Source organism: Collinsella sp. AM42-18AC (assembly GCF_003467965.1).
Lineage (GTDB): Bacteria > Actinomycetota > Coriobacteriia > Coriobacteriales > Coriobacteriaceae > Collinsella.
Genome location: NZ_QSFY01000004.1, coordinates 1 through 57,671, shown reverse-complemented (window position 1 = coordinate 57,671; position 57,671 = coordinate 1). Strand labels below are relative to the sequence as shown.

At 60.5% G+C, this 57,671-nt stretch carries 52 protein-coding genes (1 of these 52 running past the window's edge); 41 read left to right on the top strand and 11 right to left on the bottom strand.

Annotated features, from left to right (window positions below; all coding sequences use genetic code 11):
* A protein-coding gene (locus DW913_RS03545) for a PTS ascorbate transporter subunit IIC (RefSeq protein WP_117635569.1) crosses the window boundary here: on the top strand, nucleotides 1–886 show its 3' portion. Its footprint begins 506 nt before the window's first position; only the last 886 of its 1,392 coding nucleotides appear in the window; its start codon lies off the left edge, out of view; the stop codon is at nucleotides 884–886.
* Between the two features lie 324 nt (nucleotides 887–1,210).
* Nucleotides 1,211–1,915: a transaldolase gene (locus tag DW913_RS03540; RefSeq protein ID WP_233541987.1), complete on the top strand. Its 705-nt coding sequence runs from the start codon at nucleotides 1,211–1,213 to the stop codon at nucleotides 1,913–1,915.
* Nucleotides 1,916–2,294: 379 nt separating this feature from the next.
* Here DW913_RS03540 and DW913_RS03535 read toward each other — a convergent pair whose 3' ends face one another.
* The 4 genes from DW913_RS03535 to DW913_RS03520 form a co-directional block, all read right to left on the bottom strand.
* Nucleotides 2,295–4,442, bottom strand: a complete 2,148-nt coding sequence (locus tag DW913_RS03535) for a Tex family protein (protein WP_117797602.1) — start codon at nucleotides 4,440–4,442, stop codon at nucleotides 2,295–2,297.
* Between the two features lie 320 nt (nucleotides 4,443–4,762).
* Nucleotides 4,763–5,803: a Gfo/Idh/MocA family protein gene (locus tag DW913_RS03530; protein ID WP_117797601.1), complete on the bottom strand. Its 1,041-nt coding sequence runs from the start codon at nucleotides 5,801–5,803 to the stop codon at nucleotides 4,763–4,765.
* Nucleotides 5,804–5,872: 69 nt separating this feature from the next.
* Nucleotides 5,873–7,129: an MFS transporter gene (locus DW913_RS03525; RefSeq protein WP_117797600.1), complete on the bottom strand. Its 1,257-nt coding sequence runs from the start codon at nucleotides 7,127–7,129 to the stop codon at nucleotides 5,873–5,875.
* Nucleotides 7,130–7,196: 67 nt separating this feature from the next.
* Nucleotides 7,197–8,078 (bottom strand): SDR family NAD(P)-dependent oxidoreductase, encoded by an 882-nt coding sequence (locus tag DW913_RS03520; protein ID WP_117797599.1) that lies wholly within the window; start codon nucleotides 8,076–8,078, stop codon nucleotides 7,197–7,199.
* A gap of 233 nt (nucleotides 8,079–8,311) precedes the next feature.
* Here DW913_RS03520 and DW913_RS03515 point away from each other — a divergent pair, with 233 nt between their 5' ends.
* Nucleotides 8,312–9,190, top strand: coding sequence for a LysR family transcriptional regulator (locus DW913_RS03515; protein ID WP_233541986.1), 879 nt, complete (start codon nucleotides 8,312–8,314; stop codon nucleotides 9,188–9,190).
* Between the two features lie 314 nt (nucleotides 9,191–9,504).
* Here DW913_RS03515 and DW913_RS03510 read toward each other — a convergent pair whose 3' ends face one another.
* The 3 genes from DW913_RS03510 to DW913_RS03500 are packed head-to-tail and all read right to left on the bottom strand — an operon-like array spanning nucleotide 9,505 to nucleotide 13,730.
* Nucleotides 9,505–11,424 carry an ABC transporter ATP-binding protein gene (locus tag DW913_RS03510; protein ID WP_117797597.1) on the bottom strand — a complete coding sequence of 640 codons (1,920 nt, stop codon included), beginning with the start codon at nucleotides 11,422–11,424 and terminating at the stop codon, nucleotides 9,505–9,507.
* A complete protein-coding gene (locus DW913_RS03505; protein ID WP_117797596.1) occupies nucleotides 11,417–13,231 on the bottom strand; it encodes an ABC transporter ATP-binding protein in 1,815 nt (604 codons plus the stop codon). Before DW913_RS03505 ends, DW913_RS03510 begins: the two co-directional genes overlap by 8 nt.
* Complete coding sequence (locus DW913_RS03500) at nucleotides 13,224–13,730, bottom strand: MarR family winged helix-turn-helix transcriptional regulator (protein ID WP_117797595.1); 507 nt, start codon at nucleotides 13,728–13,730, stop codon at nucleotides 13,224–13,226. Before DW913_RS03500 ends, DW913_RS03505 begins: the two co-directional genes overlap by 8 nt.
* A 690-nt stretch (nucleotides 13,731–14,420) precedes the next feature.
* Between DW913_RS03500 and DW913_RS03495 the strand changes: the two genes are divergently transcribed.
* The 3 genes from DW913_RS03495 (at nucleotide 14,421) to DW913_RS03485 (ending at nucleotide 17,203) form a co-directional block, all read left to right on the top strand.
* On the top strand, nucleotides 14,421–15,245 hold the full coding sequence (locus DW913_RS03495) for a PfkB family carbohydrate kinase (protein WP_117797594.1): 825 nt from the start codon (nucleotides 14,421–14,423) through the stop codon (nucleotides 15,243–15,245).
* Nucleotides 15,238–15,567 carry a TIGR04076 family protein gene (locus tag DW913_RS03490; RefSeq protein ID WP_199580744.1) on the top strand — a complete coding sequence of 110 codons (330 nt, stop codon included), beginning with the start codon at nucleotides 15,238–15,240 and terminating at the stop codon, nucleotides 15,565–15,567. Before DW913_RS03495 ends, DW913_RS03490 begins: the two co-directional genes overlap by 8 nt.
* 274 nt (nucleotides 15,568–15,841) lie before the next feature.
* On the top strand, nucleotides 15,842–17,203 hold the full coding sequence (locus DW913_RS03485) for an ATP-binding protein (protein ID WP_117797593.1): 1,362 nt from the start codon (nucleotides 15,842–15,844) through the stop codon (nucleotides 17,201–17,203).
* Nucleotides 17,204–17,492: 289 nt separating this feature from the next.
* Here DW913_RS03485 and DW913_RS03480 read toward each other — a convergent pair whose 3' ends face one another.
* The gene (locus tag DW913_RS03480; protein WP_117797592.1) at nucleotides 17,493–17,939 is read right to left on the bottom strand and encodes a low molecular weight protein-tyrosine-phosphatase; all 447 of its coding nucleotides are present in this window, start codon (nucleotides 17,937–17,939) and stop codon (nucleotides 17,493–17,495) included.
* A gap of 60 nt (nucleotides 17,940–17,999) precedes the next feature.
* Entirely contained in the window at nucleotides 18,000–18,749 is a 750-nt protein-coding gene (locus DW913_RS03475) for a MurR/RpiR family transcriptional regulator (RefSeq protein ID WP_158565526.1), read from the bottom strand.
* Nucleotides 18,750–19,047: 298 nt separating this feature from the next.
* Between DW913_RS03475 and DW913_RS03470 the strand changes: the two genes are divergently transcribed.
* Together DW913_RS03470 and DW913_RS03465 are read left to right on the top strand one after the other, a co-directional pair.
* Nucleotides 19,048–20,373 carry a 6-phospho-alpha-glucosidase gene (locus DW913_RS03470; RefSeq protein WP_117797590.1) on the top strand — a complete coding sequence of 442 codons (1,326 nt, stop codon included), beginning with the start codon at nucleotides 19,048–19,050 and terminating at the stop codon, nucleotides 20,371–20,373.
* Nucleotides 20,374–20,455: 82 nt separating this feature from the next.
* Entirely contained in the window at nucleotides 20,456–22,018 is a 1,563-nt protein-coding gene (locus DW913_RS03465) for a PTS transporter subunit EIIC (protein WP_117797589.1), read from the top strand.
* Nucleotides 22,019–22,248: 230 nt separating this feature from the next.
* Here the strand turns inward: DW913_RS03465 and DW913_RS03460 are convergent, their stop codons facing one another.
* Nucleotides 22,249–23,502, bottom strand: coding sequence for an MFS transporter (locus DW913_RS03460; RefSeq protein WP_233541985.1), 1,254 nt, complete (start codon nucleotides 23,500–23,502; stop codon nucleotides 22,249–22,251).
* Nucleotides 23,503–23,663: 161 nt separating this feature from the next.
* On the opposite strand from DW913_RS03460, the gene DW913_RS03455 reads away from it, so the two are divergent.
* From DW913_RS03455 to DW913_RS03315, 30 genes are all read left to right on the top strand, one after another.
* Complete coding sequence (locus DW913_RS03455) at nucleotides 23,664–24,611, top strand: isopentenyl-diphosphate delta-isomerase (protein WP_117637683.1); 948 nt, start codon at nucleotides 23,664–23,666, stop codon at nucleotides 24,609–24,611.
* A gap of 242 nt (nucleotides 24,612–24,853) precedes the next feature.
* On the top strand, nucleotides 24,854–25,747 hold the full coding sequence (locus DW913_RS10070; RefSeq protein ID WP_199580741.1) for an SLC13 family permease: 894 nt from the start codon (nucleotides 24,854–24,856) through the stop codon (nucleotides 25,745–25,747).
* 60 nt (nucleotides 25,748–25,807) lie between these two features.
* Complete coding sequence (locus DW913_RS10065; RefSeq protein ID WP_199580739.1) at nucleotides 25,808–26,311, top strand: anion permease; 504 nt, start codon at nucleotides 25,808–25,810, stop codon at nucleotides 26,309–26,311.
* A 97-nt stretch (nucleotides 26,312–26,408) separates the two neighbouring features.
* Nucleotides 26,409–27,896, top strand: coding sequence for a UbiD family decarboxylase (locus DW913_RS03445; RefSeq protein WP_117797588.1), 1,488 nt, complete (start codon nucleotides 26,409–26,411; stop codon nucleotides 27,894–27,896).
* Between the two features lie 33 nt (nucleotides 27,897–27,929).
* Nucleotides 27,930–28,523 (top strand): UbiX family flavin prenyltransferase, encoded by a 594-nt coding sequence (locus DW913_RS03440; protein ID WP_117797587.1) that lies wholly within the window; start codon nucleotides 27,930–27,932, stop codon nucleotides 28,521–28,523.
* 77 nt (nucleotides 28,524–28,600) lie between these two features.
* Nucleotides 28,601–29,470, top strand: coding sequence for a MerR family transcriptional regulator (locus DW913_RS03435; protein ID WP_117797586.1), 870 nt, complete (start codon nucleotides 28,601–28,603; stop codon nucleotides 29,468–29,470).
* A gap of 195 nt (nucleotides 29,471–29,665) precedes the next feature.
* Nucleotides 29,666–30,535 (top strand): hypothetical protein, encoded by an 870-nt coding sequence (locus tag DW913_RS03430; protein WP_117797585.1) that lies wholly within the window; start codon nucleotides 29,666–29,668, stop codon nucleotides 30,533–30,535.
* Between the two features lie 79 nt (nucleotides 30,536–30,614).
* Complete coding sequence (locus DW913_RS03425) at nucleotides 30,615–31,508, top strand: aldose 1-epimerase family protein (protein WP_117797584.1); 894 nt, start codon at nucleotides 30,615–30,617, stop codon at nucleotides 31,506–31,508.
* Nucleotides 31,509–31,763: 255 nt separating this feature from the next.
* Complete coding sequence (locus DW913_RS03420; protein ID WP_117797583.1) at nucleotides 31,764–32,690, top strand: transporter substrate-binding domain-containing protein; 927 nt, start codon at nucleotides 31,764–31,766, stop codon at nucleotides 32,688–32,690.
* Nucleotides 32,691–32,699: 9 nt separating this feature from the next.
* On the top strand, nucleotides 32,700–33,848 hold the full coding sequence (locus DW913_RS03415) for an amino acid ABC transporter permease (RefSeq protein ID WP_117797582.1): 1,149 nt from the start codon (nucleotides 32,700–32,702) through the stop codon (nucleotides 33,846–33,848).
* Between the two features lie 22 nt (nucleotides 33,849–33,870).
* Nucleotides 33,871–34,653 carry an amino acid ABC transporter ATP-binding protein gene (locus tag DW913_RS03410; RefSeq protein ID WP_117790499.1) on the top strand — a complete coding sequence of 261 codons (783 nt, stop codon included), beginning with the start codon at nucleotides 33,871–33,873 and terminating at the stop codon, nucleotides 34,651–34,653.
* 72 nt (nucleotides 34,654–34,725) lie between these two features.
* Nucleotides 34,726–36,153, top strand: a complete 1,428-nt coding sequence (locus DW913_RS03405; RefSeq protein ID WP_117797581.1) for a M20/M25/M40 family metallo-hydrolase — start codon at nucleotides 34,726–34,728, stop codon at nucleotides 36,151–36,153.
* 291 nt (nucleotides 36,154–36,444) lie between these two features.
* Entirely contained in the window at nucleotides 36,445–37,512 is a 1,068-nt protein-coding gene (gene prfA / locus DW913_RS03400; RefSeq protein WP_055252487.1) for a peptide chain release factor 1, read from the top strand.
* A gap of 589 nt (nucleotides 37,513–38,101) precedes the next feature.
* Complete coding sequence (locus DW913_RS03395) at nucleotides 38,102–39,352, top strand: HemK/PrmC family methyltransferase (RefSeq protein WP_117797580.1); 1,251 nt, start codon at nucleotides 38,102–38,104, stop codon at nucleotides 39,350–39,352.
* Nucleotides 39,353–39,420: 68 nt separating this feature from the next.
* Nucleotides 39,421–39,606, top strand: coding sequence for a type II toxin-antitoxin system HicA family toxin (locus DW913_RS10270; RefSeq protein ID WP_089573106.1), 186 nt, complete (start codon nucleotides 39,421–39,423; stop codon nucleotides 39,604–39,606).
* Nucleotides 39,573–40,064: a type II toxin-antitoxin system HicB family antitoxin gene (locus DW913_RS03385; RefSeq protein ID WP_147349624.1), complete on the top strand. Its 492-nt coding sequence runs from the start codon at nucleotides 39,573–39,575 to the stop codon at nucleotides 40,062–40,064. Before DW913_RS10270 ends, DW913_RS03385 begins: the two co-directional genes overlap by 34 nt.
* 134 nt (nucleotides 40,065–40,198) lie before the next feature.
* Nucleotides 40,199–40,942, top strand: a complete 744-nt coding sequence (locus DW913_RS03380) for an L-threonylcarbamoyladenylate synthase (RefSeq protein WP_117797578.1) — start codon at nucleotides 40,199–40,201, stop codon at nucleotides 40,940–40,942.
* Nucleotides 40,943–40,955: 13 nt separating this feature from the next.
* Nucleotides 40,956–42,497 carry a glycerol kinase GlpK gene (gene glpK, locus DW913_RS03375; protein WP_117797577.1) on the top strand — a complete coding sequence of 514 codons (1,542 nt, stop codon included), beginning with the start codon at nucleotides 40,956–40,958 and terminating at the stop codon, nucleotides 42,495–42,497.
* A 123-nt stretch (nucleotides 42,498–42,620) separates the two neighbouring features.
* Complete coding sequence (upp, locus tag DW913_RS03370; RefSeq protein ID WP_040359658.1) at nucleotides 42,621–43,268, top strand: uracil phosphoribosyltransferase; 648 nt, start codon at nucleotides 42,621–42,623, stop codon at nucleotides 43,266–43,268.
* 281 nt (nucleotides 43,269–43,549) lie between these two features.
* Nucleotides 43,550–43,861, top strand: a complete 312-nt coding sequence (locus DW913_RS03365) for a hypothetical protein (protein WP_022094264.1) — start codon at nucleotides 43,550–43,552, stop codon at nucleotides 43,859–43,861.
* 3 nt (nucleotides 43,862–43,864) lie between these two features.
* Nucleotides 43,865–44,668: a F0F1 ATP synthase subunit A gene (gene atpB, locus DW913_RS03360; protein ID WP_022094263.1), complete on the top strand. Its 804-nt coding sequence runs from the start codon at nucleotides 43,865–43,867 to the stop codon at nucleotides 44,666–44,668.
* 123 nt (nucleotides 44,669–44,791) lie between these two features.
* A complete protein-coding gene (locus DW913_RS03355; RefSeq protein ID WP_022094262.1) occupies nucleotides 44,792–44,986 on the top strand; it encodes an ATP synthase subunit C in 195 nt (64 codons plus the stop codon).
* Nucleotides 44,987–45,001: 15 nt separating this feature from the next.
* Nucleotides 45,002–45,604 (top strand): F0F1 ATP synthase subunit B, encoded by a 603-nt coding sequence (gene atpF / locus DW913_RS03350; protein WP_006235712.1) that lies wholly within the window; start codon nucleotides 45,002–45,004, stop codon nucleotides 45,602–45,604.
* Nucleotides 45,594–46,070, top strand: coding sequence for a FoF1 ATP synthase subunit delta (locus tag DW913_RS03345; RefSeq protein ID WP_006235713.1), 477 nt, complete (start codon nucleotides 45,594–45,596; stop codon nucleotides 46,068–46,070). Before atpF ends, DW913_RS03345 begins: the two co-directional genes overlap by 11 nt.
* Nucleotides 46,070–47,668, top strand: coding sequence for a F0F1 ATP synthase subunit alpha (gene atpA / locus DW913_RS03340; RefSeq protein WP_117797576.1), 1,599 nt, complete (start codon nucleotides 46,070–46,072; stop codon nucleotides 47,666–47,668). Before DW913_RS03345 ends, atpA begins: the two co-directional genes overlap by 1 nt.
* A 5-nt stretch (nucleotides 47,669–47,673) precedes the next feature.
* Nucleotides 47,674–48,582, top strand: coding sequence for an ATP synthase F1 subunit gamma (gene atpG, locus DW913_RS03335; RefSeq protein ID WP_006235716.1), 909 nt, complete (start codon nucleotides 47,674–47,676; stop codon nucleotides 48,580–48,582).
* Nucleotides 48,582–50,036 carry a F0F1 ATP synthase subunit beta gene (atpD, locus tag DW913_RS03330; RefSeq protein ID WP_006235717.1) on the top strand — a complete coding sequence of 485 codons (1,455 nt, stop codon included), beginning with the start codon at nucleotides 48,582–48,584 and terminating at the stop codon, nucleotides 50,034–50,036. The genes atpG and atpD overlap by 1 nt, the downstream gene beginning before the upstream one ends.
* A 3-nt stretch (nucleotides 50,037–50,039) precedes the next feature.
* Nucleotides 50,040–50,432, top strand: coding sequence for an ATP synthase F1 subunit epsilon (gene atpC, locus DW913_RS03325; RefSeq protein WP_006235718.1), 393 nt, complete (start codon nucleotides 50,040–50,042; stop codon nucleotides 50,430–50,432).
* Between the two features lie 88 nt (nucleotides 50,433–50,520).
* On the top strand, nucleotides 50,521–51,804 hold the full coding sequence (gene murA / locus DW913_RS03320) for a UDP-N-acetylglucosamine 1-carboxyvinyltransferase (RefSeq protein ID WP_089573101.1): 1,284 nt from the start codon (nucleotides 50,521–50,523) through the stop codon (nucleotides 51,802–51,804).
* Between the two features lie 12 nt (nucleotides 51,805–51,816).
* Nucleotides 51,817–53,055: an LCP family protein gene (locus tag DW913_RS03315; RefSeq protein WP_117797575.1), complete on the top strand. Its 1,239-nt coding sequence runs from the start codon at nucleotides 51,817–51,819 to the stop codon at nucleotides 53,053–53,055.
* A gap of 251 nt (nucleotides 53,056–53,306) precedes the next feature.
* Here DW913_RS03315 and pepT read toward each other — a convergent pair whose 3' ends face one another.
* Nucleotides 53,307–54,554, bottom strand: coding sequence for a peptidase T (gene pepT / locus DW913_RS03310; RefSeq protein ID WP_117797574.1), 1,248 nt, complete (start codon nucleotides 54,552–54,554; stop codon nucleotides 53,307–53,309).
* 120 nt (nucleotides 54,555–54,674) lie between these two features.
* On the opposite strand from pepT, the gene DW913_RS03305 reads away from it, so the two are divergent.
* From DW913_RS03305 to DW913_RS03295, 3 genes are all read left to right on the top strand, one after another.
* Entirely contained in the window at nucleotides 54,675–55,097 is a 423-nt protein-coding gene (locus tag DW913_RS03305) for a metal-dependent transcriptional regulator (protein ID WP_089573098.1), read from the top strand.
* Between the two features lie 10 nt (nucleotides 55,098–55,107).
* Nucleotides 55,108–56,001 (top strand): homocysteine S-methyltransferase family protein, encoded by an 894-nt coding sequence (locus tag DW913_RS03300; protein WP_055252635.1) that lies wholly within the window; start codon nucleotides 55,108–55,110, stop codon nucleotides 55,999–56,001.
* A 158-nt stretch (nucleotides 56,002–56,159) separates the two neighbouring features.
* Nucleotides 56,160–57,560 (top strand): phosphoglucomutase/phosphomannomutase family protein, encoded by a 1,401-nt coding sequence (locus tag DW913_RS03295; RefSeq protein ID WP_117797573.1) that lies wholly within the window; start codon nucleotides 56,160–56,162, stop codon nucleotides 57,558–57,560.
* The last annotated feature ends 111 nt before the right edge of the window (nucleotides 57,561–57,671 follow it).

The window sequence follows — 57,671 nt, the reverse complement described above, 5'->3', positions numbered from 1 at the left end:
TGGTCAGCGTTTCACCGAGAAGGTTACCGATGGCGATGAAATCGCCATGGGCCACTTCGGTTCACTCGCCTATTACATCTCCGCTGCAGTCGGTACGCTTTTTGCTAAGGACGCCGAGGAGAACAGCACCGAGAAGATCGAGGTTCCCGAGAAGTTCGCCTTCCTGCGCGACACTACCATCTCCACGGCTCTTACCATGGCCTTCTTCTACCTGGTTACCGCTTTCGCCGCTTACATCGCAGATCCTGCGGTCGTTACCAAGACCGCTGGCGGCGACAACGTGATTGTCTATGCCCTGACCTGTGCCCTGTCCTTTGCCGTTGGTGTCACCATCGTCTATAACGGCGTTCGTATGATCCTTGCCGACCTGGTCCCGGCTTTCCAGGGCATCTCCAACAAGCTGATCCCCGGTGCCATCCCCGCCGTCGACTGCGCCGTCTTCTTCCCCTATGCTCCCACCGCCGTCATCCTCGGCTTTGTCGCATCCTTCATCGGTGGCGTGGTCGGTATGTTCATCGTGGGCGCTACCCTGGGCATCTTCATCATCCCGGGCATGGTTCCCCACTTCTTCTGCGGTGCTACCGCAGGCATCTACGGCAATGCTACCGGCGGTCGCAAGGGCGCAGCTCTTGGCGCTTTCGTCAACGGCCTGCTCATCACCTTCGCCCCGGCCCTGCTCCTGCCCGTTCTTGACGTCTTTGGCTTCAAGAACACTACGTTCGGCGACTTCGATTTCTCCGTCATTGGTATTACGCTTGGCCGCGCTGCCGAGGCCTTCGGTACCACCGGTGTCTACGCGATTCTTGCTGTCCTTCTGATCGTCGCCTTCGTCCCCAACTTCATCCACACCAAGGGTGCTGTGATCAATCACGTTGAGGAAGAGTAATCCAGGCATACGTTAAGCCCTAATCGGGCGGAGCTCCGATAACCGGCTCCTACACGGAAGCGGTGACGTCTCAAATGAGGCGTCACCGCTTTTTGCTTTGGAGCGATTGTGAATATGAGCCGGCGAGGCGCTGCTTCTGTTCCGTGAACGGAATCAAACGCAATGAGCGGCAAAAACGTTTTGCCGCTGGGGCGTCGATATAAAAATGGTAAAACTGCAAAACCGTTCGCCGAGAAGATAAAAAAACCGCAGTTCACGCCCTGATAAACGTAGATAAAGTGTTTAGCAGTCAACGCCCGTATGCAAACGGAAGGAATCAGGCAGATGGCAATCAAGGTGTTCGCTGACGGTGCAAACCTCGAGGGCATGCTCGACATGTACGAGAACGGCAACGTTCAGGGTTTCACGACCAATCCGTCCCTTATGAAGAAGGGCGGCGTGACGGATTACCGCGCGTTTGCCAAGGAGGTCCTGGCCCACATCACCGATGTGTCCGTTTCGTTTGAGGTCTTTGCCGACGACGTCGAGACCATGGAGGCCGAGGCCCGCGAGATCGCTACCTGGGCCGAGAACGTCTACGTTAAGATCCCGTGCGTGACCACCAAAGGCGAGTCCACCGCCGAGTCGGTGCGTAAGCTTTCCGCCGACGGCATCAAGGTCAACGTCACCACCATCTTTACGCCTACGCAGGTCGATGAGATGGTCGAGGCCGTTGACACCGAGACGCCGTCCATCATTTCGCTCTTTGCCGGTCGCATCGCCGATACCGGCGTCGACCCCATTCCGTTTATGACGGAGTCGGTCAAGAAGGCCGCCGCCAAGCCCAACTGCGAGGTCCTGTGGGCGTCCACGCGCGAGCTCATCAACATTTACCAGGCGGAGGCCTGTGGCTGCCAGATCATCACGGTGCCCAACAGCATCCTGGCCAAGCGCAAGAACATCGGTCGTGACCCGTACGAGGTCTCGCTCGACACCGTGCGCGGCTTTGCCAAGGATATCGCCGCTTTGGGCTTCCATATCCTGCCGTAACGCGAACGCTGACTACGCCGCGGGCTGCTCGCCCCGGCTTTCCTTTCCCTATCGCTCACGCGCTTCGCGAGGGTCGCGCTAGGCAAAGAAAAGGCCGGGGCTGCCGACACGAACTTGCCGGCAAGTTAGCACTCGGCTTCCATATCCTGCCGTAGGCAAAGGTACCCCCGCCTGCGACGTGCAAAATTGAGAGTATTCAGCAAGGTAAAGGCTTTTACCAGTTAACCGAAGCATGGGACAGCCCCCGTTTTGGCTCTGACGACGCTAAAACGGGGGCTGTTTTTGACTTTATTGCCTCTGAGGGGCGTTTGGAGCGGCGGAAATTGCAGAATACTCGCGATTTTGCACATCGCGAGAGGGGGTACCTTTGCTTTGGCGGTTACTTCCCCTGCACCATAGTGAGCGAAATCTTTTTGCGATCGCGATCAACCTTCTCGACCCACACCTTGACCGTATCGCCGACGCGCACCACGTCGCTCGGGTGCTTGACAAAGCGGTTGGCCAGCTTGGAGATATGTACGAGGCCGTCCTGGTGCACGCCCACGTCGACGAAGGCGCCAAAGTCGACGACGTTGCGCACCGTGCCCTTGAGTTCCATGCCGGGCTCCAGGTCGTCGATGGAAAGCGCCGAGCGGCTAAAGACCACCTCGGGCGCGTCGTCGCGCGGATCGCGGCCGGGCTTCTTGAGCTCGTTGACGATGTCGATGAGCGTCAGGGTACCGCAGTTCAGGTCGCTTGCCAGCGCCGAGATGCTGCCCAAGCGGCGCTCGATATCGGGCACGCCGCCGCGGCTGAGCTCGCTTGCCGCAACGCCTGCGCGCTCCAGGACGGACGTGGCAACCTCGTAGCTCTCGGGGTGGACGCTTGTCGCGTCGAGCGGGTTCTTGCCGCCGCTGATGCGCAGGAAGCCCGCGGCGTTGAGATATGCCTTGGGTCCCAGCTTGGGGACCTTCTTGAGCTGACGGCGATCGGTAAAGGCGCCGTTTTCCTCGCGGTAGGCCACGATGTTTTTGGCCACGCTCGGCGTAATACCCGATACGTATCCCAGCAGACTTGCGCTCGCGGTGTTTACGTCGACGCCCACACGGTTGACGACGTCCTCCACCACATGGCCTAGGGTGCGCGAAAGCTCGGCCTGGTCAAGGTCGTGCTGGTACTGGCCCACGCCGATGGACTGAGGAGGTATCTTGACGAGCTCTGCCAACGGGTCTTGCAGGCGGCGGCCCAGGCTCATGGCGCCACGCACGGTGACGTCCAGGTCGGGATACTCCTGGCTGGCGAGCTCGGAGGCGGAGTACACCGATGCGCCGGCCTCGTTGACGATGGTGTAGCGAAGGTTGGACGCCTGCTCGGCGATGAACTCCGAAACGACTTCCTCGGTCTCGCGGCTGGCGGTGCCGTTGCCGATGACGATGGTGTTGACGCTGTCCTTCTTGACGAGGCGGGCGAGCTCGCGCTTGGTGCCGGCGACGTCGTGGCGCGGCTTGGTGGGGTAGACCACGCCGTGGTCGAGCAGCTTGCCGGTCTCGTCCATGACGGCGACCTTGCAGCCGGTGCGGTAGCCCGGATCAAGCGCGAGCACGCGGGCGCCACGGACGGGGCGTGCCGAGAGCAGGCCCTCGAGATTCTTGGCAAAGACGTTGATAGCCTCGGTCTGCGCACGGACGGTGAGTTTGGCGCGGGCCTCGCGCTCCAGCGAGGGGGCCATGAGGCGCTTGTAGCCGTCGGCGATGGCGGCGTCAAAGACGGGCGCGAAGACGCCCTGGCGACGGGGCCAACGGCTGCCGAGGCGTGCCGTGGCGGCAACGCCGTCGACGTTCACGCGCACGCGGAGCTTGCCCTCGCGCTCACCGCGGTCGATAGCCAGCACACGGTGGTTGGGGATGCGGCGCAGCGGCTCATCATAGCTGTAGTACGGCTCGTAGGGGGTCTTCTCGGCGGGGTCGGTGGCCTCGACGATGATGTCGGCGGTGTTTTGCGTAAAGGCGCGCAGGTCGGCGACGTTCTCGGGGTCTTCGGCCACCGTCTCGGCCACGATGTCCGCCGCGCCGGCGAGCGCCTTTTCGGGCGTGTCGAAGCCGGCCTCCTCGTTGACGTAGGCCGCGGCGGCGTCGAGTGCGCTGCCCTTGGCCGAGGCCTGCATGATGATCATGTTGGCAAGCGGCTCCAGGCCTGCCTCGCGGGCCTTCTGCGCGCGGGTCATGCGCTTTTTGCGGTAGGGCTTGTAGAGGTCCTCGACACGCTGGAGCTGCGTGGCCTCGCGAATCTGCTGCTCGAGCTCGGGCGTGAGTTTGCCCTGGGCGTCGATGAGCAGAATGACGTCCTCTTTGCGCTGCTCAAGATTGCGCAGGTAGGACAGGCGCTCGTCGAGTGCGCGCAGGGCGACGTCGTCCATGCCGCCCGTGGCCTCCTTGCGGTAGCGCGAGATAAAGGGGATGGTGTTGCCCTCGTCGATGAGCTTGACGGCCGCCTCGATGTTAGCGGCCTTAAGGTTGAGCTCGCGGGCGAGCTGGGCGATAAGATCCATGGGACTCCTTGCGTTTAGGGTGCGTTTGCAGCACAGGGCTACCAAGGATACCACCCGCCACTCCACCCAAGTAGTCATTTTGGGACGGGGCTCTTTTAGCTACTTTTGGCGTCCGGCCTACCCGATGATTTTTCTGGGACGGGGATTTAATAATCATTGTGTACCTGATGATTATTAAATCCCCGTCCCAGAAAAATCATCCTCAAAGTAGCCCAAAAAGCCCCGCGGGCAGGAGGCTGCTCGCGGGGCAAAGAAGAGGGGCTTGTTGAGGGCGGACCGAGGGACTCGGTAGGGGGTTTGCCGCAATCCGCCCTGGGGCGTTACAGCTCGACGAGCTGGCCGGTCTCGGCGGCCTCCTTGATGGCGTTGAGAAGCGTGAGCGTCTTGACGTTATCGGCGGGGGTCACGACGGGCTCGATCTCGCGGCGGACGACCTTCACAAAGTGCTTGAGCTGCATCTTGTGCGGCAGCGCCGGATCGACGGCCGGAATCTCCATCTGCAGCGGCTTGTGCCAGTTGGAGGCACCGTCGTAGGAGAACTGGTGCAGGCGGGGCAGCGACAGGGCGCCCTTAGTGCCGCCGATAAAGTAGGCGTCGGCGTCGAAGGGGCGGTACTGCGGGTCCTCGCGGGCGGTCGCCTCCCAGTTCCAGGGGCTGGCGGTGGCGTCGGAGATGGTCATGCTCGCGAGCGCGCCGTCGGCAAAGCGAACGTTGACCACGGCGGAGTCCTCGGTCTCAAAGCCGCGGGCGGCGCTGGACTGCATGCCCTGGACGGCGACGGGCTCGCCCAGCAGGTAGCGGAGCAGGTCGACGTCGTGCACCAGGTTGACCAGGATCGGGCCGGCACCCTTCTTGCGGCGCCACTCGACATCGAAATACTCGTCGTTCTTATAGATCATGTAGTGGAAGCTCGACACGGTGAGCTTGCCCAGCTCGCCAGACTCGATGATCTCCTTGGCCTTGTTGACAAAGGGGTTGTGGCGACGGTGCTGACCCACGAGCACGGGCACGCCGGCGGTCTCGGCCTCGGCGGCAAAGGCCTGGGCATCCTCGAGGTCGTTGGAGATCGGCTTCTCGACCAGCGGCACAATATTGCGCTTCACGGCCTCGCGGGCAACGCCCAGGTGCAGGTCGTTGGGGGTGGCGATAATGACGGCCTCGGGCTTGACCTCGTCCATCATCTGGGCGGGATCGGTAAAGAACGGCACGCCGGCGGCCTCGGCCGTGGCGCGGGCGCCCTCAAAGGCGTCGGCGATGGCGACGAGCTCGGCCTCGGGCTCCTCGGTGACAAAGCGGATGTGGTTGCGGCCCATGGCGCCGGCGCCGATGACGGCAATGCGGACGGGATTGAGCTCAGACATTTCGACTCCTTAATACTGGTGACCGGTGGGATGCGACAAAGGGGCTGTCCCTTCGTCGCATCGGTAAAACTAGGCGGACTTCTTCTTGCTGTCGGAGACCATCATGTAGACGGTGAGCACGACGGCGATGGCGGCGATCACAATGGCGCCGTAGAAGGACTGCTGGTAGGCGGCGCTGCCGGCCTCGGCGTGATACAGCACGGCGGTGATGGGCTGGCTGATCCAGGTGGAAGCGGCATAACCCAAAAACATGATGCCGTAGTTGACGCCGATGTTGCTGGTACCAAAGGCGCCACCGGTGAGCGGCGGGTAGATGACGAGCAGGGCGCCAAAGCTAAAGCCGAGCAGGGCGAGTGCCACAAAGAACATGCTCTGCGTAAAGCTCATCGACATGATGACGAGCGCGACGATGGTGACGACAAGGCTGATAAGCAGCGACTTGTAGGCGCCGAGCTTGTCGATGATCTGACCAAAGGACAGGCGGCCAACCAGGTTGGCGCAGGTGTTGACGGAGACCACCACACCGCCGAGGGCGACGGCTGCGGCGCTCGTGGGGTCGGCGAAGAGCTGGACGGCGGCGATGGAGGCAACCTTGCCCACGAGCAGGGTACCCGCGGTGGCGGCAAAGGCGAAGGTGACGATGAGGACCCAGAAGCGCGGGGTCTTGACCATCTCGCCCGGGGTGAGGTCGCCGAAGGTGCCGGCATGTGCGCCACCCTTGGGGGCCTCGAAGCCCTCGGGCAGCCAACCGGCCTCGGGGGCCTTCAGGAACAGGGCGGAGGCGGCGATCATCACAAAGAAGATAACGCCGAGCGCCTTAAGGGCGCCAAAGATTCCCAGGCTTGGGATGAGCAGCGAGGCGAGCACCGGGGACAGCACAGCGGGGCCGGCGGTCGAAGCGGCCAGGGTGATGCCGGAGGCGAGACCCTTCTTGTCGATGAACCACTTTTGGCCGGTGGTGAGCGCCGGGTTGTAGCCCAGACCGTTGCCGACGGCGGCAACGAGCGAGAACCACAGGTAGAACTGCCACGGCTCGGTGACGGTGCCGGACATGAACCAGCCCAGGCCGTAGCACACGGCGGCGGCGATAACGACGTTGCGCGGGCCGATCTTGTCGGAGATGCGGCCGGCGAAGATACCCGTCACGGCCATGATGGTCTGAAAGACCGGGAAAGCCCAGGTAAGGGCGCTGGACCACTCGGGGTAGACGGCGAGCAGGTTCTTGCTCACGACGGAATACAGCGCGATGGAGCTGATGAAGAACATAGTGACGCACGCGGCGGAAAGCACGACGGCGCGACCCTTGTTGGAGTTGGTGGAAGCCATTGGACTCTTTCTAATCGATGCGCAGGGAGGGGCGGACACGTCCGCGGGGCCTCCCTATCGGGCTGGTTTACTGGTCGGTCGGCTTTGCGACGCCGGACTCGTCGGACCAAAGCTCGACGCCCTTGTTCTTGAGATAGTTGTCGGCGTATGCGCGACGGCCGCCGGGCTTGGCGGTGAGGTCGCCCATCATATTGGAGAAGCCGCCGTCGACCTTGATGGCGTCGCCGGTGGTAAAGTCCGAGCGCTTGGACGCCAGGAACATGACGGCGTTGGCGATATCGCTGACCTCGCCGATGCGACGCGTGGCGATCAGGCGGCTGCGGCTCTTTTCGACCTCGGGGTCGGCATAAAAGCTTGCTGACATGGGGGTTTTGACAAAGCAGGGCTCGACGCAGTTGGAGCGGACGCCGTAGGGGCCCCACTCGGCGGCGAGCATCTTGAACATCATGTTGACGCCGGCCTTGGTGGAGCTGTACACACCCGAGAACGTCTCGGGGGAGTGGCTGGCAACGGTCGAGATGTGCACCAGGCGGCCCTGGCCGGCCTTGATCATCTCGCGACCAAAGCGCTGCGAGGTGATGAAGTAGCCGGTGAGGTTGACGTTGAGCACCTGCTCCCAGTCGCTCAGCGGCAGGTCCTCCATGGCGGCGAAGCGCAGGATGCCGGCGGTGTTGACGAGAGCGTCGACGCGGCCGAAGTCGGCGATGGTGGCGTCGACGGCGGCCTGAACCTCGGCCTCGTCGGTGGCGTTCATCTTGTAGCCCTCGGCGTGGATGCCAAACTCGGCGGCGAGGTCGGCAGCTGCGGCCTTGACCTTCTCCTCGTCCAAGTCGAGCAGGACGACGTTGGCGCCGTTGCGGGCGAACTCGCGGCAGATCTCGACGCCCATGCCGCCGAGCGCGCCGGTCACAGCGCAGACATCGCCCTCGAGCTTAAGCCAGTTGCTCATAGGAACTTCCCTTCTTGTACCTCCCTGTGGGCCGCTCCCATTACTCGACCCACGTGGTTTTCGCTGGTTATCGTATGCTTTGAATTTGCGCAGGTGAATTGCATATTTGTTAGAATGGCGTTAACCGTAGGTTTACAACGTGCGATGCAGTTTATTCTCAATTGAGCGCGTGACCTGCGAAAACAACCCCCTGTGACACCATGCGGTCACGGGCGCGAAAACGGGAGATTGACGTGTACGATCGACGACTTGAGGCCATATCGGCCGCTGCGGAGCTGGGAAGCTTCTCGCGTGCGGCGGCAAAATTGCGCGTGTCGACCCCGGCGCTCGTCAAGCAGGTGTCGGGCTTCGAGGCCGAGTTTGGCATCACGTTGTTCGAGCGCTCGCACTCGGGCGTCAAGGTGACGCCGGCGGGTGCTCTGCTGGTGGACGACGCGCGCTCGATCATGCGCCAGTCCGAGGACGCCCTGCGCCGTGCCCGACGCGCGGCGGGCGATGGCGGTGCCGTGCGCCTGGGTGTGTCGATGATGTGCCCGGGGCGCCAGACGCTGTCGATGTGGACGGACGTGCACGAGCTTGAGCCGTCGTTGCGCTTTGAGATTGTGCCGGTGAGCGACCTCTATGACGAGCGTGAAACCGTCATGCGCAGCCTGGGGCGCGAGGTGGATGTGGTGCAGTCGAGTTTTTCGACCCCGCGCTGGGGCGACGCCTGCCAAAAGCTCCGCATCGTCAACGTGCCGTTTTATATTGATGTGCCCCGCACAAGCCGCCTCGCGCGCAAGACGCGCATCACGGTCGCCGACCTGGAGGGCATGCGCCTGCGCGTGCTTCGCCACGGCAACGACGCCATGGACAGTCTGCGCATCGATCTTTTGGCCGACGGCGGCGTGGACGTGATCGACGTGGACAGCTTTGACTTTGCGCTCTTTAACGAGGCGGAGGAAAAGGGCGACGCGGTGCTCACCTGCGGGGCGTGGTCGGGGGTGCACCCGGCCTTTGTGGGCGTGCCGTTCCTGTGCGGCCGTGAGGTGCCGGTCTTTCTGCACTACCCGCTCGAGCCCACCCTCCAAGTCCAAAAATTCGTCAACGCCATGGCCCAACTTCTCACCTAGCTCACCTGGGACGGGGCTCTTTTAGTTACTTCGAGGATGATTTTTCTGGGACGGGGATTAAATAATCATTCGGTACACAATGATTATTTAATCCCCGTCCCAGAAAAATCATCCTTACAAAATGAGGCTCTGGCCAAATGGCCAGGGCCTCGCAAACTTTTATTCCGTTCTAAACGACGGGCTGATTGCGCGCAGGAGGGTGCCCCGGGGCGGCGGGGTATTTCCTCCGCGCGCAGTTTCGCAGCGAAGCGAGAATGTTTGAGCACGGAGGAATTACCCCGACGCCCCGGGGCACCCTCCGTCAGTAACCGTTCCTACTCCAGCTCAAACGCTCCCGTGTACAGCTGGTAGTAATATCCGCGCTTGGCGATCAGCTCGTCGTGGTTGCCGCGCTCGATGATGCGGCCGTGGTCCAGGCAGATGATCGCGTCGGAGTTGCGCACGGTGGACAGGCGGTGCGCGATGACAAACGTCGTGCGGCCCTCCATGAGCTTGTCCATGCCCGCCTGCACGATAGCCTCGGTGCGGGTGTCAATGCTCGACGTGGCCTCGTCCAGAATCATCGCCGGCGGATCGGCGACGGCAGCGCGGGCGATCGAGATCAGCTGGCGCTGGCCCTGCGACAGCTGGGCGCCGTTGCCGGTGAGCATGGTGTCATAGCCGTCAGGCAGGCGGGTGATAAAGTCGTCCGCGCCGGCGAGCTTGGCCGCCGCGATGCACTCCTCGTCGGTGGCATCCAGGTTGCCGTAGCGGATGTTGTCCATCACGGTGCCGGTGAACAGGTTCACGTCCTGCAGCACCACGCCCAGCGAGCGGCGCAGGTCGGCCTTGCGGATCTTGTTGACGTTGATGCCGTCGTAGCGGATCTTGCCGTCGGCGATGTCGTAGAAGCGGTTGATGAGGTTGGTGATGGTCGTCTTACCGGCACCGGTGGCGCCGACAAACGCGACCTTCTGGCCCGGCTTGGCAAACACGGACACGCCGTGCAGCACCTCGTGGTCGGGCGTGTAGCCAAAGTCCACGTTGTCCATGACCAGGTCACCGCGCAGCGGCACGTACTCGATCTCGCCGGTTGCGCGGTGCGGATGTTTCCATGCCCACATGCCGGTGTGGTGGTCAGCCTCCTCGAACTCCCAAGTCTCGGGGTTCACCTGTGCGTTGACGAGCGTCACGTAGCCTTCGTCGGCCTCGGGCTCCTCATCGATGAGCTCAAAGATGCGGTCGGCGCCGGCCAGACCCATGACCACGGCGTTGATCTGCTGCGAGATCTGACCGATCTGTCCGCAGAACTGCTTGGTCATGTTGAGGAACGGCACCACGACGGCGATGGACAGCGCCATGCCCGAGATGCTCAGGTTGGGCACGCCCAGCGCCAGGAAAATGCCGCCGGCAAGGGCCACCAGCACGTAGAGCAAGTTGCCCAGGTTCATAAGGATGGGCATGAGGATGTTGGCGTACATGTTGGCCTTCTGCGAGACCTCGAAGAGCTTTTCGTTGCGCTCGTCAAAATCGGCCTCGGCGGCAGACTCGTGGCAGAATGCCTTGACGACCTTCTGGCCGTTCATGACTTCCTCGATATGACCCTCGACCACGCCGAGCTCGGTTTGCTGCGCAATAAAGAAGCGCGCGGAGTTGGAGCCGAGCAGCTTGGTCATAAAGGTCATAAAGGCGACGCCTGCCACAATGACCAGACACATCCACACGCTGTAATACAGCATGATAAAGAACACCGTGACGATGATGATGATCGTCATGAGCAGGTTGGGCAGCGACTGACTGATCATCTGACGCAGCGTGTCGATGTCGTTGGTGTAGTGGCTCATGATATCGCCGCGCTGGTGCGTGTCGAAGTAGCGGATCGGCAGGTCCTGCATGCGGTTGAACATCATCTCGCGCAGCTTCTCCAGCGAGCCCTGCGTGACGATAGCCATGGCGCGGTTCCAGAAGAGCGAGGACAGGACACCGACGCCGTAGATGCAGGCGAGGGTGGTCACGAGCTGCAGAATCTTGGGCTGTGCGGCTTCCCAATCGCCCGACTGCCACGATTCGCTAATAATCTGCAGGGCGCTCTGCAGGAAGGTCGCGCCGATGGAGTTGATGATGGCGCAGAGCACCACGCCGGCGACGACAAGGGGCAAAAGCACGGGATAGAAGCCAAAGAGCGTCTTGATGAGGCGCGACATGGTGCCGCCCTTACGGTTGAGCGCGCGCTCGGCCGTCGTTGCCTTACTCATGTGCCTCGCCTCCTTCCTGGGTCTGAGCTTGCGTTGCGGATGCCTCGGTGTCGGCCTCGACGGCCCCTTCGCCCTCGGCAGACATCTTGTTTTGCGAGGTAAAGGTCTCGCGGTAGATCTCGCTCGTCTTGAGTAGCTCGTCATGGTTGCCGATCTGCGCGATACGGCCGCCCTCCATGACGATGATGCGGTCTGCGTCCTGCACGGAGCTGATGCGCTGGGCGATGATGAGCTTGGTCGTGTTGGGCAGATAGCTTGCCAGCCCTGCGCGGATCTTGGCGTCGGTCTTGGTGTCGACGGCGCTGGTGGAGTCGTCCAGGATCAAGATCTTGGGGCGACGCAGCAGGGCGCGTGCAATGCACAGGCGCTGCTTCTGACCGCCCGAAACATTAGAGCCGCCCTGTTCGATCCAGGTGTCGTAGCCCTTGGGGAAACCGTCGACAAACTCGTCGGCGCAGGCCAGATGCGCTGCCTCGCGGACTTCCTCGTCGGTGGCGTTCGGGTCGCCCCAACGCAGGTTCTCGGCGACGGTGCCGCTAAACAGCACGTTTTTCTGCAGCACCATGGCGACCTGGTGACGCAGCGCGTCCAGGTCGTAGTCGCGCACGTCCACGCCGCCCACGCGCACAGCGCCTTCGGTGGTGTCGTACAGGCGGGCGATGAGGTTAACGAGCGTGGACTTGGCCGAGCCGGTGCCGCCGATGATGCCGATGGTCTCGCCGCTCGTAATGTGCAGGTCGATATCGTCGAGCGCCTGGCGCTTCGCATGCTTGGAATACTTAAAGCTCACGTGGTCAAAGTCGATGGAACCGTCGGCAACCTCGAGCACGGGCTCGGCGGGATCGGCGATCGTGGGCTCGGCGGCCAGCACCTCGGCAATGCGGTGTGCCGATTCGTCGGCCATGGTCACCATGACAAAGATCATCGACAGCTGCATCAGGCTCATGAGAATCTGGAAACCATAGGTAAAGGTCGAGGAGAGCTGGCCCACGTCGAACAGCGTGCCCTGGCTCGTGATGATGAGCTTGGAGCCCAGGTAGATGATGACGACAAACGCGCCGTTGACGCAGATGTTCATCATGGGGTTGTTAAAGGCGAGCAGCTTCTCGGCGCGGGTGAAGTCCATCTGGACGTCGCGCGCGGCGGTCGCGAACTTCTCCTTCTCAAAGTCTTCGCGCACATAGCTCTTGACCACGCGCATGCCGGTGACGTTTTCCTCGACGGACTCGTTAAGGGCGTCGTACTTGTGGAAGACGCGCGAGAAGATGGGGCGCACCTTAAAGATGATAAAGAACAGTCCAAAGCCCAGCAGCGGAATGATGACCAGGTAGACCATGGCGACGCTGCCGCCCATGATAAACGCCATGGTAAAGGCGAAGATCAATACCAGCGGCGCGCGCACGGCGATACGGATGATCATCATAAAGGCCTGCTGCACGTTGTTGATATCGGTGGTCAGGCGCGTGACGAGCGAGGAGCTCGAGAACTCATCGATGTTGGCAAAGCTGAACGTCTGGATCTTGTAGAACAGGTCGTGACGCAGGTTCTTGGCGAACCCGCAGCTCGCATGGCTGCAGGTGACGCCGGCAGCGGCACCAAAAGCAAGCGACGTCAGCGCGATGAGCACCAAAAAGCCTGCGGTGGGAAGCATCTCGGCTACGGTGGCGCCGTCTTTGATAGCGTCGATCAGGTTGGCGGTGATAAATGGAATCAGCATCTCGCAGAGCACCTCGCCAAGCACGAGCAACGGCGTGGCAACGGTGACTTTCATATAGTCGCGGATGCTTCCCATGAGGGTTTTAATCATCCAGTTCCTCCCAGGTTACGCGGATTTTATCGAGCATTTCGGCGAGGTCCTCGCGCTCGTCGTGGGTGAGCGCGCTAAAGGCCTGTTTTCTAAAGCGGATGCGGGCCGCCTGGTCGATGCGGGCGTTTTCCCGGCCGGTTTCGGTCAGGCGAATGGTGAGTTGCCGTCGATCCTTGGGGTTACGGCTGCGCTCGATGAGGCCGTTGAGCTCGAGCTTGGACAGGATCTCGGAAAGCGATCCCGGCTTGAGGTCAAAGTGCATGCCGAGCTCCTGCTGCGACATCTCGCCGCCGGGCTGTTTGGCCAGCAGGCAGATGATGGGCGCCTTGCCGGACACGCCTCCGCCATGAAAATGCATGTAATGGCCGCAAAAGCCCAGGCCATTGAGGATGCGCTTGGCAAGTGCATCCGATTGCGATTGCGCCTCGGGCGAATCTGCAGGCTCGATGGGGTCGCCGCCCGGCGTATGGGGGCAGAGGTCGATGCATTCGTCGCACATGGTGTTGCTCCTTTCTTTAGTTAGGTAGTGCAATTGTTTTGTGCCTAACTAATTTAGGAGTGCAAGAAATAAATGTCAAGGTACCAAACTTATTAAGTTACGGCGTTTTACCAAACGCCGTAACCGCTCGACGCTGCAAACGCTCCTAAGCGGCAATCTGGCGTTCAATCGTCGGGCATGGCCACAAGGCCTATGCCCTCCTCTTTCACGCCACCTTGCTCGCTTAGGAGCGTTTTCGCTGTCCGTCCTCAACATGTGATTCCGCCACGGTCCGCTTCGGTGCATGTGATCCCTTGGGGACGGAGGAAAAGGGATTACTTTGGGCCGCGATGATGCCTTTCGAAGCGGCCTTGCCAAAAACTATGCCTAATTACTACGATGAATCCAGCATCGCTGACCACAACAGCTGTTTCTGAAAAAACGCAAGCTATCTACCTGCGGTTTTGTTGGAGAGAAATTCGTTGTGGTTAGAGGCGGGCGGTTAAACGTAGTAAATAGGCATAGTTTTTGGCAAGGCCGCTATATGAGTAGCATTAACTAGGCCGCCATGGAGCAAACAGCCCCCATTTCCGAAACCTTTCCGCAACAATTTGCACTTCGCACCGCTCGCCTCCGCTCACAACGTTCCCTGCGCTACACTTGGTTGCACTGTGGTGCCGTCGCGCCATGCCCGACCCAAGGGGGACATTCATGAAGAACACTCAGCTGCTGCTGATTAACGATATGTGCGGCTACGGCAAGGTCGCGCTTTCCGCCATGCTGCCGGTGCTGTCGCACATGGGCTACCGTATCCATAACTTGCCGACGGCGCTCGTTTCCGACACGCTCAACTACCCCAAGTTCTACATCCACGACACCACCGAGTACGTGCGTCAAAGCCTCGCTATCTGGGAGGAGCTCGGCTTTGAGTTCGACGCCATCTCGACCGGCTTTATCGTGACCGAGGAAGAGACGCGCATCATCTCGGACTTTTGCCACCGCCGTGCGCAAAAGGGCACCAAGGTGTTCGTCGATCCCATCATGGGTGACAACGGCAAGCTCTATGCCGGCGTGCCCGAGTCCACGATTGGCCTCATGCGGCACCTGCTGGAGTGCGCAGACTACGCGGTGCCCAACTACACCGAGGCCTGTCTGCTCGCCGATACGCCTATTGCAGAGCAGATCACGCCCGATGAGGCCCGCGCCCTTGTGGACGCCGTGCGCGAGTTGGGTGCCAAGTCGGTGGTCATTACGAGCGCCGTGGTCAATGGCACGAACGCGGTTATCGGTTACGACCATGTAGCGGGGGAGTACTTCACGATTCCCTTTGAGCTCATTCCGGTCTATTTCCCGGGTACGGGCGACACGTTCTCGGCAGTGCTCGTCGGCCGCGTTATGGCAGGTTGGAGTCTGCAGCGCGCGACGTCCGATGCCATGCGCGTGGTGGCTGAGCTTATCGAGCGCAATGCCGATCAAGAGGACAAGTCGGCCGGCCTGCCCATCGAGGCCTGCTTGGACGTGATCGACCATGAGTAATGCTGGCGAGGGCGGCGTCAAGCCTGCGGGCGAGAACAAGCCGCTCGGCGCGCCGCGTGGCAAGCGTCCGCGTATCCGCGTGAGCTGCGTGGACCAGCTAGGTGCGTGCCGCTGCCACCATGGTCACAAGCCGGGCGACGTTTTTGACTTCGACCGAGACCGCGGCAAGATGTGCGCCATGGCCTGCCATGTGGGCTTTCCCTATATCGATATCCTGCGCTATGGCGGAACCGTGCCCGGCAACGAGCCCGGTACGGCAAAGTTCTGCTGCCCCGAGGTTGATACGCTGAACGTTTGGCTTGCTGAGATCGTCGAAGAGTAGGCGAGCGAGGTTTTTCTCCCACCGAGATAATGAGCGTGGATTTTCTCCCGTTTTAAGCGCGCTTGAACGCTCAAAGTGGGAGAAAGTCCACGCTCGATTTGTATGCGGGAATCCCGACCTCGCTTACGCCTAGGCCTTATCGTCTATATTCTATATGCGAGTAAGGTCAAATTTCTGCATTTCATCCGATTTAGGCGCTAAAAATCTCTGCATTTCATCGATAATAGTCGATATAAATATCTGCATTTCATTTATCGGGGCGATGGGAGAGCTTATGTTGCGCAGGAAAATCGCTGATGAGCTTGATTGTTGGCAGAGATCCATTGAACGAAAGGCGTTGTTCGTCACGGGTTCTCGCCAAATCGGTAAGAGCTACTCGATTCGCGAGTTCGGTAAGTCAAACTACGCAACCTATATCGAGCTCAATCTCGCGGAAAACCGCCAGGCAAAAGACGCCCTTCTCGGGGCGAGGGATGCTGATGACTTCATCAGCAGGGTGACGCTTCTCACGGGCAAGTCGATAGCGCCGGGCAAAACTCTCGTATTTATCGATGAGGTGCAGGAGGCGCCGGACATCATGACGATGGCCAAGTTCCTTGTCGAGGACGGCCGTTGTCGCTGGGCATTCTCGGGGTCCATGCTTGGGACCCAATTCAAGGGTGTCAGGTCTTATCCCGTGGGGTACGTCCATGAGCTCAGGATGTTCCCGCTGGATTTTGAGGAGTTCAGCTGGGCGATTGGGGTGAGCGAAGAGGCGAGGCGCTCGATTCGCGATGCGTGCCGCAACGAGACGCCGGTTCCTGGTTATATTCACGACGCAATGATGGCAAACTTTAGGACCTATATCGTCGTTGGCGGTATGCCGGAGGTCGTGCAGCGATTCCTCGACACACAGGGTGACCTGGCGTCCGTCCGCCAGCTCCAGTCCGAGCTGAACGGGCAATACCGTCGGGATATCTCAAAATACGCAAACGGACGCGCGCTCCAGGTGCAGAGCATTTTCGACCAGCTGCCCGTCATGCTGGAGGGCGAGAACAAGCGTTTCGTGCTCAACTCCATAGATCCCAAGGCGCATTACGAGAAATACCAGCGAGATTTTGTCTGGCTTGTCGATGCCGGCGTCGCTCTCAAGACCGACATCGTGACCGAGCCCAAGTCCCCACTGCTTAAGACGGCACGGCCGTCCCAGTTCAAGCTGTACCAGTCCGATACCGGGATGCTGATGGCCCGTTATCCTATCGGGGTCGCCCAGGCGGCGTACCTCGACAGCAAGGAGCCCAACCTCGGCGGCGTGTACGAAAACGTGGTGGCTCAGCAGCTGGCTGCCCAAAATCGCCAGCTTTACTACTATCAGACAAAAAAGCGCGGTGAAGTGGACTTTGTGGTTGACGGACCGGATGGAACGGCTGTTCCGATCGAGGTTAAATCGGGCTCCTATTATCATGCGCACGCCGCACTCGGCCATGTGCTTGAAACGGCCGAGTATGGCGTAAAGCGCGGGATTGTTTTCTCGAGAGGCAACGTTGAGCGCGACGGCGCCGTTCTCTATCTGCCTCTGTATGCGACTTGGGCCCTTTCGGATGTTTTGGGCGACTCCCGTGCCGAGGGGATAAAGCTGGAGGTCAAACCCGTCTAGGGCCAGTTCCGAATGCGACAAGGGGACAGTCCCTTTGTCACACTGAGATCGTCGACGAGTAGCCGAGCGAGGATTTTCTCCCTCCGCGATAATGAGCGTGGATTTTCTTCCGTTTAGAGCGCACTTGAACGCTCAAAGTGGGAGAAAAACCACGCTCGATTTGTATATGGGAATTCCGACTTCGCTTATGCCTATGCTTAGACGTTGTCGTCGTTGTGCTGTGCGCGAGTAAGGTCAAATTTCTACATTTCATCCGATTTATGGCTCTAAAAACTCTGCATTTCATCGATTACAGCTGCTCGAGCATAGCAGTGCAACCGTCGAGTACGTCGCGGTAGGTGGCATCGAAGTTGCCGGTGTACCAGGGATCGGCCACGTCGCCGGGGCGCTCGGTCCAATCGAGCAAGCGCGTAATCTTGTCGTCGGGGTCGTCGCCAAAGATGCGACGCAGGCCCCGCGCGTTCTCGGCATCCATATAGACAATGCGATCCCAGTCGCCATACTCTGCGCGACGCACCTGGCGCGCGCGGTGGGCAACGACGGGAATCCCGACCTCGCGCAGCTTGGCAACGGTACCGTGGTGCGGCGGGTTGCCGATCTCCTCGGTTGAGGTCGCGGCGGAATCGATGACAAACTCCGCCTCGCGCCCGGCGCGGCGCACGAGCTCGGTAAACACCGACTCAGCCATCGTCGAGCGGCAGATATTGCCGTGACAGATAAACAGTACGCGTTGCATAGGACGATACCTTTCATATAGAGGGCTGCTAAAGAGTCGAAGCCGGGCGCATACAGAGTTTTATTTCTTGGCCAGTTTGAAGTAGCGCTCAAATATCAATTCGAAAACGTAATAGAACATCAATCGACTGTCGAGGTCCATGCTGCCCAAGCGGATTTCTTTTTGCACGGTGTAGATAGGGTAGTCGGCTAGTTTCGAGAGAGAATTTCGAGAAAAGCCGGTGAGTGTGACGACCTTGCATCCGCGCGTTTTGGCTATCGATGTAGCGTCAATAGACACCTGCGTCTCGCCGCTTACGGAAACGCTGAAGACCAGGTCGTTTTTGCCGAGGAGTTCTGCGTAATGCCTCATGACGTGGCGTTCACTAAGCGTGTCGGTATTCTTGCCCATTATTTTGAGCTTTTCAGCCATCTCGAGGCACGGGTATTTCGAAAAGCCCGAGCAGAAGAACACGATATGCGAGGCGTCCTGGATAAGGCTTACAACCGAGTCGATGACCCGGTCGTTAATCAGGTCTTTTGTTTGTACGAGCTGGGTGTCGAGCGGAAGTGTCTCGATTGTGAATCGATTGCGGTCGAGCGAGGCGGAATACGATTGTTTGAGCTCCGTAAACCCCGAGAAGCCAAGCTTATGAGCAAGCCTGACGATTGTATTGGGAGCGACGAAGAACCGTTCAGCAACGCTCTTAAGCGTGACATCGTCAATATCATCACGCAGCTCGATGATGTAGCGCATGATCTCGCTTTCGAGATCGTTGAGCTTGCTCTCGCCAGCCCGCACATGATCATAAAAAGATGCTTGATCTTTCATAAGATGTTCCAGCCCCTCGCACCTCGTCGTACATATGGTACCGCTTTGTGTAGCCAGGTGAGAAATCGGTAATCGGTCAAGATCGCCAATTGCCCATGAACTGGGTAAACGTGCGTGTCTGCCTACACATATCTGTGTCGTGAGCGAAATCATGTGTCCCCGTTTCGCATTGGCTCACACGGGGACTCGCAAATGACCTTATGTCGCAAAATATCAATCGAAACGAAGCAAGCCGAGGACAACCGCGGAGCCCAAGGTCTTCGAGAACACCGATCAGCCAACCCTGGAGGGACGGAACATGAAGGATAAGCTCAATATTGTGATCGTTGGCGGCGGCTCCACGTGGTGCCCTGGCATTCTTAAAGCCCTGACCAAGCACATGGACATTCTGCCGCTGAACCGCGTGATGCTCTATGACATCGATGCCGAGCGTCAGCGTCCGATTGGCGAGTTTGGCAAGATCCTCTTCGCCGAGGAGGAGCCCGGTGTGGAGTTTGGTTACACCACCGATAAGGACGAGGCTTACACCGACGTCGACTTTGTGCTCTGCCAGATTCGTACCGGCGGCTACGAGATGCGTAGCAAGGACGAGAAGATTCCGCTGCATATGGGAATCATCGGCCAGGAAACGGTGGGCCCCGGCGGCATGGCTTACGGTATGCGCTCCATGCATGACATGGTTGAGATCGTCAACGACGTTCGCGCTCATAGCCCGGAGGCGTGGATTATCAACTACACCAACCCGGCTGCTATTGTGGCATATGGTCTCGAGCGCGTCCTGCCCGATGAGCATCGCGTCCTCAACATCTGCGACCAGCCTGTCAACCTCATGCGCTCTTACGGTCGCCTGCTCGGTCGCGATATGAGCAAGACGGAGCCCGTGTACTTCGGCCTCAATCACTTCGGTTGGTTCAAGCACATCTACGATGAAGAGGGTCATGACCTCGTCCCGCAGATTAAGGAGTACGCGGAGAAGAACGGCTTCCTTCCTGCCGATGCCGAGCAGCGTGACCAGTCCTGGCTTGATACCTACGCCATGGTCAAGGACATGCTCGAGGACTTCCCCGACTATCTGCCCAACACTTATCTGCAGTACTATCTGTATCCCGAGTACAAGGTCGCTCACCTCGACCCCGACTACACTCGCTCCGACGAGGTTATCAACGGTCGTGAGAAGCGCGTGTTCGCCGAGTGCGAGCGTGTTGCCAAAGTCGGCACCGCAAAGAACTCCTCGGTTGTGCAAAACGACGCTCATGGCGATATGATCGTGGAAATCACCTCGGCCATTTATCGCAACACCAACAAGACCTTCATTGTCATCGTGCCCAACAACGGCATTATCGAGGGTATGCCCGATGACGCCATGGTCGAGGTCGCGGCAAGCGTGGGCGCCAATGGCCCGCAGCCCTATGCTGTTGGCAAGATCGGTACCTTCTATCGTGGCCTTATGGAGAACCAGTACGCCTATGAGCGCCTGACTGTTGAGGCTTGGATGGAGGGTTCCTACGAGAAGGCTCTGCAGGCACTCACGCTTAATCGTCTGGTCGGTGACGCCAAGAAGGCTCGCAAAGTGCTCGACAAGCTCATCGAGGCCAATAAGGATTACTGGCCGGAGCTTAAGTAGCTAGTTCCATAGCGCTTGATAACTGTTATGGGGCGTGTGGGCTGTAGAGCTGCACGCCCCGTTTCTTTAAGAGGGGTATCCCATGAACAAAGATGAGCTGCTGGCAAAGTTCCAGCGCCTGGGCAAAGTCCTCATGACGCCTGTCTTGATCCTGCCAATCGCCGGCATCCTTCAGGGCTTTGGCAATGCCTTTACCAGCCCCACCCTTACGGCAGCTGTTCCCTGGCTTGCTGCTCCGGGCTTTGCGATTTTCTTTTCGATTCTCAAGGCCGCTGCCAGCATCGTTATGAACAACATCCCGGTTATCTTCTCGATTTGTCTCGCCTATGGCTTCGCCAAGTCCGAGAAGGCTACCGCGGCGCTTTGTGGCTTTTTGGGCTACATGTGCATGAATTCCGTGATGGGCACGTTCCTTACGGCGACTGGCGTTATCGATCCCGCGAATCTTACGACGGGCCAGAGCACGATCCTCGGCATCACCACGCTCGACACTGGTGTTATCGGCGGTCTTCTGGTGGGTGCAATCGTCGCATGGTTGCATAACCGTTACTACAAGATTGAGCTGCCTGCCGTGTTCTCCATCTTCAACGGCACGCGCTTTATCCCGGCGGTGACGCTGCTCTCATGCAGCATCCTCGCATTGGTCATGTCCTTTGTTTTCCCGTTTATTCAGAACGCTCTCGGCGCGCTGTCCGAGTTCATCAAGACTACGGGTGCCTTTGGTGCATTTGTCTACGGCGCCGGCGAGCGCATGCTCCTGCCTTTTGGCCTGCATCACTTTGTCTATTTGCCGTTCTTCTTCACGTCGCTCGGTGGCGTCGAGACCATCGACGGCCAGACTGTTCAGGGCGCTATCAATATCTACAACGCGATCCTGGGCTCTCCCAGCACGCCGTTTAACATCGAGGTCAGCCGTTTTGTCATGAACGGCAAGGTTATCTTCGCCATGTTCGGCCTGCCCGGCGCTGCACTCGCCTTCTACAAGACGGCGCTTCCCAAGAACAAGAAGAAGGCCGCGGCGCTCATGATTGCCATTGTGGTGCCTTGCATCCTCTCCGGCATTACCGAGCCGCTCGAGTACTCCTTCCTGTTTATCGCGCCCATCCTCTACGTGTTCCACGCTCTCATGGCTGGTCTTGCTTATGCGCTGACCTATATCCTGCAGTTCAACGTGGCCGGTTCCGCATCCTTTGGCGGCCCGCTCTTGTCGTTGATCTTTAACGGCATTATGGGTGCAGCCAAGGGCTCCAACTGGCAGGTTATCCTGTTCCTCGGCCCCATCTACTTCGTGGTGTACTACTTCGTCTTCAAGTTCATCATCCTTAAGAAGGACCTTAAGACCCCCGGCCGCGAGGAAGAGTCCGACGATGAGGCCGCAAAGGCTCCCAAGACTGTGATCAGCGACCTCATTCCCGCCATCGTTGAGGCAGTGGGCGGCGACAACAATATTAAGTCTGTCGAGGCCTGCTTCACCCGTCTGCGCATTCAGCTCAATGACTGTGACAAGGTGGTTGATGACGCCGAGTTTACCGAAAAGCTCGAAGCGCGTGGCATCGTGCATGTCAACGGCGGCGTGCAGATTGTCTACGGTAACATGGCTTCTAACTACGCAACCCAGATGCGCGAGCTGCTGGGCATGGAGTAAACGACCCACATATCTATAAAATCCGCGATAAAAGGCGGCGGCAGACAATGCGTCTGCCGCCGCCTTTGAGTTGCTCCACGCGCATTTCGTGTATTTGAAATACACGAAATCGTAGAAAAGCGTGTATCTGAAATACACGAAATTGTACTGCCGGAGCTTGCAGGCGGATAAACACTACTAGTATGGGACGGTTTTCACTGGTTGCTCGCCACCTTGGGCTGTGTTCGTCCCTATGCCTGCATCCGGGGCTGTGCTGATTGACGACGGCGCTCCCAACGGGCGAGCTTAATCGTCACCAGCGTAAGCGCCCAGGCCACAAGCGAGAACGCGGCGCCCACGGCGCCCACGTGTGCAATGCCAATGCTGCTCACCACGGCTCCGCCTACCGCGGTGCCAAACGAAATGCCGACGTTAAACGCCATGGGTTCAACCGAACTTGCGAGTACCATCGACTTGGGATGGCGGCTGCGTGCCACGTCCATAAAGTGCGTGATGCACGACACCGAGAACAGGTACATGAGCAGTGCCAAGCTAAAAACAAAGACCAGCGCGAGCGGCATGGTGCCGCCCACAGCAAACAGCCCGAGTAACGCCGCGGCCTGCAGCACAAACGTCACAAGCAGCGCCTTCATGCCAAAGCGCGCATCGATCCATCCGCCCAGGATGTTCGAGATCAGGCAGAACACGCCGTAGGCCATAAGCGTGGTGCTCGCCTGAACGGTTCCCATACCCAGCACCTGCTCAAGATAAGGCGTAACGTAGCCGTAGAATACATAGACCGAGCCCACGCCAAACAAAAAGATAAGCATGCCGGTGATGATGCTCGGTTCGCGTAGCAGACCCGCCTGCTCGCGGAAGGTAGCGGGTTCGTCGGTCTGTCCGGCGCGCGGCATAAACGCCACGAGCGCTCCGCAGATCAAAACGGCAAAGGTCAGCGTACCGTACATGGCCACGTGCCAATCGAGCGTGTCGGCCACGAACTTGCCGATCGAAGTGACAAAGACCATCGCCACGGAAAACGCGCCGTACACGACCGAGATGGCAAGCGAAGTTTGCTGCGGGGACAGCAGCTCGGGGATGTACGTCACGCCCACGGCGAGCAGCGCGCCCGAGACGGATCCCAGGACAATGCGCGAGATAAAGAGCACCTGGAAGTTGGGCGCCAACGCCATGACCAGGTTGCCGAGCACAAAGACGATGCTGTAGTACACGAGCAACTGGTAGCGGCGGAATCGCCCCGTGCTGAGCGCAAGCACCGGCGTGGCGATGGCGTAGACGAGCGCGAACACGCTGATGAGCTGGCCCGCAGTGGCAAGTGATACGCCGAGTTCCGTTGCCAAGTCGCTTTCGATGCCGATGACCACGAACTCTGAGCAGCCGAGCGAGAATCCCAACAGCACGAGCAGCGCCAGGCAGAGCTTGGTGCGCGCGGGGGAGAGCGCGGCGGCGGTTGACTTACTTTTAGACGTGGTTGCGGCGGTCAAGGTTGTCACTCCAATGTCGCATGAATAAGCGGGATTCAATCCCTGCAACTCTAACAGAATGTGCCAGGTGCCTGCCCCCTTTGTCGCAGGCTGTGCTTGCCTGTATAGTCGCAATACAGGTGAAAATGGTCTCAGGTACATTGCGGGCGACAGGAGATCCCATGGGTATGCACACGACAAAGGTTGCAGCAGGCGAGGGCAAGTTTGCGCTCGAGGCCCAGTTGACGGTGACGCCGCGAGGCATGGCGGTGTACGCCTGCTCGCCGGAGTTCGCGCACCTGGGCGCCACGGCGCAGGCCATTCCGCGTCCCGAGCCCGGCCGCACGGCGACAGTGAGCATCCTGGCTGTTCCGTGCCATCGAGACGAAATTCCGGCGCACGATATCGCGGCGGCGCTGGCCACGCGCTTTGGCGTGCCGGTCGTTGCGAGCACGGGCTTTCATGTTGAACAGGCGAGCGGGGGCGACCTGCAGCGCGTGCTCGACACCACCAAGGAGCTCATCGCCGCGCTCGAGGAGGCCGCAGCCCGCATTCTGCGCGCCGGCTGGGATGAGGGCGGCGCGGGCGCCGAGGTCGTGGCGGTCAATGCCGCGACCGGCGAGACGCTTGGCCCCGTCGACCGCATCGATGCCCATGCCGGTGAGGGCATTCTGCATCAGGCATTTCTGACGCTTCTGGTCGAGGGCCAGGGCGAAGACGCACGCCTGCTGCTCTGTCGTCGCAGTCCGCTCAAACGCCTGTGGGGCGGGGTGCTGGCCGATAGCTGTGCCGGCCATCCGCTCCCCGGGGAGGACGTTGTCGCCGCGACGGCGCGCCGCATCAACGAAGAGCTCGGCATCACGCGCGATCCCGATCAGCTCAAGTACCTCGGACGCGTGGTGTACCGCGAGGACCACGGCGACGGCCGCTGCGAGTGCGAGTGGTGCGAGGTGTTCGCAGCCCATGTTGAGCCGGGCGAGCTGCACATCAACCAAGAGGAGATCTCGGAGGTACGACGCGTGACCCCATCCGAGCTCGGCGGCTACCTGCAGGGTCGCCCCGAGCAGCTGGCACCCTGGCTCCGCGAGGCCCTGGAGGTCCCCTCCATCCGCGCAGCCCTCGCTATGTGAAAAAAGACAGTCCCTTTGCCACATCCAAACCGTCACAACATTTGATGAAAATCTCGAAAACGAGGAAAAGCGTCGAATGTTGTGACGCTTTTTGTCCAGAGGATCGCTTCTCATCCAAAAATCCCGCTTGACTGTATTGCCACAACACAGCGCAACGTAAGGGGTGTCCGATAACGGGCGCCCCTTTTTAAGTGGCAACGTGGCCGCGAATCCGGAGCGCCCCCAACAAGAAAGGTGGGGAGATGGAAGCGGAAAAGAAGGCGTTTAAGATCACCAAGCGCGAAATTGGCTTTGTGCTGGGTATCGTTGTCTTTTTGCTGGTGAAGTTTCTTCCTTTGGCGGAGCTGAGCTCGACGGTCGAGCTTACGGTCGGCGGTCAGACCTGTCTGGCGTTGACGCTCGCCACGGTGGTGTTCTGGACGTGTGGCGTGGCACAGCCGGGCTTTGTGGGCCTGCTCTATTGCGCGCTGCTCGTTCTGTTCAAGGTGTGCGTGGACGACACGGGTGCCGCGAGCATCTCGGCGACGGTCGCCTCCACGTTTAGCTCGTGGACCAAAGCCACCATGTGGCTCGTCATCGGCGCCTACCTCATCGCCAGCGCGGTCAAGGAGTCGGGCCTGGGCGAGCGCATCGCCTATGCGTTTATGCTCAAGTTCGTGCGCGATGCCAAGTCGCTTATCATCTCAATCTTCGCGCTCACCTTTGTGCTGTCGCTGCTGATCCCGCATCCGTTCCCCCGCGCCTTCCTCATTCTCGCCGTCGTCTCGGTCATTGCCGAGTCCGCCGGCTACGGTGACGACGACCGCGGCAAGCTCGGCTTCCTCGTGTTTGCCGCTGCTGCCCCGGGCTCCATGTTCTTCCTGACGGGCGACTCCACGCTCAACCCGCTTGTCGCGCAGTACAGCGCCGAGGCCGGCGGCATGAGCCCGTCCTTTGTCGACTGGTTCCTGTACATGAGCGTGCCTATGCTGGTCGCGCTGCTGTGCACCCTGTTCTTGGGCCTCTTCCTCTTTAAGCCCAGCAAGGAGCTCGTCTACGATCGCGAGCAGATCGTGGCCAAGCAGGCCGCGCTCGGCAAGCTCTCCGTCAAGGAGATCCGCACCATCGTGTGGCTTGTCATCGCCATCGCGCTGTAGCTCACCGTCTCGGGCGACTATATCGGCTGGGTCACCCTGGCCATTGGCGTCGCACTCGCCATGCCCATCATCGGCGAGGTCCTCACTCCTGCCAGCTGGAACGCTGTCGACATCAAGTCCCTCATGTTCCTGACGGCCGCCTTGCCCGTGGGTTCCGTGGGCGGCGCCACCGGCATGAACGCCTGGATCGCCGACGTCGTACTCCCCAGCTCCGTGCCCGAGAACATCTTCCTGTTCGCCCTGCTTGTCGCCGCGCTCTCCATGGTCATCCACATGTTCATGGGCTCGGTCATGGCCGTGCTCGGCGTGTGCGTGCCGGCGTTCATCAGCTTCGCGGCCGGCTCCAGCGTGAGCCCGCTCGCCGTGGCGCTCATCGTCTTCACGTCCATCAACATCCACTACATCCTGCCGTTCCACAACCTGCCGATCCTTATCGGCGAGGGCAAGGACGCCGGCGGCTACACCTCCAAAGAGGCCATGCGCATGGGCATTCCCCTCACCGCGGTCGTCTTTGTCGTCGTGCTGGTCGAGGCCGCCTGGTTCCACCTCTTTGGCCTGATGTAAACGGTCGAGCGCCTCATCTATGAGCGCCGCGGCCCCACTACGTTACCCAGCCCGGCGGCATCCCCGCCGCCGGGCACTCTCCCGAAAGGAGCATGCTATGTCCACTACCGATGCTTCCCAGATCCACGACCTGCGCTCCGTACTCGACTTTTTGCGCGAGATGCCGGGCCAGCTGCTCGAGACCGACACCCAGGTCGACCCGGACGCCGAGGTCTCGGGCGTCTATCGCCACGTCGGTGCCGGCGGCACCGTTATGCGTCCGACCAAAGAGGGTCCGGCGATGGTCTTCAACAACGTCAAGGGCTTTGACGATGCCAAGGTCTGCATCGGCATGCTTGCCAGCCGCAAGCGCGTTGCCGCCCTGCTCGACCTGGACGAGGAGCACCTGGGCCTCGAGATCGGCAAGCGCTTCGAGAACCTGATCGCGCCCGAGCAGATCGCCGAGGGTGCGCACGTCGACTGCCAGGAGGTCGTGTACAAGGCGAGCGACGAGGGCTTTGACCTGCGCAAGATCGTTCCCGCTCCCACCAACACGCCCGTCGACGGCGGCCCCTACATCACCATGGGTCTCGCCTATGGCACGAGCCCCGACGGCTCCCAGTCCGACGTGACCATCCACCGCTTCTCCTGCGTCGACAAGGACAAGCTCGCCATGTGGATTACCCCCGGCAGCCGTCACCTGGGCGCGTTCTTTGACGAGTACTGCCAGCGCGGCGAGGACATGCCCATTTCCATCTCCATCGGCCTGGACCCCGCTGTGTACATGTGCTGCGGCTTCGAGGCTCCCACCACGCCGCTCGGCTTCAACGAGCTGCAGATCGCCGGCGCCCTGCGCGGCCACGCCGTCGAGCTTGCCGACTGCGTCACCGTTCCGCAGAAGTGCATCGCCAATGCCGAGTACGTGCTCGAGGGCTACCTCATGCACGACGAGACCATCAACGAGGACGTCAACGGCCACGGCTACGCCATGCCCGAGTTCCCCGGCTACACCGGCGGCGCCAAGGTCTGTCCGGTGATCAAGATCACCGCCGTCACCACGCGTGTCAACCCCATTATGGAGAGCTGCATCGGCCCTTCGCACGAGCACGTGTCCATGGCCGGTATCCCCACCGAGGCTTCCATCTACAAGATGGTCGAGACCGCTATCCCGGGCCGCCTGCTCAACGTCCACGCTGCACCCTGCGGCGGCGGCAAGTTCGTTGCCATCATGCAGTTTAAGAAGTCGAGCAAAAATGACGAGGGCCGTCAGCGCAACGCCGCCATGCTCGCCTTCTCGGCATTCTCCGAGCTCAAGCATGTGATCTTGGTTGACGAGGATGTCGACATCTTTGATATGAGCGACGTGATGTGGGCCATGACCACGCGCTTCCAGGCCGACGTCGACCTCATCACCATCCCCGGCTGCCACTGCCACGTGCTCGACCCGTCCAACGACCCTGCGTTCGACCCCACGATTCGCGAGCACGGCATCGCCTGCAAGGCCATCTTCGACTGCACGGTTCCGTTCGACCTCAAGAAGAATTTCATTCGCTCGCAGTTCATGGAGATCGACAAGGACAAGTGGGCCAAGGAGATTGCTTTCTAGTAAGTAGCCCTACCAAGTAGTCAAGGAGTTGTCATGCCTGAGTCTTCTGTCCGTCCCCGTCGCATCGTCGTTGGCGTTTCGGGCGCCAGCGGTGCCGCGCTGGGCCTTGAGTGCCTCAAATGTCTGCGTCAGGCAGGTGCCGAGTCGGCGCTTGTCGTCACGCGCGGGGGAGAGATCACCATCGAGCAGGAGCTCGGCATGACGCTCGACGAGTATGCCACGCATGCCGATGTGGTCTACGACAACAAGAATATCGGCGCCGCCATCGCAAGCGGCACCTATCCGGTCGATGGCATGATCGTGGCACCCTGCTCCATGAAGACGCTCGCCGGCATTGCGAGCGGCTACAGCGAAAACCTGTTGTTGCGCGCGGCCGACGTGCAGATGAAAGAGCAGCGCCGCCTGGTGCTCATGGTGCGCGAGACGCCCTTCAGCGCCATTCACGTCGATAACATGGCGCGCCTGGCGCGCGTGCCCGGCATCATGCTCATGCCGCCCATGCTCACGTTTTACAACGGCCCCGCCACGCTCGACGACGCGGTGCATCACATCGCCGCCAAGGCGCTCGAGGCCGTCGGCGTGTCATGCGCAAACTATAAGCGCTGGTCATGGGCGTCTTTAGGGTAGGATACGAGTAGTGTTTGAGCCCGCTGCCCCTGTGGGCGGCGGGCTTTGTGCGCTAAAAGGATGTGTCGGGAGGACTTATGCAGACGGGCATGTATGCGATTAGCGAGATGGCGAGCTTGTTTAACGTTTCGCGCCAAACGCTCATCTACTACGACAAGATCGGCCTGTTTAAGCCCGCCGTGGTGAACGAAAAGGGCTACCGTTTCTATTCGCCTACGCAGATCCCGCTCATGCGTCTGATCTGCATGCTGCGCGACCTGGGGCTCGAACTCGACGAGATTGACCGCCCGACCTCGACGTTCGACATTGGCGAGATGACCGATCACCTGCGCTCGCGGGTGCAGGCGCTCGACAAGCAGATTGCCGGGCTCAAGGCTGAGCGCGCGAGTGTGCAGGAACGCCTGAGCTTTTACGACGAGGCAGTCTACTGGCGCGAGCGCGAGGGCAGTCCGGAACTCAAGCAATTCGAGCGCCGCTACGTGGTCTTTGAGGAGTTTCCGGGCGATATCGAGCGCGGTCGCTCGATGCTTCACCCCACGCTCATGCGGGCAATCCTGCGCATGCGCACGCTGACGGGCACGCGCCCCATGCGCGGTTGGGGCGCCATGCTGCGTCGCGAGGCGCTGCATTCCGACGATCCCATCGCCGGTGCCGGCTCCTTTGCCGTACTGCCGCGCGGTGCCGAGGAGCTGCTGCCGAGCGACGCTGCCGAGCTGGCAGAGATCGGCATCGAAGTGCTGCCCGAGGGCACATACCTGTGCATGAGCCGCTGGGGCATGCCGTACGAGCCCGAAGGCATCCGCGCCATCGTGGCCTGCATGGACGAGCACGCGCTCCAGCCCATCGGCAACGCCTTCGACTTTTGCTACCTCGATACCACGAGCTACGACGAGTCCCACCAAGAGGACTTCTGCTGCATCCAAATCCCCGTCGCCCTCCAGATGTGACAAGGGGACTGCTCCTTCGTCGCATTCGTGGTGTGGCTGCTGCCTAAACCGTCACAACATTCGGCGAAAATCTCGAAAACGAGGAAAAGCGTCGAATGTTGTGACGGTTTTCCTGTCTGTGCCGGCGAGCTCCCGTGTCATCTGGGGGTATAAGGCTAGCAAGTGTTTATTTGCGAGGCTTAAGGGGCGCCCCGTATGGATATCGATAACTTTGAATGGTGGTATAGCGAGGGCGAGGCTCCGGACGAAGAGTGGGACGAGCCCGCGCCGTGTGACGTGTCGAGCGACGAGGACGAGACCGGCAACGATGCCGGTGTCGAGCCTGAAGCCGCCTCCGATGCCGCCGAGCCCCTGACCTTTGAGCAAGCTTGGGCCCAGGCCGAGGCCGATGAAGCTAAGGCCGATGCCACGGCCACACTCGGTGAGCCGGCGGACATGTCCATCTCGCCGGCCAAGATCCCACAGCCGCGCCATACCATCGACCCCGGCAGCACGGCATCCTTCAGCATACTCGACGTGCCCGCGCAGGGTGCCCAGGCGCCCGCCCCCACTCATCGCCCCAACCTGGCTCGCGAGGAAGACGCGGGCCGTCGCTCTCCGCTCGGCCCCATTCTCATCGCCTTTATGGCCGGCGTCATCGCTTGCTCGGCGATCGGAAATGTCTGGAGTCACGTGGAGCAACAGCGCAAAGACGCCGCCAAGGTCGAGATGTCTGTCGAGCAATCGCTCAGCCGTACGCGCTCGGTGCATGTGTCGGTCGAGGTCAAGGACGGTGCGACATGGGACACCGCCCGCGGCGACAGCCAGATGCTCATCCATATCGTGGGCCGCACGCTCAAGGGACAAGCAATCGACGAGTACCAATACGTCAATTCCGAAGGTGACGGCATCGAGCTCAAGCCCGGCGACTACGAGCTCACGGTCGATGAGCCGCCCGTCGCCACCGACGGCACGCGTTACCGTGCCTCAAAGCGCATGGTTCCGGTGAGTTTTAATTCACAGGCGCCCGATACGGTCGATAGCACGCCGCAGGGCGGGTTTGACCTTTACGCTATTGCTCAATAACTGCACCTGTCGCTCAACCCCGCCGCCAAGAGTGGGACAATAGCCCTCGACACTGTTGTTTACTTTTGGAGGAAGTAGCATGTCCACCGTCACCACCATCAAGCGCGGCGGCCTTACCGCGGCCATCGATTCCATGGGAGCCCAGCTCACGAGCCTTGCCCTCAACGGCAACGAGTATCTGTGGCAGGGCGACCCGGCCTTTTGGGGCAAGCATGCGCCTATCCTGTTCCCCATCGTGGGATCGCTGCGCAACAACATGGCGACATCTGCGGCCGGCACCTGCGAGATGCCGCGCCATGGACTCGCTCGCATCGTCGAGCACAAGTTGGTCGAGGTTTCGGAGGATGGCTCCTCGGTAACGTACGAGATCACTGACACGCCCGAGTTGCTCAAGGCGTTCCCGTTCCACTTTAAGCTCAACATGACCTATGCCCTGACCGGCGACGCCACGCTCACGCAGACCTTTGCCGTCACCAACACCGGCGACGTGGCCCTGCCGTTCTCGGTGGGCGGCCACCCCGCATTTAACGTGCCCGCCCCCGGTGCCGAAGACGAGGCGTTCGAGGATTACGAGCTGGCGTTTACCGAGGCTTGGACTAACGAGGCCCCCATCATCACGCCCGACGGTCTTATGACGTTCGAGGGCAGCTACAAGGCTCCCGATAACTCGGACGTGCTGCCCATCACGCACCGCAGCTTCGATAACGATGCCATCATGTTCACCGATGTCCCGGGTTCCACGCTCACGCTGCGCGGCCGCAAGTCGGGCCACGGCGTCAAGATCGACTTTGAGGGCTTTAAGTACATCGGCGTGTGGTCTGCCGCCAACGACGCCCCGTTTGTGGCGCTCGAGCCCTGGACCGGCCACACCACCATGGACACCGAGGACGACGTCTTTGAGCACAAGGTCAACACCATTACCTTGGCACCGGGTGAGACGGACGTTCGCAGCTTTAGCGTTACCCTGCTCTAGAGGTTCCGCCGTTCTAACGAACGACGGACCGGTCGACGCTGCGCGCCACCCAGAGCGACAATTTGTCATTCAAAAGGCAAGGCATGACCAGAAGGTCTATGCCTTGCCTTTTTCATGCCAAGTGGTACATGGGGCAGGCTGCTTTGCGCCAATCGTCCTCGTGTGTCTATTAATTTTTCGCGCACATGCCGCGCTGCTGGTCGCGGGCGTATATCCTGTCTTATTGTCAGCAAAACGAAATTGGGAAGGCACCAGATGCAATCTCGACAACAGCGCGACGCGCATCCACAGCCGGTATGCAGCCGTCGCATCTTTTTGGGTAGCGCTCTCGCTGCGAGCGCTTCTGTCGTCGCCGGCGCACTTGCCGGCTGCCAGCGTCCCTCCACGCTGGAAGTAGTTCAGTCCACGACGGGCGGCGGTCGCGACGACCTGTCCGATTCTGTGATCGGCAAGGATAAGATCCGCATCGGCATGGAGGCGGCCTACGCCCCGTACAACTGGCAGGTTTCCGAGGCCAGCGAGTTCACGATCCCCATCGACAACGTGCAGGGCGCCTATGCCGATGGCTACGACGTGCAGATCGCCAAGATCGTCTGCAAGGCTCTCGGCGGCGAGCCCGTTGCCGTCAAGCAGAGCTTCTCGGGCCTTATCGACTCGCTCAACAACGGCCAGATTGACCTCATCATCGCCGGCATGAGCGCCACGCCCGAGCGCGAGGAGTCCGTCGGCTTTTCCGACCCGTACTTCATTGGCTACTTTGGCCTGTTCGTAAAAGAGGGCTCGCCCTACCAAAACGCCACCAAGCTCAGCGACTTCAGCGGTGCCACGGTGCTCGGCCAAAAGGACACCATGCTCGATACCGTCATCGACGAGATTCCGGGCGTTGTGCACAAGAACCCGGTCGATTCGGTCCCCACGGTGTTCTCGAATCTGCTGCAGGGCACGTGCGACGCCGTGACCTACAACACTGAGAACGAAAAGGGCTATATGGCCCAAAATCCGGGTATCGTGCCGATTCAATTTGCCGAGGGCGAGGGTTTCAAGCAGGAGGTCACGGCAAACGTCGGCTGCCGCAAGGGCTCGGACAAGCTGCTTAAACTCATCGACAAGACACTCAAGGGCATTAGCCAAGAGGAGCGCGACCAAATGTGGGACGCGTGCCTCGACCGTCAGCCGGCATAGGGAGGCAGCATGAAAACCATCAATCACCTGGCCTCCTTTATCAAGGCAGACCACCGCTATGTGTACCTGGGCACGAGCGTTATCGCGGCGCTCGGCCTGGCGTTTAGCCAGCGCAACCCCACGCCGCTGAGCTTCTTGGCGCCTACGGGCGTGTTCCAAGACTGCCTCTGGGCAATTCTTTGGGCCTGGATTATCGTGTCGGCGGCGGCGCTCGTCACCAAGCTCATGCATTGGAGCGACTATCGCGAAAAGTCGTCGTTTGCATCCGAGCGTTGCCGTCGCGGCGCGCGCCTGGGCAGCTATGTCGTGGTTGCCATCGCGGCGATCTTCTTTATCGACCGCTGCGTCATGTCGTTTATCGACCTGGTGCAGGTGAGCATTGTCTCGGACTCCAACCCCAGCGACTTTCTGTCGAGCTTGGTCTACATGACCTACAAGAGCGGCGACTTCTTTATCCGCGGCATCGAGATCACCATCGCGCTTGCCACCTTCGGCACCGTCATCGCCTTCTTCTTGGCGCTGCTCTTTGTGTTCTTGCGCACCCAGACCTTCGACCGCGTCGACAACGACCTGGTGCGTTTCTTTAAGAGCATTGGCCGCGGGTTTGCGACCGTCTATTCCACCGTCGTGCGCGGCACGCCCATGATGGTCCAGGGTCTGCTCATCTATTACGCGGGCTTTACCGTTCTGCGCGGCATGGGCTTCGAGACCGCCCAGGCCAACCAGATCTGGAGCACCTTTACCGCGGGCCTCGTCACCATTTCGCTCAACTCTACCGCCTACATGATGGAGGTCCTGCGCGGCGGCATCGAGTCGATCGACCCCGGTCAGGCCGAGGCGGCGCGCTCGCTGGGTCTGTCGCAATGGCAGGCCATGCGCAAGGTCGTGTTCCCCCAGGGCATTAAAAACGCGATCCCGGCGCTCACCAACGAGCTCATCATCAACATCAAGGACTCGTCGGTGCTTTCGGTCATCGGCGTGTTCGACCTCATGTACGCCACCACCACCGTCGCCGGCGTGTACTATCGCCAGATGGAAGTCTACTGCGTGGCGCTCGTGGTCTACCTGATCCTGACGCTCGTGGCGAGCCGCCTGCTCGAGGCCTTTGGCAAAAAGCTCGGTGCCGAGGCTCCGGCCACGCTGCCCAGCTCCAACTAGGCGCAAGACGAGGAGATTCATCATGGCAGATACCGTTACTACCGGCGCTGCGGCCGCGCAAACCAAAGAGCCGCTCATCCGCGTTGAGGGCCTGCGCAAGAGCTTTGGCTCGCTCGAGGTGCTCAAGGGCATCGACCTGGCCGTTAGCCCCGGCGAGGTCGTCACCATCATCGGCGCCTCGGGCTCGGGCAAGTCGACCTTCCTGCGCTGCCTCAACCTGCTCGAGACCCCGGACGCAGGCCACATCTGGTTCCACGGCCAGGACCTCACGGCCGAGCGCTGCAACATCAACAAGCTGCGCGAGGACATCGGCATGGTGTTCCAGGGCTTTAACCTGTTCAACAACATGGATGTGCTCGACAACTGCACGCTCGCGCCCGTCACGCTCAAAAAGATGAGCAAGGCCGAGGCTGAAAAAATTGCGATGGAGCATCTGACGAGTGTGGGACTCGAAAAATTCGCGCACGCCGCCGTGGGTCGCCTGTCCGGTGGTCAAAAGCAGCGCGTGGCCATCGCTCGTGCTCTATGCATGAACCCGCAGATCATGCTGTTTGACGAGCCGACCTCAGCGCTCGACCCCGAGATCGTGGGCGAGGTGCTCGAGGTCATGCGCAAGCTCGCTGCCGACGGCATGACCATGGTCGTCGTCACGCACGAGATGGCCTTTGCCCGCACGGTGTCCGACCGCGTGGTCTTCATGGACAAGGGCGTGGTGCTCGAGGATGCCGCGCCGGCCGAGCTCTTTGGCAACCCCAAACACCAGCGTACCCGCGAGTTCCTCTCGCGTTATCTCGAGGACAAATAACCGACCGCAAACGCGTACGTGGCAGGGCCGCTCCGGTGGGGCGGCCCTCGTCATCACAATCGAAAGGATGTCATGGCCGAGGTTTGGCGCTTCTTTGCGCATGAGGATGATTTTGCCGATTTGGACAAGGCCGGCGCATGCGAGCGCCTGGGCCGTGTGCTGTCGTTTCCGACCATTTCGAGTATGGATGCCGAGGCGGTGGACTGGCAGGCGTTTGCCGACCTGCGCGCCTATATGCAGCAGGCCTGGCCGCGCGTGTTTGCGGCGGGCGAGGTCGAGCTCATCGACCATTCGCTGCTCGTGACGCTTGCCGGCATCGACCCCGCCCTCAAGCCGGTCATGCTCATGGGCCACATGGACGTGGTTCCCGTGGTGCCGGGCACCGAGACAGACTGGACGCACAATCCCTTTAGCGGGCACGTGGACGACACCTACATTTGGGGCCGCGGCGCTATCGACATGAAGGATCAGGTCGCAGGCATTCTCGAGGCGGTTGAGTATGCATTGGCGCACGGTTGGGAGCACAAGCGTTCGCTGTTGCTCGCCTTTGGCCAGGACGAGGAAACCACGCAGTACGGCGCTGGAGCTATCGGCCGCGTGCTCGAGGAGCGCGGTGTTGAGCTCGAGTTCCTGATCGACGAGGGCGACTACCGCATCGTTCCGGCTGCCGAGTACGGCGCGGGCGAGGGCTGGCTCATGCACGCCGACCTGGCTGAGAAGGGTTATGCCGACATTGTGCTCAAGACAAAGAGCGCGGGTGGGCATTCTTCCAACCCCTACGGCGGCACGTCGCTCGAGGTGTTGAGCCGTGCCATCACCGCAATCTGCGATATCGAGTGGCCGACGCGCGTCACGGACCTGCTTGCCGCACAGCTCGTCGAGCTGGAGCTCTACACGGCCGACGAGATTGCTTCCAACAAGGACGCCATCGTGCGCGAGTGCCTCGCCAGCAAGAAGCTCTATCCGCTCGTGACCACCACCTGTGCACCGACCCAAATCGAGGGCGGTAGCACCGGTGCTAACGTGATGCCGCAGGATATGTGGGCCAATATCAATTTCCGCATGCTCGAGGGCACGAGTGTGGCCGATGTCGTGGCCTGCTGCCGCGTCGCCGTTGCCGAGGCGGGGCTCGCCGACCGTGTCGAGATCGAGCTCGGTCCTGGCAGCTCCGAACCCTCGCCGTCTCCGCGCATCGGCGGACCGGGACTCGAGACCGTCCGCGCCATCGCCGCCCGCTATTTCCGTGATCCAGAGGGGACGGAGGAAAACGGATCATCAGCGGCGGGCGGAGCTCCTATCGGTATCGTTCCCTCGACCGTGATTGGCGCGACCGATGCTGCCAACTACCAGCGCATTTGCCCCGAGTGCATTCGCTTCTCGGCCTTTGTGGTAGACGATGACGAGTGCGAGCGCGGTGTCCACGGCACCAACGAGCGCATCACCCGCCGCGCCTACCTCCAGGGCGTACGCTTTTTCATCGCTCTGCTTCAAACGCTCTAGAATGTGACAAAGCGACAGTCCCTTTGTTAGCCGTTGGGGACGCTCTTAAACGACTAGCCGTTAAGGAACGTCCCCAACGGCTACGTCCACTCATTCCGTGCGGGTTATATGCAGGTTTGCCTGCGCACGCTATCATGTATGGGTTAGACCGCAACTATGTACCCCATACGCGAAGGGATGCGCATGTATCTGAAGATCGACATGTTCTAGCCGGGCTTACCCCCGCAGTGGCGCCGTGCGCCCCATCAGCTCTGCCGATTTTCACCTTCACGCATATAAAGGAGTCCCGCCATGCGCGACAAGCTCGAAAAGATTATCAAGGCCTACGAGGAGCTCGAGAAGAAGCTTTCCGACCCGGCCGTCGCCTCCGATATCAAGGAGTTCACGCGTCTCAACAAGGAGTACGCGCACCAGTCCGACCTCATCGCCGCCTCGCGCGAGTACATCGGCGCGCTCGATGACATCGAGGCTGCCAAGGAAATGCTCCACGATACTACCGATGCCGATGAGAAGGAGATGCTCCAGATGGACATCTCCGAAAACGAGGCCAAGCTTCCCCAGCTCGAGGAAGACATTAAGTACATGCTCATCCCGAGCGACCCCAACGACGACAAGAACACCATCGTCGAGATTCGCTCCGCCGCCGGTGGCGACGAGGCGGCCATCTTCGCCGGCGACCTGTACAAGATGTATCAGCGCTTCTGCGAGTCGCGCGGCTGGAAGACCACCGTGCTCGACTCCAGCCCCAGCGAGGCCGGCGGCTTTAAGTCCATTGAGTTCAAGGTCGAGGGCGACCGCGTCTACTCCGTCATGAAGTTCGAGTCCGGCGTGCACCGCGTCCAGCGCGTTCCCAAGACCGAGTCCCAGGGCCGTATCCAGACCTCCACGGCAACTGTCGCCGTGCTTCCCGAGGCCGAGGAGATCGACGTCCAGATCAACCAGTCCGACCTGCGCATCGACACCTACTGCGCCTCCGGCCCTGGCGGTCAGTGCGTTAACACCACTTATTCCGCCGTGCGCATCACCCACCTTCCCACCAACACCGTGGTGCAGTCGCAGGAACAGCGCTCCCAGATCCAGAACCGCGAGGTCTGCATGCAGATGCTGCGCGCCCGCCTGTACGAGATGGAGCTCGAGAAGCAGCAGGCAGAGCTCGGTGCCGAGCGCCAGAGCCAGATCGGCCACGGCAACCGTTCCGAGAAGATCCGTACCTACAACCAGCCCCAGGACCGCGTGACCGATCACCGCATCGGCTTCAACTCCACCTACAACGGCGTCCTCCTGGGCGACCAGCTCGGCACGGTCATCGAGGCACTCGCCGCCGCCGAGCGAGCCGAGAAGCTGGCACAGGCAGTCTAAGTTCCGCCGTTCTACCGAACGGCGGACCAGCCGACGCTGCGCGCCGTCCAGAGCGACAATTTGTCATTCAAAAGGCAAGGCATGACCAGAAGGTCTATGCCTTGCCTTTTTCATGCCAACTTGTTCGCTCTGGACGTCGCTCGCTGACATTGCCAAAACATCGGCGTTTCCTTGGTTGTCAAATGATTCGTAGGGAGTCATTGGTGACATTGCCTTGATATTTTATTCAGTCGGCTGTGATGTCATTTGAGCTGCTTACCTGCTTAAGGTAATTGACGGCATAAGTCCGCTATCGAAAATATTGCTCAAAATATCGTTCAAGAAGTCGCGGAGCGATTTTTGATGGGTCGTGCGTCAAGCGATGTGGCAAGTTCTTGGTTAGATATTGGTCAGTTTTGGGGCAACCTTGCCAAAAGCTTGACGAATGCAAATTTAGACGTCAGCGAATGAACACTTTGAGCGAGCTCGGTGCAAAATTCTGGGCTGATTCTCGATAATCGCCTTCAATCGCCCCTTGCCAAGCGCTGGCCTCGCTTACAATCTGCTCCGACATTCGCGCGCCGTCCGGCGCTTAAGAGGGGAGGGCCCCATGGCAAACGAGATTTGGACCATCAAGCGTTGTCTCGAGTGGACCAAGGAGTACCTGGCCGAGCGCGGCGAGGAGCACCCCCGTCTTTCTGCCGAGTGGCTGCTGTGCGCCGCCACGGGCCTGGCGCGCATTGACCTATATATGCGTATGGACGAGACGCTTAACGCGGCCCAGCTCGAGACCATGCATGCGGCCGTTGTCCGCCGCGCTAAGGGCGAGCCGCTGCAATACATCACGGGCAGCACGCAGTTTCGCATGATCGACGTCGCGTGCGCCCCCGGTGTGCTCATTCCGCGCCCCGAGACCGAGATGCTCGTCGAGGAAGTCCTCAATTATCTGGATGCCGAGGTACTGAGCCCCGAGGCCGCTGCCCGTCAGCGTGTTGAGCTGCCTTGGAACGATGAGGTCGAGCAGGCCCGCAAAGCTGAGGCGGCGCTGGCCGACGAACGCGCGACCGCCGAGCGCCGTGCTGCCAACCTGACGGCCGCCGATGAGGCTGCGCTGGGTAGCGACGTGCTCGGTAGCCGCGCCTATGCCGAGGAGCTTGCCGATCGCGAGGCCGAGGAAGCCGCCGCGCAAGCAGCAGAAGCCGAAGCCGCAAAAGCCGCCGAGCCCGAGCTCGACGAATACGACATCGCCATCGAGGGCGCCGACCAGGAGACGGTTTCAGCTCAGGATGCCGCTGCGCCTGCTCCAGCCGAGCCCCGCACTGCCCGCGTTCTCGAGGTCGGCTGCGGCACGGGCTGTATCTCGCTCTCGATCGCCTGGGAGCGTCGCGGCCACGTCACCTGCACTGCTACCGATATCGAGCCGCGCGCCATCGACCTTGCTACCAAAAACCGCGATGCGCTTGGCCTCACGTCCGACGAGGTCGCCTTCAGCCTCACGAACCTGGTGAGCTCCATTCCCCGTGAAGAGTGGGGCACCTTTGACGTACTCGTCTCCAACCCGCCCTACATCCCCACCGATGTCATGCGCTCGCTGCCGCACGAGGTCAAGGACTTCGAGCCCGACCTAGCGCTCGAGGGCGGCGTCGATGGCCTGGACATCTTCCGCCGCCTGCTCAATGCGGCACCCTATATGCTGCGTGCCGGCGGACTCTTTGCCTGCGAGCTCTACGAGGGCGCGCTCGACGCTGCGGCCGAGCTCTGCCGCCAAGCGGGTCTGTCGGACGTGCGCATCGTCCACGACCTCACCGATCGCCCCCGCATTGTCCGAGCCATCGTCACCGAGCCCAAGCAACGCCAGTAATATTTATTAACTGGTTAGCAAAAATTATAAAGTAGTTTATAATTAGGACGGCTGAAAGAGGTCGGCCCATGCAACCTCCTACCTTTCGGGAAATCATTGCCCTACTCAAGCACGATGGATTCGTGAAGGTCGCGCAAGTCGGTAGTCATGCTAAGTATGTTTCTGGTGACCGCGTTGTCACCGTGAACGGCTCTGGTGGTGATCGACCAAAGAAGGGCACGTGGGCAAGTATTCGTCGCCAAGCTGGATGGTAGTTGGAGGCAAAATGAGGCAGCGATTTACCTATGACTGCGTTCTCATAAAAGAAGACGATGGTTACTGCGCTAGCTTCCCGCAGATTCCCGGCGCCTTTGCCGATGGCGATACGCGCGAAGAAGCGATTGCCCATGCCACCGAGGCACTGATGGCGTTTTTGGCCGACGACCTCAACAACGGTTTGACTCCGGCAGGGTACGAACGCTCGGCCGAGGTCGTGACCCTTTCAGTCGAAATCGACCACGAGGACGCTCGGGAAGCGGCGTGCCGAACATTTAAAGACGCAGCGCTGGACCTCAAAGTCTCCGCTCCGCGGATTACCGCGCTGGTCAAAGCCGGAAAGCTCGATGTTGAACTCGTCGACGGCCGTCGGATGATAACGATAGGCAGCATCGAGCGCTACGCCGCCCAAGAACGCCACGCCGGCAGGCCAAAGAAGTTCGTCGCAGTCCAATAACCCCCTCACTTTCACCGACTACTAGAGCCGCTCACCAAACCAACATGCGCTCTGGGCAAATAGGTTGAACGTTTCGTGCGAGAATGCCCCACAGTAAACAAACTTGCACCAGAGCGTAAGGGGCTGGCATACACATGCAGACGGTCTATCGGGTATACGAGGGAGCGCGCGAGCCGCATCGGCTCGCCGTTGAGCGCACGGCAGAGGTGCTCGGCCGCGGCGGCCTGGCACTGATTCCGACCGAGACCGTCTACGGCGTCGCCGTGGCAGTCAATGCCTTCTCTGATGCCGTCCCCCAAGATACAAGCGAGTTCCCGTCGTGGTCATGCGACCCGCAAGCCACCGTCAACGGCGCCGCAGTCCCTGCGCTCGGCACCGGCTATCGACGTATCTTCACTCTCAAGCAACGTGAACTCACGCAAACTGTGGCTTGGCTGGTCGATGGCGTCGAAGCACTCGACCGCTATGGCGTGGATATCCCGGAAGATGCCCGCGTACTCGCGCGACGATGCTGGCCGGGAGCCCTGACTATCGTGATTAAGGCAGCCCCCTGCGTGCCGACCTTTATGCGCGCTGCCGACGACACCGTGGCCCTGCGCGCTTCGGCCTCTCCCGTGGTCCAAGCGCTCATCCGCGCCTGCGGCAGTCCCCTTGCCTGCACGAGCGCCAACACGCACGGTGCGCCCTCGCCGGCAAGCTTTGCCGCCGTCGAGGGTCGCATCCTGGAGGGTGTCGATGTTGCCGTCGACGCCGGTGAGACCCCGTGTCGCGACGCCTCGACCATCGTGTCGTTCCAGCACGGCGGGCTCCAGATCCTGCGCCAAGGCGCACTTCCCGCATCAGAGATCGAACGGGTCCTGTCCGACCCGATGCAATAGAAAGGTGTAAGCGATGTCGTTGAATCTGGGCAGCCTGGGCATGGAAGATGCCTCGTTTGACTTTGGCGGTTCCTACATCATGGCGCTCGACTGCGGCACCACCTCGGTACTTGCGACCATCGTCGACGAGTACGGATGCATCGTCGCGCAGGCACGTCGCAGCGTCAAAACCAGTTTTCCGCGTCCCGGTTGGGTAGAGCAAGACCCCATGGCGGTCCTTGCCAGTCAAATCGCCGTCATGATGGAAGTCCAGTTTAAGAGCGGTATCCACTCCGACCGCATTGCCGCCATCGGCATCTCCAACCAGCGCGAGACCACGGTTGTGTGGGACCGCATAAGCGGCCAACCCATCTATAACGCCATCGTGTGGCAATGCCGTCGCACCGCACCTCTGATCGACGAGCTGGTCGAGCAGGGCGCAGAAGAGCTGGTGCGCTCCCGCACGGGACTCACGCTCGACCCGTATTTCTCGGCCTCCAAGGTGCAGTGGATTCTCGACAACGTCGACGGCGCACGCGAGAGCGCGGCGGCGGGCGACCTCATGTTTGGCACCATCGACACTTGGCTCATCTACAACCTCACTGGCGGCCAGGTCTTTGCCACCGACTACACCAATGCCAGCCGCACGGCGCTCTTTAATATCCATACGCTCGATTGGGACGACGACCTGCTGGCGCTCTTTGACGTTCCACGTTCCATGATGCCCGAGGTTCGCTGGAGCTCGGGTGACTACGGCCGCGTCGCGAGCGACATCATGACCAACATGCCGCCCATCATGGGCGTGGCGGGCGACCAGCAGGCGTCGCTGTTCGGCCACTGCTGTTTCCGTCCCGGCCAGACCAAAAACACCTATGGCACGGGTTGCTTTATGCTCATGAACACCGGCGACGAGATCGTCGAATCCAAGAACGGCTTGGTTTCCACCATCGGTATCGCTGCGAACGGGAAGATCAGCTATGCACTCGAGGGCTCCATCTTTGCTGCCGGCTCCACCATGAACTGGCTTCGCAACAACATGGGCATCATCTCGAGCGTGAGCGAGTCGGCACAACTTGCCGCTTCGATTAACGACAACGAGGGCTGCTACTTCGTTCCCGCCTTTGCGGGTTTGGGCGCTCCCTGGTGGGACCCGCATGCCCGCGGTATCGTGTGCGGTCTGACCGGCGCCTCGAGCCGTGCGACCATCGTACGCGCCGCCTGCGAATCCATGGCATATCAGAGCTACGACGTGCTGCGCGCCATGGAGCAGGACGTGGGGCTTTCGATCGAGCGCCTGTCTGTCGATGGCGGTGCCTCGCGCAACGAGTTCATCATGCAATTCCAGGCCGACCTGCTGGATATCCCCGTGCTGCAATGTGAGACGGTGGAGACCACGGCAATCGGTGCCGCGTACTTGGCGGGTCTTGCCGTCGGCTATTGGGAAGATCTGGAAGAGCTGGAGCAAAATGCCCAGATCGTTAGGACCTTCCTTCCCCACATGTCCGCCGCGCGCCGCGAGCAAAACCTTACGGGCTGGCGTGATGCAGTCAAGCGCTCGCTCAGTACTGCACAGTAGAGCCGCGATGGGCTGCTCGATACAACAAACCGCTAAACTAATGCATGGCGTGCGGTGGCGACATTGCTGCGCGCCTTGTCAGCAAGGCCGTTTTGCGGCCGCAACGAAAGGGGCAATCAACCCATGACCGTCACCTATGATGCGTCCCGTGTGACGCTTGTCGATCACCCGCTCGTTCAGCACAAGCTGTCGATCCTGCGCGATAAAAACACCGGCACCAACCAGTTCCGCCAGCTCGTGCGCGAGCTTGCGCTCTTTGACGGCTACGAGGCCATGCGCGACCTGCCTATGGAAGACGTCGAAGTCGAGACCCCCATCACCACCGCCACGTTTAAGCAGCTTGCCGGCAAGAAGCTCGCCATCGTTCCCATCCTGCGTGCGGGTCTTGGCATGGTCGACGGCATCCTCGACCTGGTACCCTCTGCCCGCGTGGGCCACATCGGCATGGAGCGCGACGAGGTCACCCACGAGCCGCATGAGTATTACTGCAAGATGCCCAAGGATATCGACCAGCGTATCTGCCTGGTTGTCGACCCCATGCTCGCCACGGGCGGTTCGGCCGAGATGGCTATCAGCTACCTGCGCGAGCGCGGTGTCAAGGACATCCGCATGCTGTGCATCGTCGCCGCGCCCGAGGGCCTCAAGTCGCTGACCGAGAAGGATCCTGACGTACATATTTATACGTGCGCCATCGATGACCATCTCAACGAGGCCGCCTACATCGTTCCCGGCCTGGGCGACGCCGGCGACCGCATCTACGGCACGCTCTAGTCGTCGGGCCTTGTCGGCTACGGTCACAAATACGAAGAAATGGTGCGCGCGGGCGAGCAAAAGACGTCCACGCGCACTCCTGTTAACGGACGTTTAGCCCAGAGGGGTTCGAGAAAAACGTATTACCTACCTGCGGCATAAAGAAGGTCTTAAGAAAACGAACAGGTGCGTATTAACCGATGCTTTTTCGGTTGTACTTTAGCGATTGGCTCGTACAATAGTCACCAATGTTTGGCGGGAACTGTTCTGGGAAGCGTTAAAAAAGGAAAGTGAGGACGCCAGTGTTTCAGATAGCCGATCTGCTCGCTATCGTTGCAGGCGCCATTGCGGGCGCGATTGCCTTTCTTCCCTTTGTCTTTACGCTCAAGCCGGTTCTTGACGATAAACAGAATGCGGACATGCTCAAGGGTATGGTGAGTCTGGCGGTCTCGGCAATCGCCCTGCTCGTCTTTACCTTGGTTGTGTTTGTGTTGTTCGGAGAGGCATTTCGCATGTTCCTCCTGGGCGAGGCGATCGGCTTCGTGGCCTTTATGGCCGCCTGCACGGTTCGCGTCGCCAAGGCGCTGCGAGATCCTCATGAGGTCGAAAGGTAAGTCGTGGAAATTTTTGAAAAGCTGCCTGATGAGATTAATCATCTGGTCAGCGAGTTCAGCTCCACCCCTGTCGTGGGCGATCTGAGCTGCGGCATCACGCAGTACTCGTTTTGGCTGATCGTCTCCACGATCGTGCTCCTGATCGTCCTGGCCGTGTTCAAGAAGAAGCAGACCCTGGTTCCCAAGGGCTTCTTCGTCAACGGTTTCGAGTACATCATCGAGTACGTCGAGAACGATATCGGCAAGGGCGTCGTGGGTGAGAACTGGAAGAAGCACTTCCCGTTCCTGTGCTCGCTTTTCCTGTTCATCCTGATCAATAACATGATCGGCCTGATCCCGGGAATGAAGCCCGGCACCGGCGCAATCGGCTCCACCGCCGCGCTCGCCATCTTCGCCTTCGTGTACTTCATCTACTACGGATGCAAGGCTCACGGCGTGATCGGCTACATCAAGAGCCTCGCCCCGCAGGGCGTGAGCTTCCCGATGAACGTGCTCGTGTGGGTCGTCGAGCTCTTCTCGACCTTCCTGCGCCTCATCACGCTCGCCGTCCGTCTGTTCTGCAACATGTTCGCAGGACACGTGGTCATGGGTTCGTTCGCCATCATGGCGAGCATGTTCATGCAGCCGCTGCTTCAGCAGGTTTCCGCGGCCCACGCCGTCGGCGCCCTGCCTTCGCTGGCCTGGCTTGCCATCCTCATCCTGATCTATGCGATCGAGCTTGTGGTCGGCGCCATCCAGGCTTACGTCTTCACGGTCCTTACCGCCGTGTATGTCTCCGAGGCAGAGGAGGTCGCGGAGGAGGAGTAGTCTTCCGCTCGCGCCTTAAAGGTAAGCAATTCGTTAAACCGCCGGTGCCCGTACCCATGGAGCCCGGCAGTTATAAAAAGGTTATCCTGCGTGAAATAAGACACGCACGACAAAGGAGGAATCGTGGGAGTTATCGGTTACGGTCTCGGTGTTATCGGCGCTGGTCTTGCTATCGGCCTGTCTGCTCTGGGTGCTACGGGTGCTATGGCCCGTCAGCCTGAGGTCCAGGGCCGCGTGTTCACCGTCTTCATCATGGGCTCCGCCTTCGGCGAGGCTCTGGCTCTGATCGGCTTCGTTGTCGCGCTGATCGTTAAATAGCACGGAGCGTCAAGTATGAATCTTTCATCCCAGAAGAGCGCGATCGCACTCTCCGCGTCCGCGGCCGCGCTGCTCATGCCGGTTTCCGCGTTCGCCGAGGACGGCGCTGCCGGTGCGGACATCCTCATCCCTAAGATGGCGGAGTTCATCCCGGCGCTTATCGCCTTCCTGATTATCTGGATCGTGCTGGCCAAGGTCGCCCTGCCGGGCATCATGAAAACCATGGAGGAGCGCGGCAAGAAGATCGAGGAGAGCCTCGACGAGGCCGAGAAGACCAAGCAGGAGGCTATCGCCAAGCGCGCTGAGTCCGACTCGATCGTCACCGACGCCCGTCGTCAGGCTGCCGACATCGTTCTCGAGGCCCGTAAGGACGCCGAGTCCGAGCGCGCCCGTATCATCGAGGCTGCTCACAAGGAGGCCGAGGAGATCATCGCCAAGGCCCATACGACCGTCGAGGACGAGCGCAAGTCCATCTACGCCGGTGCCGCGAGCTCCATCGCCGACCTGTCCGTTGCCGTCGCCACCAAGATCGTGGGCGAGGCACTCGAGGACGATGCCGAGCAGAAGAAGCTCATCGAGCGCTACATCCAGGAAGCAGGTAGCCTGAATGCCGACTAGCCGCTATCAGGACAAGGTGCTCGAGACCTACGCGCGCTCCCTTCTGGAAGCCGCTAAGGCCGAGAACCATGTGTTCGAGGACCTCGAGATGATCGAGCGCCTGGCTAGCGCCAGCCCCGAGATCATCGCCGTGCTCGACACCATGTCCAAGCGCGACCAGCTCGACCTTCTTCCCAAGGTGGCAGCTGCCTTTAAGTATGTTGCCGAGGAAGACGAGGATGTAGTGGGCGTGACCGTCACCACGGCGATCCCGCTCGACGACGAGCTGCGTCAAACCATCACTAAGAAATGCGAGCAGGACTTCGGCCGCAAGGTATTCCTTATCGAGCAGGTTGACCCGTCTATCGTGGGCGGCCTGGTGCTCGAGGCCCGCGGCGAGCGTCGTGACATTTCCGTCAAGACGCAGCTGCGCATCGCGCAGGAGACCCTCGCAAACTCTGCTAATTCGTACGGAGGTGAAGCCTAATGTCCGAAACCCTCAATGCCCAGGATATCGCCAAGAAACTGCAGGAGCAGCTCACGAGCCTCTCCGCGACGGTCGATACGCATGAGGTTTCAACGGTCGACGAGGTAGGCGACGGCATCGCGCGCGTCTCCGGCCTCAAGAGCGCCATGGCAGGCGAGCTTCTGGAGTTCAAGAGCTCCGATACCGGTGAGACCGTCTTCGGCCTTGCCCAGAACCTTGACCGTGACGAGGTCGGCGCCGTTCTGTTCGGTGCCGTCGACTCCATCAAGGAAGGCGACGAGTGCCGCACCACTGGCCGCATTATGGATATCCCCGTGAGCCGTGCCATGCTCGGCCGCGTCGTCAATCCGCTCGGCCAGCCCATCGACGGCCTGGGCGACATCGTCGCCACGCACCGTCGCCCCATCGAGTTCAAGGCTCCCGGCGTCATCGATCGTACCCCGGTGTGCGAGCCGGTTCAGACCGGTCTGCTCGCTATCGACTCCATGGTGCCTATTGGCCGCGGTCAGCGTGAGCTCATCATCGGCGACCGTAAGACCGGTAAGACCGCCATCGCCATCGACGCTATCCTCAACCAGCGCGGCAAGGGCATGGTCTGCATCTATGTCGCCATCGGCCAGAAGGCCTCCACGGTTGCCAACATCCGCGAGACCCTCGCTCAGCACGGTGCGCTCGACTACACCATCATCGTTTCGGCCACCGCTGCCGATTCCGCCCCTATGCAGTACATCGCGCCTATGGCCGGTGCCGCTATCGGCGAGTTCTTCATGTACAACGGCGAGGACGGCAAGCCCGCCAGCGAGACCAACCCCGGCGGCCACGTGCTCGTCATCTACGACGACCTGTCCAAGCAGGCTGTGGCCTACCGTCAGATGTCGCTGACGCTGCATCGTCCGCCCGGACGCGAGGCCTATCCTGGCGACATCTTCTACCTGCACTCTCGTCTGCTCGAGCGTGCCGTCAAGATGTCCAAGAAGAACGGTTACGGCTCCATGACGGCACTGCCGATCATCGAGACCCAGGACGGCGACGTCTCGGCCTACATTCCGACCAACGTCATTTCCATTACCGATGGTCAGATCTACCTGCAGTCCGAGCTCTTCTTCCAGGGTCAGCGCCCGGCAGTCGACGTGGGCATCTCCGTGTCCCGCGTCGGTGGCGATGCGCAGACCAAGGCTATGAAGCAGGTTGCCGGCAACCTTCGCCTGGACCTCGCTTCGTACCAGGAGCTCGCTGGCTTTACGCAGTTCGGCTCCGACCTCGACGAGGCTACTCAGAAGCAGCTGACCCATGGTGCTCGCATGACCGAGCTCCTGAAGCAGCCGCGTTACAAGCCGTTTGAGGTTGGCGAGCAGATCGTTACGCTGTTCGCTGGCAACGAGGGCTTCCTGGATGACCTGGAGATCGCCGACGTGCTGCCCTTCCGTGCCGAGCTCATCGAGTACATGGACAATGGCTTTGGTTCGCTGCTCGACAAGGTTCGCGTCAAGAAGATCGATGATGACACCAAGGCTGAGCTCTTGCGCGTCATCGGCGACTTCAAGCAGCAGTTCATGGCCAAGCACCATTCGGATGTTTCTGGATCAGAGGAGAACTAAGCCCCATGGCCAACCTTCGCGACATTAAGAAGCGAATCTCCTCGGTTACCACGACCAAGCAGATCACGCGCACGATGGAGATGGTCTCTACGGCCAAGATCCGTCGTGCCCTCGATCGCTCCAAGCAGGCCGAGCCCTATAAGGAGGCGCTGACCGACGTCATGTTGACGGTCGCCGGCGACGCCTCCTGTTCGGGCACCGATCCCATGCTGCAGAAGCATGAGAGCGTCAAGCATGGCCTGATTGTCGTTATTGCCTCGGACCGCGGCCTTGCCGGCGGTTTCAATACGACGGTGGAGCGCACGGCCGAAAAGCTCGCCGCTTCTTGGGCGAACGACGGCATCGAGTGCGAGATCATCGCGTGCGGGCGTAAGCCGGCCACGTATTTCCGTGACCGCGCAAACGTCGTCATGCACTTTGAGGGCAACTCCTCTGAGCCCGATTTCAATCAGGCCCGCATGATCTCCTCTCATATCTGCGATGCGTATCGTGCCGGTGAGCTTGACCGTGTCGAGCTTGTCTACCACCACGCCAAGAACCGCGTGGATCAGGAGCTTCGCGTCGAGCATCTGTTGCCGCTCGACCCCGAGATGATCGCTATGGCCCACGGTCCGCGTAAGAACGAGACCGACGCCCCTAAGCGCATCTCGTCCACGTTCGAGTTCGTGCCCTCTCCCGAGCATGTTCTCGGCAAGCTTGTGCCGTCTTATATCCTGACGGTCATCTACCAGGCCCTGATCGATTCGGCGGCTGCCGAGCAGGGTGCACGCCGCAAGGCCATGCACTCCGCGACGGAAAACGCCACCGCGATCATCTCGACCCTTACCCGCACGTATAGTCGCGTGCGCCAGGCTTCGATCACGACCGAGATTAACGAGATCGTCGGCGGAGCCTCAGCATTGGAGGAACAGTAATGGCTAATAACACCGTAAAGCTTGCGGTCGAGGAAGCCACCAAGAAGACGACTGCCGGTGATGGTCGCATCGTGCGAATCATCGGCCCTGTCGTCGACGTCAAGTTTGACGGCGCGGTGCCCCCGATCTACAACGCGCTCACGGTCGAGGCCGAGACCCCGATCGGTCATCTGAGCACGATCCTCGAGGTCGAGAGCCAGCTTCCGGGCGGCGTCGTCCGCACGGTCGCCATGTCCTCGACCGACGGCCTGCAGCGCGGCCTCATCGCCACCGATACCGGTGAGCCCATGAAGATGCCCGTTGGCCCCAAGACGCTCGGCCGCATTTGGAACGTCATGGGCAAGCCCGTTGACGGCAAGCCCATGCCCGAGGTGGAGGAGTTCTACCCCATCCACCATGCAGCGCCCCGTTTCGACGAGCTCACCACCAAGACCGAGATCTTCGAGACCGGCATCAAGGCCGTCGACCTGCTCGAGCCCTACATCCGTGGCGGCAAGACCGGCCTGTTCGGCGGCGCCGGCGTCGGCAAGACCGTTCTGATTCAGGAGCTCATCAACAACCTCGCCCAGGAGCACGGCGGCACCTCGGTGTTCACCGGCGTCGGCGAGCGTACCCGCGAGGGCACCGACCTGTTCCTCGAGATGAGCGAGTCTGGCGTTATCGACAAGACCTGCTTGGTCTATGGTCAGATGAACGAGCCGCCTGGAGCGCGTCTGCGCATCGGTCTGGCCGGCCTTACCACCGCTGAGTACTTCCGCGATCGCGGCCAGGACGTTCTGCTGTTCATCGACAACATCTTCCGCTTCTCCCAGGCGGGTTCCGAGGTTTCCGCACTGCTGGGCCGTATGCCGTCCGCCGTTGGTTACCAGCCCACGCTGGCAACCGAGATGGGCGACCTCCAGGAGCGCATTACCTCGACCAAGACGGGCTCCATTACCTCCGTCCAGGCTGTCTACGTCCCCGCAGACGACCTGACCGACCCGGCGCCTGCCACGACGTTTACGCACCTCGACGCCACCACGGTTCTTTCGCGTAGCATTTCGTCGCTCGGCCTGTTCCCGGCTATCGACCCGCTCGCGTCTTCCTCCGACGCTCTCGATCCCTCGATCGTCGGCGAGGAGCACTACCGTGTTGCCGTCAAGGTCCAGGAGCTCCTGCAGGAGTACTCCGACCTTCAGGACATCATCGCCATTCTGGGTATGGACGAGCTGTCCGAGGAGCAGCGCCTTACGGTCAACCGTGCTCGTAAGATTCAGCAGTTCCTCTCGCAGTCCTTCCACGTCGCCGAGAAGTTCACCGGTAACCCCGGTGTCTACGTCCGCGTCGAGGATACCGTCCGCTCTTTCGCCGAGATTGTCGACGGCAAGGCCGATGACCTGCCCGAGCAGGCTTTCCGCTATGCTTCCACGATTGAGGACGTGCGCGAGCGCGCCCGCAAGATGGGGGAGAAGTAGGTTATGCGTATCCGCATCGTGTGCCCCGTGAGCTGCGCCTATGAGGGCGACGCTGCGTTTGTGTCGATTCCGTCCACGGATGGCGAGTTTGGCGTCCTGCCTGCTCACTCCAGCGAGATTTGCACGATCGACCGCGGTTACGTTCGCGTTTCCGATAAGGCCATGGGCACTGTCGACCACACGTTTGCCGTGGCCGGCGGCTATGCCCAGGTTGCGGACGATGTCGTGACCGTTCTCGCCGAGCGCGCTTGCGATTTGGCGACCGTCGATGCCGACAAGCTTAAAGCTGATATTCAAGGTTTTGAAGAGAAGCTGGGTAATTTGTCGGAGGATGATGCACGCCGCGCCTACCTCTATAATGAAATCGCATGGTGTAAGCTCAAGCTTGCCCAATAGTCAAACGATTTAGCGTTCGACCATTTGCGAACACATCATGCCCGGGATGGCCCAGCCACCCCGGGCATGCTTTTTGAAAGGGTAGACCTTGGATATTATCCGCGTTGAGGGTGGCCACGCCATCGGAGGCTCCGTGCCCGTCTCGGGCGCCAAGAACTCCGCGCTCAAACTCATGGCGGCAACGCTTCTGGCGCCGGGCAAGACGACGCTGCAGAACGTGCCCGATATTTCCGATGTCCACGTGATGGGCAAGGTGCTCAAGGGCATGGGCGCTACGATCGATGTTCTCGACGAGCACACGCTCGAGATTGATACCTCTCAGGTCGATTCATGGGAGGCCCCCTACGAGCTCGTTGCCAAGATGCGCGCTTCCACCGCCGTCATGGGGCCCCTGCTGGGCCGCTTCCATCGCGCCAAAATTGCCATGCCGGGCGGCTGCAACCTGGGTGCTCGTAAGATCGATATGCACATTCTTGGTCTTGAGGCCCTGGGCGTTGAGTTCGATACCGCCCACGGTTACATCAACGCTAATGCGCCCCAAGGTCTGCGCGGTACCACCGTCACGCTCGAGTTCGCCAGCGTCGGTGCGACCGAGAATCTCATCATGGCCTCTGTGCGCGCACAGGGCACCACGGTTATCGACAATGCCGCCCGCGAGCCCGAGATCGTCGATCTCGCCAACATGCTCAACGAGATGGGCGCCAAGATTGTTGGCGCCGGTACGCCCGTCGTGACTATCGAAGGCGTGGAAGAGCTCCATCCCGTTATCCATCGCGTGGTGGGCGACCGCATCGAGGCCGGTACCTTTATCGTCGCCGGTGCGTTGATGGCGGACGATCGCGGTGTCGATGTCACGGGCTTTTGCCCCATTCATTTGGGCATGGTGCTCAAGAAGATGGAGCTCATGGGTATCGACTGCGAGCGCGTCGAGGATGGCGTCCATGTGAACCGTGCCGAGCGTATCAAGCCGGTCGACATCCAGACGCTTCCGTTCCCCGGTTTCCCGACCGACATGCAGGCGCAGATTATGGTGCTCTCCGCCCTTGCCGACGGCAGTTCCGTTATTACCGAGAACATCTTCGAGAATCGCTTTATGTTTGCCTCTGAGCTGGTGCGCATGGGTGCCGACATTCGTATCGAGAGCCATCATGCCATGATTCATGGCGTCAAGGGCTTCTCGGGTGCACAGGTTACCTCGCCCGATTTGCGCGGCGGAGCGGCCCTCGTCGTAGCGGGCTTGATCGCCGACGGGACGACCGAGGTTTCGGCTATCCATCACATCAAGCGCGGCTACGAGCAGTTTGTCGAAAAGCTGCAGGCGCTCGGCGCGCATGTCGAGCATGCTACCGTCCCCGATCCCGTCATCTACTAATACAGGTTGCCTATGTTTAATAAAAAGCCCCTCGCGGATACCACCACCCGAAGACCCTCAACTGGTGCGCAGGCCAAGATCTACAGTCGCGATAACGTGGCTCGCTATTCCGAGCGCGCTCGTCAACGCCGCCGTAGCCACACGATTCGTCACGTCGCGCTCATTGTCGTGCTTGGCGTGCTGCTGAGTGCCACTACCGCTGCCGGCCTGTGGTTTGCCACCATTATGGGCAAGCTCGGCGATTCTAATGTCATTACTGACAATCTGCGTCGGGTTCTGGTTGACACCGATGAGGCAAAGGATCCGTTCTACGTGCTGCTTCTTGGCACCGACGGCCGTCCGGGCGAGGATACGTATCGTGCCGACTCGATTATCCTGGCACGCATCGACCCCACGCAAAAGCAGGCGACGCTCATTTCCGTTCCGCGCGACACCAAGGTCGAGTACAAGGGCGAGACCATGAAGATCAACGCCTGCCATACCGTTGGCGGCGCCGAGGCCATGGTCGAGGCGGTCAACGAGCTGTGCGGTGTTCAGATTTCCCACTATGCCGAGGTCAGCTTCGACGGTATGCAGGCGCTGATTGATTCGGTTGGCGGTATCGACATTAACGCAACCGATGATGTTGACGACCCCGAGCACCTGGATATTAAGATTACCGCTGGCCAGCAGCATATGGACGGTGCCACCGCCCTTACCTATGCCCGCTGCCGCTACACCTATGCCGACGGCGATTACACGCGCATGCGCCACCAGCGTCAGGTGCTTGGCGCCCTTGCCAACCAGATTCTCAATAACTTCGATGCCACGAAGATCTTTGGCCTGGTTAATTCGCTGTCCGATATGCTTGTAACCGATATGAGCGTTCAGGATATCGTGGCTACGGTCAACGCCATGCGCGGTATGGATGTCGACGGTATCTACTCGGCCAACCTGCCCTCGTACGCCGACGACAGCACCATGATCGACGGTGTGAGCTACGTCTTTGTCTACGAGGACGAGCTCAAGGAAATGATGGAGCGCGTCGATGCCGGCAAGGATCCCAAGGGTCCCAACACCATGGGTCTTTCCGACGGTTCCAGCTCTACGATCGGTGACCTCAGCAACAACACGTCTGACGACTACGCAAACGGTACCGCAACCTCATCGGTCAGCTCTGACGATTCTGATGACTCAAGCGATTCGAGCGACAGTTCCGATTACTATGAAGAGCCCACGGGCGACGGCAACGGCTACGAAGCCAACTACTAAGTTACGGCGTTTTACCAAACGCCGTAACGACTCGACGCTGCGCGCCGCCCAAGGCGACAATTTGTCATTCAAAAGGCAGGGCATGACCAGAAGGTCAATGCCCTGCCTTTTTCATGCCAACTTGTTCGCCTTGGACGTCGCTCGCTGACGTTGGCTCAACCTGCGATGTTGACTACTCCCCTTGTATCAAAAACCGCCCCGTTCTCTGTAGAGGACGGGGCGATTCGTCTTTTGGGCTTATGCAGCCAGGCTTATGCGAAACGGGCGACGAGCTCCTGCAGGACGTCGGTCATCTTGACGAGCGAACTGACCGGGACAAACTCGTTGACGCCGTGGTAGCAATAGCCGCCGGTGGAAAGGTTGGGGCAGGGCAGACCGCGGAACGACAGCTGCGCGCCGTCGGTGCCGCCGCGAATCGGCAGCACTTGGGGCTCAACGCCGCAGGCAAGGTAGGCTTCCTTGGCAACATCAATAAGCTCGGGAAAGTCACAAACGATCTCGGCCATATTTCGATATTGCTGCTTAATCTCGACCGTCACGCGCTCCTCACCCAGACGCTGGTTGAGCATCGAGGCGGCGGCATCAATAAGGTCGAGTTTCTGCTGGAACATGGCGGCGTCATGGTCGCGGACGATGTAGCGCGCCGTGGCGTGGTCGACGGTTGCAGATACACCCTCAAGGTGATAAAAGCCCTCGTAGCCTTCCGTATACTCCGGGCGCTGCACGTAGGGGAGCAACGCGTTGAAGTCGCAGAACAGATTGCCTGCGTTGACCATACGGCCCTTGGCGTCGCCCGGGTGGATGGACTGGCCCTCAAAGCGGATGGTCGCCTCGGCGGCGTTAAAGCACTCCCACTCCAGCTCGCCGATGGGGCCGCCGTCGACCGTGTAGGCGTACTTGCAGCCAAAGGTATCGATATCCAACAGCTCGGCTCCGTGACCGATCTCCTCGTCAGGGCAGAAGCAAATGCCGAGTGCGGGATGGGGCAGAGAGGGGTCCTGAGCGATACGCGCGACAAGCGACATGATCTCGGCGACGCCTGCCTTGTCGTCCGCGCCCAGCAGCGTGGTGCCATCGCTGCAGACCAGGTCCTCACCCGCGAGGTCGTTCAGGGCGGGAAGCTTGGCGGTACTCATGGCAACGGGCTTACCGTCAACCGTGCCGCAGACCAGGTCGCCGCCTTCGTAGTGTACGATGTGCGGCTTCACGCCGGCGCCCGGTGCAACTTCGGTGGTGTCGAGATGGGCGATCAGGCCAAGGGCGGGCTTGTCCTCAGCGCCCGCACTTGCGGGGATATGCGCGCAGACATAGGCATGCTCGGTCACGTGGGCATCTTCCGCACCAAGCTCGCGCAGCTCTTCAGCCAGCACGTTGGCAAGGTCAAACTGAACGACGCTCGAGGGTACCTGGTCGCAGTTTTCATCCTCGGACTGCGTGTTGATCTGGACGTAGCGCAAAAAGCGCTCGAGGACATCGGGGTTCGTGGTGGTGTTTTCCATAAAGACCGCTCCAATCTTGGTCGTCGTGTGCAACAAGAACTCTAGCACGGTATGCCACGGCATACCGCGACGCTTGGATGGGGTAGAATCAGCCATTGAATGCAGAAGGGACGGAAGATCATGGATACGACAAATAGCTCGCGCGAACTACATCTGACGGTGGCGAACGAAGACTACTTGGAGTGCATGGTTCGCATTGAAAGCGAAGAGGGGGAAACCAACGGCGTGCGATCGGTCGACATCGCGCAGCGCCTTGGCGTCTCCAAGGCATCGGTCAATAAAGCGGTTTCGGCGCTCAAGGCATCCGAGCTTGTCGAGCAATCGCACTACGGCAAGGTAGTCCTGACCGATCGCGGCCGCGAGGTTGGCACGGCTATCTGGTACCGTCATCGCCTCGTCCGCACGTTTTTGGTTCAGGAGCTCGGTGTCGAATTTGAGCGAGCCGATTCCGAGGCCTGCATGATGGAGCATGCGCTATCCGAGGACACGATGAACCGCTGGCTCGCCTATCTCGAAAAGCAGGGAATCAGCGTCGAGGAATAGCGGGATATATATGGATACGAGTTATTACAATCGCTTTGGTGCCGAGGAACTTACGCGCCGCTTGTCGAGCGAGACCTTGTTGGCGCAGGGCCCCATGGGCAGTGTTCTGTTGAGTGAGTACGACGCCGCCGATATTCCACCGGCGTTTTGGAATCTGGCAGAGCCGCAGACCGTTTCTCGTATCCATCGCTTGTATGTCGCCGCCGGCGCGCAGGTACTCATTACCAATACCTTTCAGGCATCAAGCTATGCCCTCAAGCACGACCAGATTGCGCCGTCCGTGGCGGAGGTCAATCGCGGGGCCGTCGACGATGCCCGCCAGGCGCACCCTCAGCTGCTGCTGGGCTCGATGGGTCCGATCGGTATTGAGTGGTTTGCCGAGGACTCGGCCGAGTTTCGTGAGATCCGAGGCATTGCGCGCGAACAGGCGCACGCCTTGCTCAATGCTGGTGTTGACGGTCTGCTGATCGAGACGGTGACGTCTATCCGTAATTTGCAGCCCATGCTTGCCGGCGCCCGAGATGCCGCCGACGGCATGCCTGTTCTGGTGAGTTTTGTCGTTGACGATAAGGGCGACCTGTTGGGCGATGGCCTCAACATCGAGGCAGCCGTTTTGTACGCCGAAAAACACGGCGCAAACTCGGTTGGTGTTAATTGCTGTTCGCTTGCGGCCGCGAACGCGGCGGTGCCCAGGATGGTTGCATCGGCGACTACTCCCGTCACGGTGCGTCCCAACGTGGGCGATCCGGTCCAGACTCAGGATGGCCCCGTATGGCACGAGAACCCCGAAGCTTTCGCGCGCGCATGCATCGAATGGAGACATGCCGGTGCCGCAATGGTGGGCAGTTGCTGTGGAACCACGGCAATCACTACGGCAGCGATGGCCGAGGCGCTCGATATATAAAGGGCAAAACCGCTCCATACGGGGCGGTTTTTTTATTGCCTGCATGTCCTCGGCAGCATTTGCCCAAATGGTGAATGCTGGTGCCGGCAGGTTGCCGAGCGTGTATCGCGGGTATACCTCATGCGTACCATGATCCAAACACTGTGAGGTGTCTGCGCGTGTGCGCGATAATTCATTTTGGAACTGACGGTTGGCGCGCTCGCGTCGATGAGGACTTCACTGCCGATAACGTTGCCCGTATCGCCGATGCCGTCGGCGAGTTGTGGCAAAAGACCAATCCGGGCAAAACGGTATATATAGGGTTCGACACTCGGCCCCTGGCGCGCGAGTTCGCTGAGCTTGCGGCGGGTGTGCTAGCAGCGCACGGGCTAGACGCCGTGCTCGCTTCGCGACCTGTTCCGACCCCTGCCCTTACGTGGGCGGCGGCTTATGACGGTGAGGCGTGCGGCGCGCTCATGGTGACGGGGTCCCATCATCCGCAGGGTTATCTGTGCCTTAAGCTGCGCATGGGAGATGGCTCGACGGCCAATCAGGATGTCATCGAAGAGCTCGAAGAGACTATGGCCCCCGAGCCGATGGGGATCGAGGAACGCTATCGCACCGCGGATATTATTCCTGACTATATGCAGGCGGTGGCATCGTTTGTCGATGCCGAGGCCATTCGAGCCGCTCACCTGCGTGTGGTAGTTGACCCCATGGGCGGCGCGGCCCAGGGATATCTTGCCGACCTGCTGCGGGAGCTAGGCGTCGAGGTGCACGAGATTCATGCCGGACAGTCGTCCGATCAAGAGGACATTTGCCCCGACCCTGTTGAGCCGTGGGTGGACGCTTGCGAGCGTGCGGTTGTCGAGGACGGGGCGTGCGCAGGCCTGGTGACCGACGGCGATGCCGACCGTATCGGTGCGGTCGACGAACGCGGTAGATATATTCATCCGCATCAAATCATGGCGCTTGTTTTGGGCGACCTCGTTCAATTCCGCAATTTGGAGGGGCGTGTCGTCGTCAATCTCTCGTGCTCGACGCTAGTGCGTCGCATTGCCGAGGCGCTTGGCTGTCGTGTGGCCGTTAAGCCGGTCGGTTTCAAATATATAGCTGCAGAGATGAAGAAGGGCGGCGTCCTCATGGGAGGCGAGGAGGCCGGCGGTATCGGCATCGCCGCGCATATGCCTGAGCGTGATGGAATCCTTGCTTGTCTGATTCTGTGTGAGCTTATGGCAAAGACGGGCGCGCCTTTGGGCGTTTTGGTCGATCAGCTCGAGGCCAGTTTTGGTAAGACGAGCTATGGGCGTCGCGATTTGCGCCTTGAGGCCGAAGACGCCGAATCGCTGCGAACGCTGCTTCCTGGCATGAATCCTAAATCGATTTGCGGCAAGGCGCCGCAGGCTGTAAGCCATATGGATGGTTTACGTTTGGCATTCGAGGATGACACCTGGCTGCTGATCCGCCCCAGCGGGACCGAACCGGTGGTTCGCGTATACGCCGAGGGGTTCTCGGTGGAGGAGCGCGATGAGTTGCTCGATGCCGGCTGTGCCTTGGCTAAGGGAGCCTATCAGCTTTAGCCATATGACGCTTCACTATAAAGAGGCCCTCGGTGAGCGGTAGAGAACGGCTGGCAAACGTAAGCAGGGTTTTAATATGTGTAGGAAATGTGTACGCCCAGATTCCCGCCC

Coding starts and splice junctions, on each gene's coding strand:
- DW913_RS03505 (WP_117797596.1), bottom strand. CDS start 13,231: ATGATTAAAACCCTCATGGGAAGCATCCGCGACTATATGAAAGTCACC.
- DW913_RS03395 (WP_117797580.1), top strand. CDS start 38,102: ATGGCAAACGAGATTTGGACCATCAAGCGTTGTCTCGAGTGGACCAAG.
- DW913_RS10270 (WP_089573106.1), top strand. CDS start 39,421: ATGCAACCTCCTACCTTTCGGGAAATCATTGCCCTACTCAAGCACGAT.
- DW913_RS03380 (WP_117797578.1), top strand. CDS start 40,199: ATGCAGACGGTCTATCGGGTATACGAGGGAGCGCGCGAGCCGCATCGG.
- DW913_RS03485 (WP_117797593.1), top strand. CDS start 15,842: ATGTTGCGCAGGAAAATCGCTGATGAGCTTGATTGTTGGCAGAGATCC.
- atpG (WP_006235716.1), top strand. CDS start 47,674: ATGGCCAACCTTCGCGACATTAAGAAGCGAATCTCCTCGGTTACCACG.
- DW913_RS03480 (WP_117797592.1), bottom strand. CDS start 17,939: ATGCAACGCGTACTGTTTATCTGTCACGGCAATATCTGCCGCTCGACG.
- DW913_RS03530 (WP_117797601.1), bottom strand. CDS start 5,803: ATGTCTGAGCTCAATCCCGTCCGCATTGCCGTCATCGGCGCCGGCGCC.
- DW913_RS03345 (WP_006235713.1), top strand. CDS start 45,594: ATGCCGACTAGCCGCTATCAGGACAAGGTGCTCGAGACCTACGCGCGC.
- prfA (WP_055252487.1), top strand. CDS start 36,445: ATGCGCGACAAGCTCGAAAAGATTATCAAGGCCTACGAGGAGCTCGAG.
- atpA (WP_117797576.1), top strand. CDS start 46,070: ATGTCCGAAACCCTCAATGCCCAGGATATCGCCAAGAAACTGCAGGAG.
- atpF (WP_006235712.1), top strand. CDS start 45,002: ATGAATCTTTCATCCCAGAAGAGCGCGATCGCACTCTCCGCGTCCGCG.
- DW913_RS03495 (WP_117797594.1), top strand. CDS start 14,421: ATGAAGAACACTCAGCTGCTGCTGATTAACGATATGTGCGGCTACGGC.
- DW913_RS03430 (WP_117797585.1), top strand. CDS start 29,666: ATGGATATCGATAACTTTGAATGGTGGTATAGCGAGGGCGAGGCTCCG.
- DW913_RS03490 (WP_199580744.1), top strand. CDS start 15,238: ATGAGTAATGCTGGCGAGGGCGGCGTCAAGCCTGCGGGCGAGAACAAG.
- DW913_RS03300 (WP_055252635.1), top strand. CDS start 55,108: ATGGATACGAGTTATTACAATCGCTTTGGTGCCGAGGAACTTACGCGC.
- DW913_RS03425 (WP_117797584.1), top strand. CDS start 30,615: ATGTCCACCGTCACCACCATCAAGCGCGGCGGCCTTACCGCGGCCATC.
- DW913_RS03415 (WP_117797582.1), top strand. CDS start 32,700: ATGAAAACCATCAATCACCTGGCCTCCTTTATCAAGGCAGACCACCGC.
- DW913_RS03410 (WP_117790499.1), top strand. CDS start 33,871: ATGGCAGATACCGTTACTACCGGCGCTGCGGCCGCGCAAACCAAAGAG.
- DW913_RS10065 (WP_199580739.1), top strand. CDS start 25,808: ATGCCCATCATCGGCGAGGTCCTCACTCCTGCCAGCTGGAACGCTGTC.
- DW913_RS03475 (WP_158565526.1), bottom strand. CDS start 18,749: ATGAAAGATCAAGCATCTTTTTATGATCATGTGCGGGCTGGCGAGAGC.
- DW913_RS03435 (WP_117797586.1), top strand. CDS start 28,601: ATGCAGACGGGCATGTATGCGATTAGCGAGATGGCGAGCTTGTTTAAC.
- DW913_RS03540 (WP_233541987.1), top strand. CDS start 1,211: ATGGCAATCAAGGTGTTCGCTGACGGTGCAAACCTCGAGGGCATGCTC.
- DW913_RS03500 (WP_117797595.1), bottom strand. CDS start 13,730: ATGTGCGACGAATGCATCGACCTCTGCCCCCATACGCCGGGCGGCGAC.
- DW913_RS10070 (WP_199580741.1), top strand. CDS start 24,854: ATGGAAGCGGAAAAGAAGGCGTTTAAGATCACCAAGCGCGAAATTGGC.
- DW913_RS03520 (WP_117797599.1), bottom strand. CDS start 8,078: ATGAGCAACTGGCTTAAGCTCGAGGGCGATGTCTGCGCTGTGACCGGC.
- DW913_RS03315 (WP_117797575.1), top strand. CDS start 51,817: ATGTTTAATAAAAAGCCCCTCGCGGATACCACCACCCGAAGACCCTCA.
- DW913_RS03440 (WP_117797587.1), top strand. CDS start 27,930: ATGCCTGAGTCTTCTGTCCGTCCCCGTCGCATCGTCGTTGGCGTTTCG.
- upp (WP_040359658.1), top strand. CDS start 42,621: ATGACCGTCACCTATGATGCGTCCCGTGTGACGCTTGTCGATCACCCG.
- DW913_RS03305 (WP_089573098.1), top strand. CDS start 54,675: ATGGATACGACAAATAGCTCGCGCGAACTACATCTGACGGTGGCGAAC.
- DW913_RS03525 (WP_117797600.1), bottom strand. CDS start 7,129: ATGGCTTCCACCAACTCCAACAAGGGTCGCGCCGTCGTGCTTTCCGCC.
- atpD (WP_006235717.1), top strand. CDS start 48,582: ATGGCTAATAACACCGTAAAGCTTGCGGTCGAGGAAGCCACCAAGAAG.
- atpC (WP_006235718.1), top strand. CDS start 50,040: ATGCGTATCCGCATCGTGTGCCCCGTGAGCTGCGCCTATGAGGGCGAC.
- DW913_RS03455 (WP_117637683.1), top strand. CDS start 23,664: ATGGGTATGCACACGACAAAGGTTGCAGCAGGCGAGGGCAAGTTTGCG.
- pepT (WP_117797574.1), bottom strand. CDS start 54,554: ATGGAAAACACCACCACGAACCCCGATGTCCTCGAGCGCTTTTTGCGC.
- DW913_RS03420 (WP_117797583.1), top strand. CDS start 31,764: ATGCAATCTCGACAACAGCGCGACGCGCATCCACAGCCGGTATGCAGC.
- glpK (WP_117797577.1), top strand. CDS start 40,956: ATGTCGTTGAATCTGGGCAGCCTGGGCATGGAAGATGCCTCGTTTGAC.
- DW913_RS03535 (WP_117797602.1), bottom strand. CDS start 4,442: ATGGATCTTATCGCCCAGCTCGCCCGCGAGCTCAACCTTAAGGCCGCT.
- DW913_RS03510 (WP_117797597.1), bottom strand. CDS start 11,424: ATGAGTAAGGCAACGACGGCCGAGCGCGCGCTCAACCGTAAGGGCGGC.
- DW913_RS03470 (WP_117797590.1), top strand. CDS start 19,048: ATGAAGGATAAGCTCAATATTGTGATCGTTGGCGGCGGCTCCACGTGG.
- DW913_RS03445 (WP_117797588.1), top strand. CDS start 26,409: ATGTCCACTACCGATGCTTCCCAGATCCACGACCTGCGCTCCGTACTC.
- DW913_RS03405 (WP_117797581.1), top strand. CDS start 34,726: ATGGCCGAGGTTTGGCGCTTCTTTGCGCATGAGGATGATTTTGCCGAT.
- DW913_RS03465 (WP_117797589.1), top strand. CDS start 20,456: ATGAACAAAGATGAGCTGCTGGCAAAGTTCCAGCGCCTGGGCAAAGTC.